At 72.4% G+C, this 56,915-nt stretch carries 53 protein-coding genes (2 of these 53 running past the window's edge); 35 read left to right on the top strand and 18 right to left on the bottom strand.

Translation table 11 applies throughout. The features are described 5' to 3' along the window. The 5 genes from AQI95_RS22970 to AQI95_RS22950 form a co-directional block, all read right to left on the bottom strand. A protein-coding gene (locus AQI95_RS22970) for an ABC transporter ATP-binding protein/permease (RefSeq protein ID WP_079071408.1) crosses the window boundary here: on the bottom strand, nt 1-891 show its 5' portion. 843 nt of this gene lie to the left of the window's left edge; the window shows 891 of its 1,734 coding nt (coding positions 1-891); its start codon is at nt 889-891; the stop codon falls past the left edge of the window. Beyond that, complete coding sequence (locus tag AQI95_RS22965) at nt 888-2,150, bottom strand: cytochrome d ubiquinol oxidase subunit II (RefSeq protein ID WP_067127472.1); 1,263 nt, start codon at nt 2,148-2,150, stop codon at nt 888-890. The genes AQI95_RS22970 and AQI95_RS22965 overlap by 4 nt, the downstream gene beginning before the upstream one ends. Further along, nucleotides 2,143-3,507, bottom strand: a complete 1,365-nt coding sequence (locus AQI95_RS22960; protein ID WP_067126770.1) for a cytochrome ubiquinol oxidase subunit I — start codon at nt 3,505-3,507, stop codon at nt 2,143-2,145. The genes AQI95_RS22965 and AQI95_RS22960 overlap by 8 nt, the downstream gene beginning before the upstream one ends. A gap of 42 nt (nt 3,508-3,549) precedes the next feature. Then, complete coding sequence (locus AQI95_RS22955) at nt 3,550-4,125, bottom strand: Dps family protein (protein WP_067126767.1); 576 nt, start codon at nt 4,123-4,125, stop codon at nt 3,550-3,552. Between the two features lie 186 nt (nt 4,126-4,311). After that, complete coding sequence (locus AQI95_RS22950; protein WP_079071407.1) at nt 4,312-4,749, bottom strand: SsgA family sporulation/cell division regulator; 438 nt, start codon at nt 4,747-4,749, stop codon at nt 4,312-4,314. 230 nt (nt 4,750-4,979) lie between these two features. On the opposite strand from AQI95_RS22950, the gene AQI95_RS22945 reads away from it, so the two are divergent. From AQI95_RS22945 to AQI95_RS22910, 8 genes are all read left to right on the top strand, one after another. Then, the gene (locus tag AQI95_RS22945; RefSeq protein WP_067126764.1) at nt 4,980-5,318 is read left to right on the top strand and encodes a GNAT family N-acetyltransferase; all 339 of its coding nucleotides are present in this window, start codon (nt 4,980-4,982) and stop codon (nt 5,316-5,318) included. 265 nt (nt 5,319-5,583) lie between these two features. Continuing rightward, entirely contained in the window at nt 5,584-7,761 is a 2,178-nt protein-coding gene (locus AQI95_RS22940) for a xanthine dehydrogenase family protein molybdopterin-binding subunit (RefSeq protein ID WP_067126761.1), read from the top strand. Beyond that, nucleotides 7,758-8,690, top strand: coding sequence for an FAD binding domain-containing protein (locus tag AQI95_RS22935; protein WP_067126759.1), 933 nt, complete (start codon nt 7,758-7,760; stop codon nt 8,688-8,690). Before AQI95_RS22940 ends, AQI95_RS22935 begins: the two co-directional genes overlap by 4 nt. Next, nucleotides 8,687-9,163, top strand: a complete 477-nt coding sequence (locus AQI95_RS22930; protein WP_067126756.1) for a (2Fe-2S)-binding protein — start codon at nt 8,687-8,689, stop codon at nt 9,161-9,163. The genes AQI95_RS22935 and AQI95_RS22930 overlap by 4 nt, the downstream gene beginning before the upstream one ends. After that, nucleotides 9,160-10,152: an amidohydrolase family protein gene (locus AQI95_RS22925; protein ID WP_067126753.1), complete on the top strand. Its 993-nt coding sequence runs from the start codon at nt 9,160-9,162 to the stop codon at nt 10,150-10,152. The genes AQI95_RS22930 and AQI95_RS22925 overlap by 4 nt, the downstream gene beginning before the upstream one ends. A 61-nt stretch (nt 10,153-10,213) precedes the next feature. Then, the gene (locus tag AQI95_RS50380; RefSeq protein ID WP_067126750.1) at nt 10,214-10,603 is read left to right on the top strand and encodes an XdhC family protein; all 390 of its coding nucleotides are present in this window, start codon (nt 10,214-10,216) and stop codon (nt 10,601-10,603) included. After that, on the top strand, nt 10,600-10,980 hold the full coding sequence (locus AQI95_RS50375) for an XdhC family protein (protein WP_067126748.1): 381 nt from the start codon (nt 10,600-10,602) through the stop codon (nt 10,978-10,980). The genes AQI95_RS50380 and AQI95_RS50375 overlap by 4 nt, the downstream gene beginning before the upstream one ends. A 78-nt stretch (nt 10,981-11,058) precedes the next feature. After that, the gene (locus tag AQI95_RS22910; protein ID WP_067126745.1) at nt 11,059-12,801 is read left to right on the top strand and encodes a pyruvate dehydrogenase; all 1,743 of its coding nucleotides are present in this window, start codon (nt 11,059-11,061) and stop codon (nt 12,799-12,801) included. A 21-nt stretch (nt 12,802-12,822) separates the two neighbouring features. On the opposite strand, the gene AQI95_RS22905 is transcribed toward AQI95_RS22910, so the two are convergent. From AQI95_RS22905 to AQI95_RS22885, 5 genes are all read right to left on the bottom strand, one after another. Continuing rightward, entirely contained in the window at nt 12,823-14,481 is a 1,659-nt protein-coding gene (locus AQI95_RS22905) for an MFS transporter (RefSeq protein ID WP_244188816.1), read from the bottom strand. A gap of 111 nt (nt 14,482-14,592) precedes the next feature. After that, nucleotides 14,593-15,330, bottom strand: a complete 738-nt coding sequence (locus AQI95_RS22900; RefSeq protein WP_067126739.1) for a YoaK family protein — start codon at nt 15,328-15,330, stop codon at nt 14,593-14,595. Then, on the bottom strand, nt 15,311-15,835 hold the full coding sequence (locus AQI95_RS22895) for a DoxX family protein (RefSeq protein ID WP_067127466.1): 525 nt from the start codon (nt 15,833-15,835) through the stop codon (nt 15,311-15,313). The genes AQI95_RS22900 and AQI95_RS22895 overlap by 20 nt, the downstream gene beginning before the upstream one ends. Before the next feature lie 49 nt (nt 15,836-15,884). Further along, nucleotides 15,885-16,547, bottom strand: a complete 663-nt coding sequence (locus AQI95_RS22890; RefSeq protein ID WP_067126736.1) for a hydrolase — start codon at nt 16,545-16,547, stop codon at nt 15,885-15,887. 128 nt (nt 16,548-16,675) lie between these two features. Further along, complete coding sequence (locus tag AQI95_RS22885) at nt 16,676-18,550, bottom strand: amidohydrolase (RefSeq protein WP_244188830.1); 1,875 nt, start codon at nt 18,548-18,550, stop codon at nt 16,676-16,678. Between the two features lie 426 nt (nt 18,551-18,976). Between AQI95_RS22885 and AQI95_RS22880 the strand changes: the two genes are divergently transcribed. From AQI95_RS22880 to AQI95_RS22870, 3 genes are all read left to right on the top strand, one after another. Further along, a complete protein-coding gene (locus AQI95_RS22880; RefSeq protein WP_067126729.1) occupies nt 18,977-19,948 on the top strand; it encodes an alpha/beta hydrolase in 972 nt (323 codons plus the stop codon). A gap of 195 nt (nt 19,949-20,143) precedes the next feature. Beyond that, on the top strand, nt 20,144-21,355 hold the full coding sequence (locus tag AQI95_RS22875; RefSeq protein ID WP_425264895.1) for a 4-hydroxybenzoate 3-monooxygenase: 1,212 nt from the start codon (nt 20,144-20,146) through the stop codon (nt 21,353-21,355). Between the two features lie 70 nt (nt 21,356-21,425). After that, a complete protein-coding gene (locus AQI95_RS22870; RefSeq protein ID WP_067126723.1) occupies nt 21,426-23,129 on the top strand; it encodes a methyltransferase in 1,704 nt (567 codons plus the stop codon). 46 nt (nt 23,130-23,175) lie between these two features. Here AQI95_RS22870 and AQI95_RS22865 read toward each other — a convergent pair whose 3' ends face one another. From AQI95_RS22865 to AQI95_RS22855, 3 genes are all read right to left on the bottom strand, one after another. Beyond that, nucleotides 23,176-23,841, bottom strand: a complete 666-nt coding sequence (locus tag AQI95_RS22865; RefSeq protein ID WP_079071405.1) for a molybdopterin-dependent oxidoreductase — start codon at nt 23,839-23,841, stop codon at nt 23,176-23,178. A gap of 145 nt (nt 23,842-23,986) precedes the next feature. Continuing rightward, complete coding sequence (locus AQI95_RS22860; RefSeq protein WP_067126720.1) at nt 23,987-24,406, bottom strand: TOBE domain-containing protein; 420 nt, start codon at nt 24,404-24,406, stop codon at nt 23,987-23,989. 225 nt (nt 24,407-24,631) lie between these two features. Further along, the gene (locus tag AQI95_RS22855) at nt 24,632-25,972 is read right to left on the bottom strand and encodes an MFS transporter (RefSeq protein ID WP_067126717.1); all 1,341 of its coding nucleotides are present in this window, start codon (nt 25,970-25,972) and stop codon (nt 24,632-24,634) included. Nucleotides 25,973-26,112: 140 nt separating this feature from the next. Here AQI95_RS22855 and AQI95_RS22850 point away from each other — a divergent pair, with 140 nt between their 5' ends. Continuing rightward, complete coding sequence (locus AQI95_RS22850) at nt 26,113-26,472, top strand: ArsR/SmtB family transcription factor (protein WP_067127460.1); 360 nt, start codon at nt 26,113-26,115, stop codon at nt 26,470-26,472. A 38-nt stretch (nt 26,473-26,510) separates the two neighbouring features. Here AQI95_RS22850 and AQI95_RS22845 read toward each other — a convergent pair whose 3' ends face one another. Next, on the bottom strand, nt 26,511-28,547 hold the full coding sequence (locus tag AQI95_RS22845; RefSeq protein ID WP_244188814.1) for an AfsR/SARP family transcriptional regulator: 2,037 nt from the start codon (nt 28,545-28,547) through the stop codon (nt 26,511-26,513). A 66-nt stretch (nt 28,548-28,613) separates the two neighbouring features. Between AQI95_RS22845 and AQI95_RS22840 the strand changes: the two genes are divergently transcribed. Next, nucleotides 28,614-29,591, top strand: a complete 978-nt coding sequence (locus AQI95_RS22840) for an alpha/beta fold hydrolase (protein ID WP_079071404.1) — start codon at nt 28,614-28,616, stop codon at nt 29,589-29,591. Here the strand turns inward: AQI95_RS22840 and AQI95_RS22835 are convergent. Then, nucleotides 29,507-30,466, bottom strand: coding sequence for an alpha/beta hydrolase family protein (locus AQI95_RS22835; protein WP_067126714.1), 960 nt, complete (start codon nt 30,464-30,466; stop codon nt 29,507-29,509). The genes AQI95_RS22840 and AQI95_RS22835 overlap by 85 nt on opposite strands. Before the next feature lie 204 nt (nt 30,467-30,670). On the opposite strand from AQI95_RS22835, the gene AQI95_RS22830 reads away from it, so the two are divergent. From AQI95_RS22830 to AQI95_RS22810, 5 genes are all read left to right on the top strand, one after another. Next, nucleotides 30,671-31,021 (top strand): ArsR/SmtB family transcription factor, encoded by a 351-nt coding sequence (locus AQI95_RS22830; protein WP_067126711.1) that lies wholly within the window; start codon nt 30,671-30,673, stop codon nt 31,019-31,021. A gap of 138 nt (nt 31,022-31,159) precedes the next feature. Continuing rightward, nucleotides 31,160-32,167, top strand: coding sequence for a zinc-dependent alcohol dehydrogenase family protein (locus AQI95_RS22825; protein ID WP_067126708.1), 1,008 nt, complete (start codon nt 31,160-31,162; stop codon nt 32,165-32,167). Nucleotides 32,168-32,308: 141 nt separating this feature from the next. After that, nucleotides 32,309-33,427 carry an acyl-CoA dehydrogenase family protein gene (locus tag AQI95_RS22820; RefSeq protein ID WP_067126705.1) on the top strand — a complete coding sequence of 373 codons (1,119 nt, stop codon included), beginning with the start codon at nt 32,309-32,311 and terminating at the stop codon, nt 33,425-33,427. Further along, a complete protein-coding gene (locus AQI95_RS22815; protein WP_067126702.1) occupies nt 33,428-34,639 on the top strand; it encodes a pyridoxal-phosphate dependent enzyme in 1,212 nt (403 codons plus the stop codon). Further along, entirely contained in the window at nt 34,620-36,260 is a 1,641-nt protein-coding gene (locus tag AQI95_RS22810; protein WP_067126699.1) for an AMP-binding protein, read from the top strand. The genes AQI95_RS22815 and AQI95_RS22810 overlap by 20 nt, the downstream gene beginning before the upstream one ends. A gap of 97 nt (nt 36,261-36,357) precedes the next feature. Here AQI95_RS22810 and AQI95_RS22805 read toward each other — a convergent pair whose 3' ends face one another. Then, on the bottom strand, nt 36,358-37,674 hold the full coding sequence (locus AQI95_RS22805; RefSeq protein ID WP_159056557.1) for a hypothetical protein: 1,317 nt from the start codon (nt 37,672-37,674) through the stop codon (nt 36,358-36,360). A gap of 343 nt (nt 37,675-38,017) precedes the next feature. Between AQI95_RS22805 and AQI95_RS22800 the strand changes: the two genes are divergently transcribed. The 3 genes from AQI95_RS22800 (at nt 38,018) to AQI95_RS22790 (ending at nt 41,396) form a co-directional block, all read left to right on the top strand. Beyond that, the gene (locus AQI95_RS22800) at nt 38,018-38,653 is read left to right on the top strand and encodes a hypothetical protein (protein WP_067126693.1); all 636 of its coding nucleotides are present in this window, start codon (nt 38,018-38,020) and stop codon (nt 38,651-38,653) included. A 123-nt stretch (nt 38,654-38,776) separates the two neighbouring features. Then, a complete protein-coding gene (gene fusA / locus AQI95_RS22795; RefSeq protein ID WP_067126690.1) occupies nt 38,777-40,834 on the top strand; it encodes an elongation factor G in 2,058 nt (685 codons plus the stop codon). Nucleotides 40,835-40,841: 7 nt separating this feature from the next. Next, complete coding sequence (locus AQI95_RS22790; RefSeq protein ID WP_079071403.1) at nt 40,842-41,396, top strand: MFS transporter; 555 nt, start codon at nt 40,842-40,844, stop codon at nt 41,394-41,396. 46 nt (nt 41,397-41,442) lie between these two features. Here the strand turns inward: AQI95_RS22790 and AQI95_RS22785 are convergent, their stop codons facing one another. After that, a complete protein-coding gene (locus AQI95_RS22785; protein WP_067126687.1) occupies nt 41,443-42,732 on the bottom strand; it encodes an ROK family transcriptional regulator in 1,290 nt (429 codons plus the stop codon). 193 nt (nt 42,733-42,925) lie between these two features. Between AQI95_RS22785 and AQI95_RS22780 the strand changes: the two genes are divergently transcribed. From AQI95_RS22780 to AQI95_RS22735, 10 genes are all read left to right on the top strand, one after another. Then, nucleotides 42,926-44,242 (top strand): ABC transporter substrate-binding protein, encoded by a 1,317-nt coding sequence (locus AQI95_RS22780; RefSeq protein WP_067126684.1) that lies wholly within the window; start codon nt 42,926-42,928, stop codon nt 44,240-44,242. A gap of 8 nt (nt 44,243-44,250) precedes the next feature. Next, on the top strand, nt 44,251-45,237 hold the full coding sequence (locus tag AQI95_RS22775) for a carbohydrate ABC transporter permease (RefSeq protein WP_067126681.1): 987 nt from the start codon (nt 44,251-44,253) through the stop codon (nt 45,235-45,237). Between the two features lie 13 nt (nt 45,238-45,250). Beyond that, a complete protein-coding gene (locus AQI95_RS22770) occupies nt 45,251-46,090 on the top strand; it encodes a carbohydrate ABC transporter permease (RefSeq protein ID WP_067126678.1) in 840 nt (279 codons plus the stop codon). Between the two features lie 38 nt (nt 46,091-46,128). Beyond that, nucleotides 46,129-47,493, top strand: a complete 1,365-nt coding sequence (locus tag AQI95_RS22765; RefSeq protein ID WP_067126674.1) for a GH1 family beta-glucosidase — start codon at nt 46,129-46,131, stop codon at nt 47,491-47,493. Between the two features lie 157 nt (nt 47,494-47,650). Beyond that, on the top strand, nt 47,651-47,830 hold the full coding sequence (locus AQI95_RS22760) for a hypothetical protein (RefSeq protein WP_067126671.1): 180 nt from the start codon (nt 47,651-47,653) through the stop codon (nt 47,828-47,830). Nucleotides 47,831-47,858: 28 nt separating this feature from the next. Then, nucleotides 47,859-48,410 (top strand): GNAT family N-acetyltransferase, encoded by a 552-nt coding sequence (locus tag AQI95_RS22755; protein ID WP_425264894.1) that lies wholly within the window; start codon nt 47,859-47,861, stop codon nt 48,408-48,410. Nucleotides 48,411-48,471: 61 nt separating this feature from the next. Then, on the top strand, nt 48,472-49,971 hold the full coding sequence (locus AQI95_RS22750; RefSeq protein WP_067126665.1) for an ABC transporter substrate-binding protein: 1,500 nt from the start codon (nt 48,472-48,474) through the stop codon (nt 49,969-49,971). A gap of 3 nt (nt 49,972-49,974) precedes the next feature. After that, entirely contained in the window at nt 49,975-51,720 is a 1,746-nt protein-coding gene (locus tag AQI95_RS22745; protein ID WP_067126662.1) for an ABC transporter permease subunit, read from the top strand. A gap of 92 nt (nt 51,721-51,812) precedes the next feature. Then, nucleotides 51,813-52,430, top strand: coding sequence for a hypothetical protein (locus tag AQI95_RS22740; RefSeq protein WP_067126659.1), 618 nt, complete (start codon nt 51,813-51,815; stop codon nt 52,428-52,430). Nucleotides 52,431-52,474: 44 nt separating this feature from the next. Continuing rightward, nucleotides 52,475-53,185, top strand: coding sequence for a YcnI family protein (locus AQI95_RS22735; RefSeq protein ID WP_067126655.1), 711 nt, complete (start codon nt 52,475-52,477; stop codon nt 53,183-53,185). Between the two features lie 73 nt (nt 53,186-53,258). Here the strand turns inward: AQI95_RS22735 and AQI95_RS22730 are convergent, their stop codons facing one another. Then, nucleotides 53,259-54,020 (bottom strand): CDP-alcohol phosphatidyltransferase family protein, encoded by a 762-nt coding sequence (locus AQI95_RS22730; protein ID WP_067126652.1) that lies wholly within the window; start codon nt 54,018-54,020, stop codon nt 53,259-53,261. A 106-nt stretch (nt 54,021-54,126) separates the two neighbouring features. On the opposite strand from AQI95_RS22730, the gene AQI95_RS22725 reads away from it, so the two are divergent. The 4 genes from AQI95_RS22725 to AQI95_RS22710 all read left to right on the top strand — a co-directional run. Further along, nucleotides 54,127-55,116 carry a zinc-dependent alcohol dehydrogenase gene (locus AQI95_RS22725; RefSeq protein WP_067126649.1) on the top strand — a complete coding sequence of 330 codons (990 nt, stop codon included), beginning with the start codon at nt 54,127-54,129 and terminating at the stop codon, nt 55,114-55,116. Nucleotides 55,117-55,227: 111 nt separating this feature from the next. Further along, nucleotides 55,228-55,626, top strand: a complete 399-nt coding sequence (locus AQI95_RS22720) for a 6-pyruvoyl trahydropterin synthase family protein (RefSeq protein ID WP_067126646.1) — start codon at nt 55,228-55,230, stop codon at nt 55,624-55,626. Beyond that, complete coding sequence (locus tag AQI95_RS22715; RefSeq protein WP_067126643.1) at nt 55,623-56,822, top strand: glycosyltransferase family 4 protein; 1,200 nt, start codon at nt 55,623-55,625, stop codon at nt 56,820-56,822. Before AQI95_RS22720 ends, AQI95_RS22715 begins: the two co-directional genes overlap by 4 nt. Nucleotides 56,823-56,848: 26 nt before the next feature. Beyond that, nucleotides 56,849-56,915 carry the 5' end (the start) of a class I SAM-dependent methyltransferase gene (locus tag AQI95_RS22710; protein ID WP_067127453.1) on the top strand. The gene runs 887 nt beyond the window's last position, so only the first 67 of its 954 coding nucleotides appear in the window; it begins with the start codon at nt 56,849-56,851; the stop codon falls past the right edge of the window.

The following is a 56,915-nucleotide window of genomic DNA, read 5'->3' as shown; positions in this document are numbered from 1 at the left end:
GCGGTCCGGGACGAGGGGCAGGTGCAGGTAGTCGAGCAGGACCAGGCCGCAGTAGGTCGCCACCACGGCGAGGGTGCCGGTGATGAGCAGTTCGACCCACGCGGTCGACAGGAACGCGATCCGCAGCACCTTCTCGGTCCGCCGGGCGACCTCCCGGTCGTCCCGCTCCAGGGCCAGGGCCGCCTCGTCGTGTGCGCCGAGCCCGACCAGGGTGGGCAGCCCGCGCAGATGGTCCAGCAGCCGCGCCTGATGAGTGCGGATCCCGGTCAGCTGGGCCCGGACGGCACCCTGTGTGCCGAGGCCGATGACCTTCAGGTTGGCCGGCAGCAGCGGGGTGGCGGCCAGCACGAGGAGCGCGACGAACCAGCTGCGGCAGGCGATCGCGGCCAGGACGAGTCCGCTGCCGAGCAGCATGGTGGTCCGCGCGGGCAGGTATCCGGTGAGCCAGTCGGTCAGCTGGTCCACCTCGCCGTCGACGGCCCGGCCGGGTGCCGCCTCGTCCAGGTCGGTGCGGGCCGGGCCGTGGGCGGGCAGCGCCGTCTCGATGATCCGGCGGCGCAGCGTCTCGCGTACGACGCGGGCGCCACGGGCGGCCGTCGTATCGCCCGCGGCCAGCAGGCCGGCGCGCAGGGCGACTCCGGCCGCGGTCAGCAGGGCGGGCAGCACCAGTGCCGTCGCGGGCAGCTCGCCGTGCAGCGCCGACAGGGCGCGTTGCGCGGCGAAGGAGAGGCCGCCCGCCCACAGGACCGTGCCCGACTGGGCCGCGCCGCGCAGGATCCCCGCGCGGCGCAGCTCGGGCCGGCCGACGGCCGCCCAGTCCTTCAGCCTGGCGGGCACCGGATCGTTCCGGTCCGCGGCCAGTTCGTCCAGCAGTACGGCGGTACCGCTCACGAGGTGGTCTCCGCCCCGGTGTCCGCGTCGAAGTATCCGGCGCGGCCGTCCCGGCGGTCGCCCGCGATCCAGGCGGCCAGCGCGGCGCAGCCCAGCACGGTGACGCCGATCGGCCCGATCAGGTCGGAGGCGCCGCCGAACACGTCCTGGGAGAGGCCGGTGGCCAGGACGCCGAGCACGGTCAGCAGGACGCGTCGCACGATCGTCCGTGCCGCGCCGGTGGCCGCCGGTGCATCCGGAAGTGCCCGGCCCCGGGCGGGCAACGGCGGCACCGGGCTCTCCACCGGGTCGCTGTACTTGCCGCGGAAACTCCGCCACGCGTAGATGTTGTAGGCGAGGACGAACGGCATGCACAGGCCGACGCCGAGGACCAGGAACAGCTGGGAGGAGTGCGGGCTGGCAACCTGATGGACGCTCAGGCCGGGCGGCACGACCACCGGCAGGGAGAGCGCGGCGAGTCCCAGCAGCCCGCTTGCCGTCATCGTGGCCACGGCCGCGAACGGCCGCCAGTCGGGTCCGCGGCCGAAGCCGTGCCAGGCGACGGCACCGGCCACGGCGGCGACCCCCACGGCGAGCCAGAACAGCACGGCCCGTACCGGCTGGCCCAGTTGGAACTGCTGCGGGTCGGCGCCCGGCAGCATCAGGCCGAGCACGAGCGCCATGGCCGCGGTGGCCAGCAGCAGGGTCCGTCCGGTGCGCCGGACCTCCGACCGCGACCACCCTTCGGTCTTGTCCTGCAGCCAGGCGGCCCCGGCCAGCAGATAGACGACGACCAGGCCGGCGGCGCACAGCACTCCGTAGAGGCTGAACCAGTCGAAGGCCCCGCCGTGGAAGGCTCCGCCCCGCTGCCGCGGTCCGGTGAGCACGGCCCCGAGGACGAGGCCCTGGCACACGGTGGCCGCGAGCGAGGCCCCGCCGAACAGCAGCGCCCAGCCCCGCCGGTAGCGGCCGGCCGCACTGTGCATCTCCAGGGCCAGTCCGCGCAGGATGACGGCGGCCAGCATGACGATGAGCGGCAGGTAGACGGCGGGCAGCACCACGGCGTAGGCGCCCGGCAGGCCGGCCCAGAGGACCACGCCGACCAGGATCAGCCAGCTCTCGTTGGCGTCCCAGGCGGTCGCGACGATCTCGCCGTACTCCCGCCGGCGCTCGGGCCTGGCCGCCAGGCTGAGCATGCCCACGCCGAGGTCGTAGCCGTCGAGGACGACGTACATGGCGAGCGAGAAGAGGACCAGGGCGTAAGCGGCGTACTCAAGCAACGAGGGCCTCCGGGACATCGGTCGAGGCGGGCCCGGTGAGTGCCTCGGGGCCGGCCTTGACCGTACGGACGATGTAGCGGGCCCAGATGGCCAACAGGGTGACGTAGAGCAGGACGAAGCCGGCGAGTGTGGCGGCGACTTCTGGTGTGCTGAGGTGGGATACCGCGTCCGCGGTGCGCAACTGGCCGTAGACCACCCAGGGCTGGCGGCCCGTCTCGGCGACGATCCAGCCGCCGGTGATGGCGATGATCCCGGCCGGGGTCATCCACACCATCCACCGCAGGAAGCGCGGTGAGTCGTACAGGCGTCGGCGCAGGCGCAGGACCACGCCCGCGAAGGCCGTGCCGAACATGAGCAGCGCGGTGAAGTACATGGCGCGGAAGCCGTAGAACGTGGTCCACATGTTGGGGCGTTCGTCGGGCGGGGTCTGCAGCAGTCCGGGCGTCGTCGTCCTGCCGCTGAGGTCCTGGGCGATGACCGAGCCGAGATGGGGGATCTCGACGTGCAGCCGGTTCTCGCCCTTGTCCGCGTCGGGGACGACGAGCAGGTTGTAGCCGTTGTTGTCGCTTCTCCAGTTGCCCTCGAACGCCTCCAGCTTGGGCAGTTGGTGCTGTCCCATGAAGACGGCGGTGCCGTCCCCCACATACAGCTGCAGCGGCATCAGGACTCCGAGGACACCGAGGGCGATGGACAGGCAGCGGCGCGCCATGGGCTGGGCGGAGGACCGTTTCTTCACCAGGTACCAGGCGGAGATCCCGCCGACGAACCAGGCGGAGCTGATCAGCACGGCCAGCAGCATGTGCGGGAAGCGGTGCGCGAAGGCGGGGTTGAACAGGATGCTCATCCAGTCCTTCGCGTGGAACTGGCCGGCGACCTTCTGATAGCCGACCGGGTCCTGCATCCAGCTGTTGGCCGACAGGATCCAGGTGGTGGACAGCAGCGTTCCGAAGGCGACCATCCAGCTGGCCAGGGCCATGGTGCGCGGGCGGATCCGTCCGTCCCCGTAGAGCATCAGGCCGATGAAGCCCGCCTCCAGGAAGAAGGCCGTGATCACCTCCATGCCGATGGTGACCCCGATGACCGGTCCGACGGCGTGGGCGTACACCCCCCAGTTCAGGCCGAACTCGAAGGTCATCACCGTGCCCGCGACGACACCGAGGCCGAAGCCGACGGCGAAGATCTTCTTCCAGAACCGGAAGATCTGCAGGTACAGGGGGTTTCCCGTGCGGACGTACACCGTGTACACGACGGCGAGCAGCACGGAGAGCCCGACGGTGAGCGCGGGGAAGGTCATGTGGAAGATCGCGGTGATCGCGAACTGCCATCGGGACAGTTCGACGACGCCGGGTGAAGCCATGAGCACTCCAGGGGAGCAGCGGTGGGACGGGCGTCGGACGGGTCAGACGCGGACCAGCGGGGTGTCGACCAGGTGCTCGGCCAGGAACCAGGCCTGCAGTTCGCCGGTGCGGATGATCTGCGAGACCAGCAGGTCGTTCGTGCCGTCGTCGCCCAGTTCGACGGTGCGGGCGGCCGCGTCATGGGCATCCGCGAGGATGGTCTCGTGGGCTTCGAGCAGCCGCGAGAGCATGGCCGGGACCTCCTCCACGCCGTCCGGCGGGCGCGGGATCGACGTGATCTCGGCGACGTGCCGGGGATCGCCCACGGCGACACCGCCCAGCGTCTGGACGCGCTCGGCCAGGGTGTCGACGAGCTCCAGCTGCTCGCCCGCGTGCTTGTCGAGGAGCAGATGCAGCTGGTAGAAGGTCGCGCCCCGCATGATCCAGTGGTGCTTCTTGTAGAGGCCGTAGAGGATCTGGGTGTCCGCCAGCACCTTGTTCAGGCGCTGGGAGGAGTACATGCGCGCCTCGTAGGACAGGGCGATGGGGAACTGCTTGACGGTCCCGAACTCCTGGATGACCGAACCCTTCTGATGCAGCCACGGCTGGCTGCTCGCGGGCTGGGAGCCGGTGGTCATGATGTGCCTCCTGCGATGTCGTGCCGAATCGTGCGCGGTCGACGCTAGGGGCCGGAGCGGGGGCCGCGTTGCCCGCGAGCGCACGTGTAGGTGTCCCTCAGCGCACCGGATCCGGCGAGGCGGTCGCGGCCGGGTCCGGCGAGCGAGCGAGCGCGGCCCGGTCGGGCGGCGGTGCCAGGCGGGCGGTCACTCGATGCCGGCCGTGAGCCGCTCGACGACGTGGTCGAGATCGATGTGCCGCTGCTCGGTGCCCGGCGGGACCAGCGCGTCGGCGCGGTGCAGAAAGGCCGAGACGTCACGGGTCGCGACGTCGAGGACCGCCGCCCCGTTCCGGGTCCGCAGCAGGACGCGGACCGTGTCCGGATGGCAGCGGGGCCCTGGGATCACCACCACGTCCCCGGACCCGGTGGGCCGGCGCACTCCGTCGGCCAGCAGCGATCGGGCGAAGACCCAGTCGACGGGGACGGCGGAGTGGGCGCCCAGCGACAGGCACACGGCATAGGGATCCGCCGCGGTGTAACGGAGTTCGGCGGGCAGTGGTACCGGTGGATCGTCGGCCACGGTGGCAAGGATCGTCGTCGGCACGACGATCGGGTCCTCGCCCTCGGCAGGACGCTGTCTCATGCCATCTCCCTGTCTGCGGCTGTTCGGTTGCCTTCACCGGCCGGGTTCGACGACCGTACGGCGGGCCCGGGGAGTGGTTTGCCGGCGAGCGCACGAGGTGTTGCCGGTCGAAGAACTCGCGGGAGAAGACCGCGTGGCGCGGGGAATTTCATGGGCCGGAGCCACAAGGGCATTGTCAAATCCCGGGAGAACTGGCAAAAATCTTCCGACCCCAACCGAAAGGACATCCCATGAGTCAGTCCTCCGTCGTTCCGGTCGTCGAGCGCGTGGACACCGAGAACCGCTACGAAATCCTGGTCGCCGGCGAACACGCCGGCCTGGTCGCCTACCGTGACCGCGGAGAACAGCGCGTCTTCTACCACACCGAGATCGACGATGCCTTCGCCGGACAGGGCCTGGCCTCCCGGCTGGTCCAGGAGGCGCTCGCCGACACACGGGCCTCGGGCAAGCGGATCGTGCCCGTGTGCCCCTACGTGGCCAAGTTCCTGAAGCGGCATGACGAGTTCACCGACATCACCGACCCCGTGCGGCCCGACGTGCTGCGCTGGCTCCGTGCCGAACTGGGCTGACAGCGCACCGCCTCTGTCCCCACAGTGCACAGAGCCCGCCCGTCGCTGGCTCCGCCGCTTCCCCGGCAGTTAGTGTCCGAGCAGCTGAATTCCACCGGCGTGGTGTTCCATTGAAATGGCGCCGGAATGGCGTCAGTTCCCGCACGGACACGAACGAGGTGTTGTCGTGGAGAAATGGGCCAGGCGTGAGGACGAGCGGCTGCTTTCCGGGAAAGGCCGCTATGTTGCCGATATTCACGTTCCCGGATGTCTGGACGCGGCATTCGTGAGAAGCAAGGTGGCCCACGGCGTACTGCGCGCCGTGGACTGCACGGCGGCCCGGGACGTGCCCGGGGTCGTGGGCGCCTGGTCGGCCGCGGACCTGCCGGACCTCCCCCCGGTGCCGTACACCCTGCTGGCCGGGCTCTCCACCGAGGAGGCCGTCGCGGGCCGGGAGTGGTCGGCCCTCGTGAAGGACCGGGTGCGGTATCCGGGCGAGGCGCTGGCGGTCGTCCTCGGGGAGGACCGGTACCGGGCCGAGGACGGCGTGGCCGAGGTCACCGCCACGATCGATCCGCTGCCCGCCGTGGTGACACCGTCCGCCGCGCTGAAGGACTCCGTCCGGCTGTTCGACGGGATGAGCAACGTCGTCCTGCGGGGCGAGGCGGGAGAGCCCGTGGACCCCGCGGTCTGGGAAGGCGCGGCGGCCGTCGTCGAGGCCACGTACCGGCAGCAGCTGCTGATGCCGAGCCCCATGGAGTGCCGCACCGTCCTCGCCGTACCGGACGGCGACCGGCTGACGGTGTGGTCGGGGCACCAGATGCCGCACCGGCTGCGCCGTGAACTCGCCGCGCTGCTCGGCTGGTCCGCCGACCGGATCCGGGTCGTCGTGCCGGACACGGGAGGCGCCTTCGGGTCGAAGAGCGCCGCGTTCCCCGAGTTCGTGGCCGTCGCCCACCTGGCCGTGAAACTCGGGCGGCCGGTCCGCTGGATCGAGGACCGCCTGGAGTCGATGCTCGTCGCCACCCGGGGGCGCGGGCAGGACCAGAGGGTCCGGCTCGCCGCCGACGCCGACGGACGGCTCCTCGCCTACGAGCTGTCGATCGACGCCGATGTCGGCGCCTACCCGCACCTCGGCGCCGGACTGCCCATGCAGACGGCGTGGATGGCGGCCGGCGCCTACACCACCCCGCACGTCCACGCGACCCTGCGCTCGGTGCTCACCAACACCATGGTGACCTACCCCTACCGGGGCGCCGGACGCCCCGAGGCGGCGATCGCGATCGAGCGCACCATGGACCTGCTCGCCCGGCGACTCGGGATGGACCCCGTCGAGCTGCGGCGGCGCAACTTCATCCCGCCGGACGCCTTCCCGTACGAGACGCCGGTCGGACGCGTCTACGACAGCGGGAACTACGCCGCCGCCCTGGACCTGGCCCTCGAGACGCTCGACCACGACAGGTGGCGTGCCGAGCAGGCCCGCCGCCGCACGGACCCCGACGCCCTTCCGCTGGGCATCGGAATCTCCTGCTACGTGGAGCGCTCCGGCGGCGAAGCCGGCGGACTGCACGAGTTCGGCAGCCTCCAGGTCACCGAGGACGGCAGGATCACCGCCCGCTGCGGCGCTGCCCCCAGCGGCCAGGGGCACGAGACGGTCTTCCCCGCGCTGGTCGCCAAGTTCCTCGGCGTCCCGGAGGCCCAGGTGCGCCTGATCGAGGGCGACACCGACGAACAGCCCGAAGGACTCGGCTCGTTCGCGAGCCGCTCGGCGCAGGTCGACGGAGCCCTGTTCCAGCACCTGGCGAACCTCCTGATCGAGGAGGCCCGCACGCGGGCGGCGGGGCTGTGGGAACTGCCGGTCGACCAGGTCGCGTGGACGGACGGCTCCGTGCACACCGCCCACAACGGCTCGGCCCTCATGGACCTGGGCGAACTGGTGAAGCACACCGGGCCGCTGCGCATCGAGGACCGGTTCGAGACCGGGCAGGCGTTCCCCTTCGGCGCACACGCGGCGGTGACCGAGGTGGATCCGGACCTGGGCCTCGTGAACATCCTGCAACTCGTCACCGTCGACGACTGCGGAGTGATCCTCAACCCCGCGGTGGTGCGCGGGCAGGCGTACGGATCGGCCCTGCAAGGCATCGGCCAAGCCCTCTACGAAGGCATGCAGTTCGACGACGACGGCGTACCGCACGTGGCGAGCGGGTTCCTGGACTATCTGCTCCCGACGTTCACGGAAGTCCCGCCCATCGAGGCCAAGGACACCCACACCCCCAGCCCCAACTCACCGCTGGGTGCCAAGGGCGCGGGCGAGTCGGGCTGCATCGGCACTCCGGCCGCCATCGCCAACGCCGTGGCCGACGCCCTGCCGGCCGTCGACCCCGAGCTGCTGCAGATGCCGCTCACCCCCGACCGCATCCTGCGCGCGCTGCGCGCCTCGACGCACGAGGAAGACGTCCGGTGAAACCCGCACCCTTCGACTACGCGGTACCCCGCACGGTCGCCGAGGCCGTCGCGGCACTCGGCGACACCCGACGCAAGGCCCAGGTCGTCGCCGGCGGACAGAGCCTGATCCTGGAGATGCACCTGGAACGCGTCCGCCCGGAACTCGTCGTCGACATCAACCGGATCCCCGAACTCGACGGCATGCGTGTCGAGGGCGACGAACTGCGCGTCGGCGCCCTGGTCCGGCACGCGGCCTTCGAGCCGCCCGACGCCGTGCCGGGCCCGCTGGGCACCCTGCTCGCCCAGGCCGTGGTCAACATCGCCCACCCGCCCATCCGGTCCCGCGGGACCATGGCCGGCAGCTACGGCTGGGCCCATCCCGCCTCGGAATGGTGTGCCATCGGCGTCGCCCTGGACGCCACCGTGGAGCTGGCCGGACCCGACGGCGCCCGGTCCGTCGCGGCCCGCGACTACTTCCTCGGGCCGTTTCGCACCGCCCGCCTGCCGCAGGAGCTGATCACCGCCGTACGCCTGCCGCTGCTCGGCGAGAACACCGGCGTCGGCTTCATCGAGCACCGCCGTACGCACTTCTGCTTCGCCCAGGTCGCCGTCGGGACGACCCTCACGGTCGACGACGGCGTGATCAGCGACGTACGGATCGCACTGGTCAACTCCGCCGACCGCCCGCTCCGGGCCCGGGCCGCGGAGGACGCGCTGCGCGGAAGCGAACTCGGCGCGCTCCCGGCGGGGCCCCGGGTCCGCGACGAGCATCCGTTCGCCCGCGCCGGACGCATCGCCGCCGAGCACGACGCGGCGCCCCTGCCCGAACCGTTCGCCGACGTCGACCACAAGCGGCGGATCATCGCCGTCCTCGTGGCCAGAACCCTCCTCCAGGCGGCGAACGACCGGCGCGCCCGCCTCGCCGCACGACAGGGAGACCACCGATGAAGACCACCCTCAAGGTGAACGGCACCGACCACGTGCTCGACGTGGAACCCCGCCGGGTGCTCGCCGACGTCCTGCGCGACGACCTCGGACTCACGGGGACGCACCTGGGGTGCGAGCACGGCGTCTGCGGAGCCTGCTCCATCCTCATGGACGGCGAGCCGATCCGCTCCTGCCTGGTGCTGGCCGTCCAGGCCGACGGCCGCTCCCTGCGCACGGTGGAGGGCCTCACCGGCCCCGACGGCGAACCCCACCCGCTGCAGCGGGCCTTCTCGGCCGAGCACGCACTGCAGTGCGGCTTCTGCACACCCGGCTTCCTCATGGTCGCCGCCGGTGCGATGGACGCCGACCCCGACCTCGCCGACCACCCCGAGGCCATGGACCACGTGGTCGGTTCCAACATCTGCCGCTGCACCGGCTACGGGCCCATCCGGCGTGCCGTCGAGCGCGCGGCCCAGGAACGGAGAACAGCATGAACGGTGCCCTGCGCGCCGGAGTCATCGACGTCCACGCCCACTGGCTGCCGCGCGACCTGCTCGCCCTCCCGCCCGGGAACCCGCTCGGCGGCATGCACGACCGCGACGGCGAACTCTTCCTGGGCCGAGCCCCGTTGGGGTTCCCGACCGCGGCGATGACCGACGTCGACACCGTCGTCGCCGACACCCGGAAGGCCGGGCTCGGCGCGCGCGTCGTCTCCGCGCCGCCGTTCGCCTTCCCCGTCCACGCCCCCGCCGAGGCGGACGAGTACATCGCCTCCTACAACGCCCAGCTCGCCGCCGCCGTGGCCGACACGGACGGAGTGCTCGTCGGGCTCGGACTCGTCCGGCTGGACGATGTGGACGCCGCCCGACGGGAGTTGACCGAGATCGCGGCGGCGCAGGGCGTCGCGGGCGTCGCCGTACCCCCGGTGGTCGACGGCCGGTCCCTCGACCGGGACGCCCCACGGGAGATCCTCGGCATCGCCGCCGAACTGGGCCTGTCCGTCCTCGTCCACCCGATGCAACTGCCCCGCACCGAATGGGACCACCACTACCTTGTGAACCTCATCGGCAACCCGGTGGAGAGCACGACCGCCGTCGCCGCGGTCGTCCTCGGCGGCGTCCTGGAAGAACTCCCCTCCCTCAGGATCTGCTTCGTCCACGGCGGGGGCTGCGCACCCTCCCTGCTGGGCCGGTGGGGACACGGCTGGCGCTCCCGCGGCGACGTGCGCCGGGGCAGTACGCGTCCGCCCGCGGAGTCCTTCAGTCTGCTCTACTTCGACACGATCACCCATGACCCGGACGTCCTGGAGCTGCTGCGCGCCCATGCCTCGCCGGAGCGGATCGTCTGCGGCAGCGACTACCCCTTCGACATGGCCCAGCCCGACCCGGTCGGGTTCCCGCTCGGCCGAGGGATCGACGCCGGCGCACTCGAGGCCAACGGCCGCAGGTTCCTCGGGCTGACGCCCATGGACGCCTCGCGATGACATCCCGTGCCGAGAGCGGATCGGGGACCCGCATGCGCGACCTGGCACCGCGGCTGCTGGAGTGGCTGGCCGCCGGAGCCCCCTGTGCGTCCGCGGCGACGGCACGGCCCTCGGCGGCGTGTCGCGCGGCTGCGTGGAAGGCGCCGTCTACGACCTGGCCCGGGAGGTGCTCGACTCGGGACGGCCGCAGTTCGTCTCCTTCGCGGACTCCGACGACGCGTTCGCGACCGGGCTGACCTGCGGAGGCGAGATCGGCCACCTTGGCAGCACGCGCGGCGTCGATCTGGACCTGCTCGTCCTGGGCGACGCCCGCCTCCTGCTCGGGCGGGACGACACCGTCGTACGGACCTACGACCTCGGCGTACACGGCGCGACACGCGTGCTGTTCGAGGCCTGGTCCCCGGAGCCCCGGCTGCTGGTCTTCGAGGCGACGCCCATGCCGCCGCCGTGAGCCGGATCGGCGCCTTCCCCGGCTACCAGGTCACGGTGTGCGACGCCCGCTCGGCCTTCACCACACCCGAACGCTTCCCGCACGCCCACGAGGTGGTGGTCGACTGGCCGCACCGGTATCTGGCGGCCACGGAAACCGATCACAGGACCGTGGTGTGCGTGATGACGCACGACCCGAAGTTCGACGTCCCCGTGCTCGCCGAGGCGCACCGCCGGCCCTTCGCCCACGTCGGCCCCAGCGGTCGTTCGCTCTCCGTGCTGGACGGTCCCATCCACGCGGCGCGGGGCGTGGGTCTCCCGGCCGCGGCCGACGAACGGTGCGCTGTCGGGGCGGAGCCCGTGCGCCGACGATCAAGTCGGGTTCCCCCGGCTCACTAGCGTGGTCGAGGCGCGAGGCGGGACCGCCGTGCCGGCACACGCCGTGGTCCGCCGCAATGCCGGAACCCGAGGAGTGTCATGGCCAAGCAGACCATCGCCGAACAGTACGTCGACCTCATGGCGCGCGCGGGTGTGCGCCGCATGTACGGCGTGGTCGGGGACAGTCTGAACCCCGTCGTCGACGCGGTCAGACGGCACCGTGGCGTCGAGTGGATCCAGGTCCGCCACGAGGAGGTCGCGGCGTTCGCCGCCGGCGCCGAGGCCCAGCTCACCGGCCGGCTGGCCGCCTGCGCGGGCTCCTGCGGCCCCGGCAACCTGCACCTGATCAACGGCCTGTACGACGCCCACCGTTCGATGGCTCCCGTCCTCGCGCTGGCCGCCCACATACCCAGCGCGGAGATCGGCACGGGCTACTTCCAGGAGACCCACCCCGACCGGCTGTTCGCCGAGTGCAGCCACTACTCCGAGCTGATCTCCTCGCCGCGCCAGATGCCGCGCGTGGTGCAGACGGCGATCCAGCACGCCGTCGGGCGGCGCGGTGTCTCGGTGGTGGCCCTTTCCGGGGACACCGCCGCCGAGGACTCCCCGGACGCGGCACCCGAACTCGCCATGCCCCTCGACCTGCCCGCCATCCGCCCCGGCGACCAGGAGATCGCCCGGCTCACCGAACTCGTGGACGCGGCCGAGCGCGTCATGGTGTTCTGCGGCCGGGGCGTCGAGGGCGCCCACGCCGAGGTCATGGCCTTCGCCGAGAAGGTCAAGGCGCCGGTCGGCCACGCCCTGCGCGGCAAGGAGCACATCCAGTACGACAACCCGTACGACGTCGGCATGTCCGGGCTGCTCGGCTACGGATCCGCCTACGAGGCCATGCACGAGTGCGACCTGCTGCTCCTGCTCGGCACCGACTTCCCGTACACCGACTTCCTGCCCCGCCATGTGCGGACCGTGCAGGTCGACGTGCAGCCCGAGCGGCTCGGCCGGCGCACCGGACTCGAACTCGCCGTCTGGGGCGACGTACGCGAGACGCTGCGGTGTCTCACACCCGCGGTGCGCGAGAAGCCGTCCCGCCGCTTCCTCGACCGCATGCTGGAGCGGCACACGCACGCCCTGGAGGGCGCCGTCAACGCCTACACCCGCGACGTCGGCCGGCACACCCCGATCCACCCCGAGTACGTGGCCTCGGTGCTCGACGAAGAGGCCGCCGACGACGCCGTGTTCACCGTCGACACCGGCATGTGCTGTGTGTGGGCGGCGCGTTACCTCACCCCCAACGGCCGCCGCCGCATCCTCGGCTCGTTCGTGCACGGCTCGATGGCCAACGCGCTGCCCCAGGCGATCGGCGCGCAGTTCCTCGACCGCGGCCGGCAGGTCGTCTCCCTCTCCGGCGACGGCGGCTTCTCCATGCTGATGGGCGACTTCCTCACCCTCGTCCAGTACGGCCTGCCGGTGAAGGTGGTCGTCTTCGACAACTCCTCCCTGGGCATGGTCGACCTGGAGATGATGGTCGACGGCCTGCCCCCGCACGGCACGACCTACCCGCACACCGACTACGCCGCCATCGCGACGGCGGCCGGAGCGCTCGGTGTCCGGGTGGAGAAGCCCGCCGAGGTGCGCGGCGCGCTGCGCGAGGCGTTCGCCCATGACGGGCCCGCGCTGGTCGACGTCGTCACCGATCCCGCCGCACTGGCGGTCCCGCCGAAGATCACCACCGAGCAGCTCAGCGGCTTCGCCCTGTCCGCGAGCCGTACGGTCCTGAGCGGAGGCGTCGGCAGCATGGTCCACCTGGCCCGAGCCAACCTGCGCAACATTCCCCGCCCCTGAACCGGCTGTGCCGTGCCCACATCAGGGGCGGCCCGGCACCGCGGGCCCCGACGCGGTGTCGAAGGCATGGGTCACCTCGGGGACGGTCCCGGGCGTGAGCAGCTCGCGAGCCCGCTCCTCGTGGTGACGGTCGGTGGCCGTCAGCCGGACGTGGTGCTGGGCGAGGTGCTCCGCCCAGGAGGAGATCAGATAGGTCTCGACGAAGCGTTCCGGCTCGCCGCCGTCCTGGTAGAGGCCCCAGGTCAAGGCCCCTGTACGGCGCCTGGACCGAGCCACGTGGTGCATGCGGTCCGTGAACTCGACGCGGTGGTCCGCCGGGACCCGGTAGACGACGGAGACCAGGACCGGGCCGTCGGCCTCTCCCGGCTCGAACACCAGGGGTGGAGCGGGCCAGTGGTCGGAGGGCGAGGGGTTGATCCCGTCGGTGTCGCGCAGCGGCCAACGCCGCACGGTGGCGGCGCTGAGCAGCATCACGGCGGCGGCGATCAGCAGACAGTCGCCGAGCCCCAGCCAGCCGGCCACCGCTCCCCACAGGGGCGCCGCCAGCGCCTGGCCACCCTGGAAGACCAGGAGGTAGACGGCGAGCCCCCGGGCCCTGACCCAGCCCGGCAGCCGCGTCTGCACGGCCGCGTTGAGCGTGGACAGCACGGCGATCCAGGCGAGGCCACCGGGCAGCAGGGCAGCCGCGACGAGCCACGGCGTACGCACGGTCGCCAGCACCGCGAGCAACCCGGCGAACACCACGGCGCCCGCCGCGAGCGTGCCGTTGGCCCCCAGCACGCGGCGCACCCGGGGCAGCGCGAAGGCCCCGGCCACCGCTCCCACCCCCACCGCCGCCAGCAGCAGCCCGTATCCGCCCGAGCCGAGGCCGAGGGAACGGCTCGCGGTCAGGGGCAGCAGTGCCCACAGAGCCGCGCCGCCGGGGATGAACAGGAGCGTGCGCAACAGGACCCGGCGTATCCCGGGGGCGTTCCACACATAGCGGCGCCCGGCGTGCAGGGCGTCCAGCAGCCCTTCGCTCCCCGCCGGGGCATCCGTCCGTGGGCGCCGCCAGACCAGGAGGACGGCCGCGATGCCCAGGTACGAGGCCGCGTTGAAGGCGAAGACCCAGCCCGCGCCCGCCGCCGCGACCACGGCCCCGCCGAGTGCCGGACCCACGGCGCGGGCCAGGTTCATGTTCACCGCGCCCAGCGCCGCCGCCTGGCCGAGCCGCCGGCGTTCCACCAGCTCCGGCTGGATCGCCTGCCAGGCCGGGCCCATCAGCGCCGTACCGCACCCCAGCAGGAAGGTGAGGACGAGCAGCAGCGTCGGCGACAGGGCGTGCGTGAACGCCAGCACGGCCAGCGCACCGGACACCGCGATCATCGCGAACTGCGCGGTGAGCAGCACCGATCGGCGGTCGAAGCGGTCGGCGAGCACCCCGGAGGGCAGGGCCAGCAGTACGACGGGAAGGCTGGCGGCGGTCTGCACGAGCGTCACCAGTGCGGCGCCGTGGCCCACCAGCAGCCACTGGGCGCCCACCGTCTGCATCCAGCTGCCGATGTTGGAGACCAGTTGGGCGATCCACAGCGCCCGGAAGACACGTGCCGCGAGCGGTGCCCACGGGGAGTCGGTCTCGGCGGATGCCGGTGACGACGGGGTGCTCTTCATACTTGTCCAGACCGGGTGCGGGGCGGGCATGGGCAGGAGTGACCGTAGAGCCCGCCGGCGGCGGGCTCTTGACCGGGAGCGCACGGGATGCGGCCCCGGAGCGCAGTGTCTTCGCTCCGGGGCCTTCAGGGCGCCGGTCGCTCAGGACGGCGGCCGGATCCACACGGCGTCGGTGCCGGACAGCCGGTGCGTCACCACGGAGACGCACGCCAGGAGCAGCAGGGCGAGGCCCAGGGTGAGCACGAGATGGCCGTGCAGGACGAGTTGGGCCCCGACGAGGGCGCCGAGCAGCATGGCCAGCACGGACAGCATCCGACGTCCCGGCCTCGGCGCCGCGCCGCCCGCCGGGGCGGAGTCCGCGGCCAGCCCCGTGAGGGTCAGTGTCAGTACGGTCGTGGTGAGGTCGGGGACGCCGAGCCGCCGGGCGACCGCGTTCTGCAGACCCATGCCGAGCCCGAGACACACGATCAGCGTGTACTGGACGCCGGTGGTGACCCGGCCGTCGGCGACCGCCGTGACGGCGACGGTGACGGCGACCAGGACCGTCTGCGCGGCGGTGGCCGTCCGCAACAGGTGCCCGCGGTGGCCGGCGAACCGGGTCCCCAGCCTGCCGCCGGCCAGCGCGCCCAGGAGGAACACCGCCAGCGCGACGACGGAGGCGAGCGCGGACAGGTTCGGGGCGCCCGCCAGCGCGAATCCGAGGAACACGACGTTGCCGGTCATGTTGGCGACGAAGACGTGCCCGAGGGCCAGATAGCTCACCGCGTCGACCAGGCCGGTGACCACGGTCAGCGTCAGCATCAGGGGAGGCAGCGGGCCGTGGCGGTCGTCCCTGGGCGGAGCCAGGGTGTGCGCCGCGTCAGTCAGCAGCCCGCGCATGAGGTGTCCTTTCCGACGTGGTGGGCACACGGTGCAGCACCAGGCGGGTCAGCAGCCCGCTGGTGGGGCCGAGCACGATCGCGGCGAGGACGATCCACAGCGGCCACGGGGTGATGCCCAGCACGTGGTCGAGGGACCACCGGCCGGGCCCGGTGAGGGACAGCGCCGTGGAGACGACGACGAGGACCATCGGGTACTCGTAGCCGTCGTTCTGCACCCAGAGGCCCTTGGGCCATTTGACGGTGCCCGCGACCGTCATCACCCCCATGGCCGCCATCGCGGCCAGGGGCGTCAGCAGTCCGGCGGCCAGGAACAGGCCGGCACCGATCTGGCTGGCGCCCGCCACGACCGCCGTCAGTCGGCCGCCGCGGAACCCGTCGTGACGGAACTCCTCGGTTCCGCCTGCCAAGCCGTGGCCCCCCAGCCGGTAGCTCACCTTCTGCACTCCGTGGCCGGCGATGAGGAGTCCCGCCATCAACCGGAGGATCAGCAGTCCAGCATCCATCTCTTCCTACCTGTTCCTGACCTTCACATCTCTCGCTGACGCGGTGGGATCAGCCGGCGGCGTGGGCGCCGATCACGGCCTGCGCGTAGACCAGACCGAGGCCGTAGGCGCCGCCGTGCTCCTTGACGACCTCCGTGACCGGCACGTACGTCTCGGTGCGGGCCCAGTCACGCTGCAGCTCCAGCAGGACCTGCACCCAGGTGACCGGGACGGCGCCGGCCTGGATCATGCGCTGCACGGCGTGTTCGTGCGCCTGCGGGCTGACCCCGCCGGACGCGTCGGTGACCACGTAGACCTCGTACCCCTGGGCGAGGGCCGACAGCGCGGGAAGGACGACGCAGACCTCGGTCCACAGACCGGCTATGACGATCCTCTTGCGACCGGTCGCCTTGACGGCCTCGACGAACGCGGCATCCTCCCAGGCGTTCATCGTGGTGCGGTCGATGATCCCGTGGTCGGGGAAGACGGCCGCCAGCTGCGGCAGGATCGGGCCGGAGAAGGACTCGGCGGCCACGGTGCTCAGCACCACCGGCACGTCGAACACCTTGGCGGCCTTGGCCAGGCCCAGGGTGGAGTTGATGATCGCGGTGCGGTCACCGCTGCCCGTGCCGAAGAACATCTGCGGCTGGTGGTCGACGAACAGGACCGCACAGTTGTCGGGGGTCAGCAGGTCGGGGCTGGGGGACGCGGTGACCTCGGCGATGTCGGTCATGTGAGGGTGCCTTTCCATCAGTAGCGGCGCGGACGGGCGTCCGCGGCGGACAAGAAACCGCCCGTTGGACGGTGGGTCGGGTGGTGCCCCGGAAGGGGCGGCCCACGGCCGGGCCCCTTCCGGGAGCGTCAGAGGACGAAGCAGGGATCGAAGGGTGTGCCGGTGGCGTCCGGGAACAGGCCGCGCCGCGCGCGCCACTCGCGGTGCTGCTCCGACTCGGCGACGGCCTCGCCGAGGGACTCCGCCTGGCGCACACCCGCGAGGTGCGGCCCGGACGCCTGGTAGCCGCCGAAGTGCGCGACCGGGCTCCAGTCGGGGCTCACGGCCGGCAGTTCCTCGTCCAGGCCCTCGTACTCGCCGGCGGCGTAGACGATCCGGCCGCCGGTGACCGTGAGCAGCGACTCGATGTGCGCGATCTCCGGCTCGGGGACGGTGAAGTAGTCCTCGGAGAGCACCGCGAGGTCCGCGTAACTCCCCGGCCGCAGAACGCCCTTGACGTCCTGCTCGCCGGTCAGCTCGGCGCCGGCCCGGGTGAACATGGTGAGCGCGGTCTGCCGGTCGACCCGGTTGCTCCGGGGGCGCAGCACGAGGTCACCGACGCTGCGGCCGCTCACCAGCCAGTGCAGGGCCACCCAGGGGTTGTAGGTGGACACCCGGGTGGCGTCCGTGCCGGCGGCAACGGTCAGCCCGCGCTCCAGCATCTCCCGGATCGGCGGGGCTTCGGCGGCCCTGCCCGGGCCGTAGCGGCGCAGGAACGCCTCGCCCTGGAACGAGAGCCGGTTCTGGACGGACATGGCACCGCCGAGCGCGGCGACCCGGTCGAGGCTCTCCGGGGTCACGGTCTCGGCGTGGTCGAACAACCACCGGTTCCCGGCCGGGAAGAGCCCCTCGGCGGCGAGCTTCTCGAAGACCGCGAGGTCCCGGCGGATGGTCTCGTCGTAGGTGGCGTGCAGCCTGAATCCCCAGCCGTTCTCCATGAGGAGACGGACGGCCTTCTCGAATTCGCCCTCGTAGTCCCCGAGTTCGGGACGCGGCTGGTTGAAGTTCTCGAAGTCCGCCGCCGCCCAGGTGAGGTTCTCACCCGCGCCGTTGAGCCGCAGCCACGCGTCCCCGTCCTCGGGGCGGACCATCTCGATCCAGCGGGCGAGGTCGGCTGTCTCCTGGCCCGCGGTCTGCGGGAAGAGGTGATAGGCGATGCGCAGGGACAACTGGCCGGCCCTCGCCAGCTCGATGACGGTGCTGTAGTTGTCGGGGAAGTTCTGGAACCCGCCGGCGGCGTCGATCGCCGAGGTCAGACCGAACCGGTTCAGCTCGCGCAGGAAATGACGGGTCGAGACCCTTTGGTCCTCGCCCTGGAGCACCGGTGCCTTGGCCAGGGTCGAGTAGAGGATGAGGGCGCCGGGCGCCGCGAGCAGCATGCCCGTCGGTTCCCCGTCCCGGCCGCGGACGATCTGTCCGCCCCGGGGATCGGGCGTGTCCTTGTCGAATCCGGCGGCCTTCACCGCTGCCCGGTTGAGGACCGCGGACTGGTACAGGTGCAGGACGAACACCGGGGTGTCGGGGGCGGCGGCGTTCAGTTCCGCGACGGTCGGCAGCCGTCGCTCCGCGAACTGCTCGGCCGACCAGCCTCCCACCACCCGCACCCACTGGCCCTTGGGGGTACGGGCGGCCTGTTCCCGCAGCATGGCCAGGCCCTGGCGCAGCGTGCGGACACCGTCCCAGCGCAGTTCCAGGACGTAGTTGAGACCGCCGCGAATGACGTGCAGATGGGCGTCGTTGAGCCCGGGGATCATCCGCCGCCCGAGTGCGTCCACGACCTTCGTGGCGGCTCCGACGTGCGCGGCCACGTCCTTGTCGGCACCGACGACCGTGATGACACCGTCCTTGACGGCGAGCGCCTCGGCGTGCGGGTGGTCCGGGTCTCCCGTATGGATTCTCGCGTTGCGGACGACGAGTTCTGCGGCATCGTCGGTGGGCTGGGGAACCAGTCCGCCGACCGGCATTGGAGACACGTGTGCAGGACCCTTTCCGGGATGGCGACTTCGATCGCCGCCGCGTGCGAACGCGACGGACGGGACATGCGGTGACGGTGTGGGGGTTCGCTGTCGAACGCGTGGGCGAACCGTGACCGTCGCGCCGCCACGCTAGGCGCGGCGGACGCCGTCGTGTGTCCTGCCAGCGCACTGGAACGTTGCCCACAGCGCACCGGACGCGCGGTGGCAGGCGCGGCACGGGATCGCCGGTCCGGCGGCCGTCCCCGCGGCGCGCACCGCCGTGCGCTGTGGGGACATCGGCCGTGCGCCTGCGGACAACCACCGCGCGCACGGGGCATCTACGGTGCGGTGCGGCGGCGCCGGAGTCCCCGGCACGACGATCCGGAGAGATTCCTGGAAACGACCGCCGCACCCTACGAATTGCAGGAGATCAGCATGTCTGACGCCCTCGCGCCGGTCGACCCGGTGCTGGAACCCGCGGCAGCCGAGTTCGCCCAGGCGACCGCCAACCCGCCCTACCTCTTCGACCTGCCCCCGGCGGAGGGTCGTAAGGCGGTCGACGACGTGCAGTCCGGCGAGATCGACAAGCCGGCGGTCGACGAGGAGTGGATCACCGTCTCCGGCGGTCCGACGGGCACCGTCCGCGCCCGGATCGTCCGCCCCGCGGGCGCCGAGGGCACCCTGCCGGTGATCGTCTACATCCACGGCGCGGGCTGGGTCTTCGGCAACGCCCACACCCACGACCGCCTGGTGCGCGAACTGGCCGTCGGCGCGAACGCCGCGGTCGTGTTCCCCGAGTACGACCTGGCGCCCGAGGCCCGCTACCCGGTCGCCATCGAGCAGAACTTCGCCGTCGCGAAGTGGGTCGTGGAGCAGGGCGCGACCAAGGAGCTGGACGGCACGCGGCTGGCGGTGGCCGGCGACTCGGTCGGTGGCAACATGACGGCCGCGCTGACGCTCATGGCCAAGGAGCGCGGCGGCATCCCGCTGGTCCAGCAGGTGCTGTTCTACCCGGTCACGGACGCGAACTTCGACACCCCGTCGTACCACCAGTTCGCCACCGGCTACTTCCTGCGCCGCGACGGCATGCAGTGGTTCTGGGACCAGTACACGACCGACGAGGCCGAGCGGGCGCAGATCACGGCGTCCCCGCTGCGCGCCACCACGGAGCAGCTCCGGGACCTGCCGCCGGCCCTCGTGATCACCGGCGAGGCCGACGTGCTGCGCGACGAGGGTGAGGCCTACGCCAACAAGCTCCGCGAGGCGGGCGTGCCGGTCACCGCCGTCCGGTTCCAGGGCATCATCCACGACTTCGTGATGCTCAACGCCCTGCGCGGGACCCATGCGGCCGAGGCCGCCATCACCATGGCCGTCCGTACGCTGCACGCGGCCCTGCACACGGCCTGAGTCCGGGCGGACGGCACGCATCCGTGATCGACCCGACGGTCCCCCGTCTCCCGGCCTCGCCGGAGCCGGGGGACCGGCCACATGGAGCGGCAGGCCTCTGCCGAAGCACGGGCCAATTAGTAGATCTGTACACCCTGTACGCTTTAGAGTGATATCTACGCATCCGTTATTTTTGCGGAATTAAGATCCATTTCCGTGACGGAAGGTCAGAATATTGGAGCGGTCGGCGGCGCGACCGACGTGGTCATCCTCGGCGCCGGGCCGGCCGGGCTGGTACTCGGCAATCTCCTCCACAGGAGCGGGATCGACTGCGTCGTCCTGGAGCGCGCCGGCCGCGCGCACGTCCAGACCCGCGCACGTGCCGGCTTCCTCGCCGCGAACACCGTACGGATCCTGGACCGACACGGTCTGGCGGAGGGCCTGCACCGGCGCGGACGGGCGCACGGCACCTGCGAGTTCCGCACCGAGGGCGGCCGTTTCCGGCTGGACTACGGCGGCCTCGGCCTGCGCGAGCAGCACGTGGTCTATCCGCAGCAGTACCTGGTCACGGATCTGCTGACGCAGTTCCTGGACGCAGGGGGCCGGATCCACTTCGGCACCGAGGCGGTGTCCGTCCGCGCGATGCACAGCACCCGGCCCTCGGTCACGGTACGCACGCCGGACGGACGCCGCGGTCGGTGGCAGGCCCGGTACGTCGCCGGCTGCGACGGCCGGCACGGCGCCGCGCGACGCGCGCTCGCGCCCGGCGCGGTCCGCCACCACCACCGCGACCACGGCGTGTCCTGGCTCGGCCTGCTCGTCGAGGCACCGCCGAGCCTCGACGCGGTGGGCTACGCGGTGCACGAGCGCGGCTTCGCCGGGCACATGGCACGCACCCCCGACGTCACGCGCTACTACCTGCAGTACGAGCGCGACAGCCCGGCCGGAGCCTGGTCCGAGGACCGGATCTGGGGCGAACTGGAGCTGCGGATGCACGCCGCGGACTACGGCCCGCTGCACCGGGGCCGCATCGTCCAACGGTCCGTCGTCAGCCTCGAGTCCGACGTCCTCGAACCGCTGCGCCACGGATCGCTCCTCCTCGCCGGCGACGCCGCCAGTGTGATCAGCCCGTCCGCGGCCAAGGGCGCGAACCTCGCGGTGCTGGAGGCGGAGATCCTCGCCCGTGCCCTCGTCGACGACCTCACGCACGGCGACGGACAGGGGCTCGCCCGCTACTCGGCTCGGTGCCTCACGCACATCTGGCGCGCGCAGGAGTTCTCGCAATGGATGATCCAGCTGTTGCACGGCCCGCCGGGCCCGGACGGTGAGTCGTCGTTCCACAACTGCCTGCGGACTTCCCGCATCGAGTCGCTGCGCACGTCCCGCAGTCAACAGGACTGGTTCGCCGAGAACTACGTCGGCGTATGAGAACCGCTTCGCCGAGCACCGTTCCGCCGAGCACCGTTCCGCACGAACCCGAAACAAGGATGCCTTCACGATGATGACCACGCTGCCCAGCGGCGACGTGGCGCGCCTGCGCGCGACAGTCGATTTCGTCAGGGAACAGGACACCCCCACACTGCTCTCGCTCCTGCTGCCCGGCCTGGACGGCCCCGAACTGCGCACGGTGGTGGACCGTTGCCGCTTCGCGCACGCCGCCCTGCTCGTCTTCCCACCGCATCCGCAGGCTCTTCGCGCCATGCTGACCGCATGCGGGCTGGCCTCGGACACCCCCGCACAGCCGAGCGTCGTCGTCCGCGAGCGACTGGCCCTGCGGCACGGGCGCGCCGTCACGGAACTCGACGTGGAGATCCTGCGTCCCACGGTGGCGGGTCTGGACGGGGCACAGCGCATGGTCGAGGTCTTCGCACTGACCGTCCCCGAGGGCTCGCAGCTGACCGAGATCGCCGAGCACGAGCGCGCCTGGCAGCACGAGACGCACCTCGCCTTCGAGATCGAGGACCCGGACCCGCTGCTGCTGCGCGGCCTGTGCGCGGTGTTCAGGCGCCACGGCGCGGTCCCCGACGGCGGGGGATACACCCCGCACGAGGACGGCACGGTGTTCTACTTCGCCGCGCCCGTCGACGCGAAGGCCGGCTGCCGGCGGGTGGAGCTGTACGTACCCGGTGACCACCGCGATGTGCTCGCCGCCCACCTGGACGGGCACCGCGCGCAACAGCCCGCTGAATCGCTCCTGCGCCTGCTGACCGGGGCATGGACGACGCAGGCCCTGGCGGTGTTCGCCCAACTGCGCCTGCCCGAGGCCATGGACGTGGCGACAGGGAACCGGATCGAGCTCCTGGCGCGGACGGTCGGCGCCGACCCGGAGAACCTGGCGACGCTCCTGCGCTACCTCGTGATGCTGGACGTCGTGGCAGCCGACCGGACCGGCTTCCGGCTGACCGAACTCGGCGCGCTGCTGCGCGCGGACTCGAAGGGCTCGATGCGACCTCTGGCCCTGATGTACGGCGGCCCGTTCTACCAGTCCTTCGCCGGCCTGGGGCACACGGTACGCACCGGACAGGTCGCCTTCGACCACCTCTTCGGCGAGAACCACTTCGACCACTTCGCACGCGACCCCGAACTCGCCGAACTCTTCGACCAGTCCATGGCCGCGAGTTCGCACATGTTCGAGCCGCTGCCCGCGCATCCGGTCGTCATGGCCGCAGGCCGGGCGCCCGTGCCCAAGACCGTCGTCGACGTCGCGGGCGGAACGGGGGAACTGCTCGGTCGCCTCCTCGCCGCACACCCGCGCCTGCGCGGCGTTCTGCTGGAACGACCGCACGTCATCGAGGCCGCCCGCCGGTCCCTCGACGCCACCGGATGCGGCGAGCGGTGCGCCTACCGCGCAGGCGACTTCTCGGACGTACCGGCAGACGGGGACATCTACGTCCTGTCCCGTGTGCTGCACGACTGGGACGACGACCGGTGCCGCGAGATTCTGCGCCACTGCGCCCGTGCCATGCCCGCCCACGCCGACCTGCTCATCGTCGAGCGGGTGCTTCCCACCGACGGATCGATCTCGCTGGCCACCTCGTGGGACCTGCACATGATGTGCAACGTCGGCGGCCGGGAGCGGAGCGCCGACCACTACGCCCGACTGCTCGACGCCGCCGGCCTCACCTATGTGGACCGTTCGCCACTGCCCCTCGACGGCAGCGTGATGCATGCCCGGAAGACCGCTGGATCCTCGATGACATAGAGATCGGGCCCAGCTCGGCGGCCTACGGGAAGCGGGACGCGCGCCGTCAGCGCCCCTGGCGGGCCGACGGAGTCGGTCCGTCGGCCGGCTGTTCCTGGTAGGAGTGGCGCTGCTCTTTCCAGGGGTCGGCGATGTTGTGGTAGCCGCGTTCCTCCCAGAAGCCGCGTCTGTCGGCCGTCATGTACTCGATGCCGCGCAGCCATTTGGGTCCCTTGTAGCCGAAGAGGTGGGGGACCACCAGACGGAGGGGGAAGCCGTGTTCGGCGGTGAGGGGTTCGCCGTTGTGGTGGGTGGCCATGAGGGTCCGGGGCGAGGTGAGGTCGCCGAGGCGCAGATTGGCGGAGTAGCCGTACTCCGCCCAGGCCATGATGTGCGTGACCCCCGGTGCCGGTGGGGCCAGGTCCAGGACGGTGGCGGCGGGGATGCCGTACCACTCGTGTCCGGTGGAGGTGGGGCCGCTCGCACAGTGGAGGTCGGCGACGACCGTGGTGCGGGGCAGGCCGGCCAGGTCGTCGAAGGCCCACTCATGTGTCTCGCCGGAGGCGGTGGCGCCGAAGACGCGCAGGTTCCAACGCTCGGGGCGGAAGCGGGGGACGGGGCCGTAGTGGGAGACGGGCCAGCCGTGCACATGCCGCTGCCCGGGAGGGATACGACCGGCGCTCCCGACCCCGGGGACAGGCTCCTCGGCCACGATCGCACCCTGTCCCGTCATCTCGTCCCATCAGCGCACTGTCCCGCGCAGCGTAGCTGCTGACTCCTCGTGCTGCCGTGGCCGGGGCACACCCGGGTGAGTCGCGGCGGACGGGTCGGCCGCCCTGCGGCCGGCTGTCCGCGCAGCTCACCGCGTACCCAGGCGGTCACGTGGTCGCGAGGGACACCTCCGTCGACTTGATCAGCGCCACGACCGGCGAACCGGCCGCCAGAGCGAGGTCGGTGACCGCGTCCTTGGTGACCGCGGCGGTGAGTTCGCCGCCGTCGACCGTCACCTTGACCGTCGCCATGGCCCCGCCTGTTGCGACGTCGCTGACGGTGCCGGGCAGCTGGTTGCGGATCGACAGCCCCTCCACACGGGCGGTGGCGAGAGCCACCTCGGTGGACTTCATCATGGCGTGTACGGCCGAACCCTCGGCGAGCCCCAGGTCCTTGACGGCCTCCAGGGTGATCGCCGCAGTGAGGTCCTGGCCGCCGTCGAGACGCACCTTCACGGTCGCCATCACCTCGCCGGAGGTGACGGCGGTGACGGTGCCGGGGATCTGGTTGCGGATGCTCAGACTCATGACGAGGCGCCTCGCAGACGTGGTGAAAAGGGTGAATTGTTGGGCTTTGTGCCGACTCTGAGTCCACAAGTTAGCCGGTTTGGCGACGCCCGTGGAAAGCCCCGTCGCATCCGCCACCCGTGATCTCGCCAACCCCTGGCAAATCGGAGAAGCGCCTTTCGGCGACGACTCCGTGGCGCCGCCGCGGCGATGGACACCGATGCGGCCACCGGCTCCGACCGCGCCTCAAGGGTGCGTGTGGAGCGCGTCCGTGAGGCGGGTGTGGCTGTGTCGCCAGCCATCCGGAACACGGACGGCGTCCGAGAGGTGCGGGTGGCCGTCGTGGAGGTCGGTGTGCTCGTGCTCGGCGGCCACCGGCTGCCGCGCCGGCCACAGCCGTACCGCCAGCAGGCCGGACGCCAGGGCGATCGCGCCCAGGGCGATCACCGCCGCTTGAAGGCCCGCCGCCGCGCCGAGCCAGCCGGCCAGCGGGTACGTCAACAGCCAGCAGCCGTGCGAGAACGAGAACTGGGCGGCGAAGGCGGAGGCGCGTTCCTCTGGTGGGGCGGAGCGGCGGATCAGCCGTCCGGTCGGGGTGAGCACCATGGAGCACGCGGCGCCGAACGCGGCCCAGGTGAGCAGGAGCGCGGGCCAGCGCCAGGCGCCGCCGCCCGCCGCCGTCACGGCACCGAGCGCGGCGAAGACGAGCGTGAGCAGGAGGGCGCCGGGCAGCATCACCGCGCGGTCGCTGACCCGTTCGAGGACGCGCGGCAGGAGCAGCGCCACGATCATGGAGCCGGCCCCGTACGCGCCGAGTGCGAGGGACACGTCGGCGGCGCCGCGGGCCAGGTGGTCGCGGACGTAGACCACGCTGTTGACGGTGACCATGGCGCTCGCCGCCGCGACCGCGAGGTTGAGGGCGAGCAGGGCGCGCAACTGCGGTGTGGCGAAGAAGAGGCGGCTGCCCGCCGTGGCCTTGGTGTACGCGCTCCCGGTGCGAGGTGCCGAGGGCGTGACCGGCTTCGGCAGCAGCACTCCGACCACCAGTGCCGCCGAGGCGAGGAAGCCGGCGACCGTGCCCAGGAACAGCCAGTTGTAGGTGATCACCGACAGCAGGGCCGCGGCGAGCGCCGGGCTGAACAGGCTCTCCAGGTCGTAGGCGAGGCGGGACATCGACAGCGCCTGGGTGTAGTCGCGCTCGCCCGGCAGCACGTCGGGGACGACCGCCTGGAAGGTGGGCGTGAAGGCGGCCGACGCCGACTGGAGCAGGAAGATCAGGACGTAGACCTGCCAGACCTGGTCGACGAACGGCAGCATCAGCGCGACGCAGGCCCGGGTCAGATCGGCTCCGACCATGAGGGCGCGGCGGGGGAGCCGGTCGGCGACCGCGCCGATGGCCGGGGCGATCGCGACGTACGCCACCATCTTGATCGCCAGCGCGGTACCCAGGACCGAGCCCGCGTTCGCGCCGGCGATGTCGTAGGCGAGCAGACCGAGCGCGACCGTGGCCAGGCCGGTACCGACGAGGGCGATGACCTGGGCGGCGAAGAGGCGGCGGTAGGTGCGGTTGCGCAGGACGGAGAGCATGGTGCGTTCCCCCGGACGGGCGGGTGGGATGCGGGCTGCACCTCCCACTGTACCCACAGGTGCGCATCTACGCACATGTTGATTCCAAGCCCCGGTGACCGACGCGCTCGGATCCCGGTGCGGCCCTCTACTCTGTGTACATGCCTGCTCGCGAGCCTCTGCCACCTGCGTCCGATACGCATCTGCGCCCCCCGGACGGCGCCCGCCTCGCGGAGGCGACCGAGGTGTTCGCGCTGCTGTCCGACGCGACCCGGCTGCACGTGCTGTGGCTGCTGGCGCAGGCGGAGTCGGACGTCGGGTCGCTGGCCGAGCAGTGCACGGCCTCGCGGACCGCGGTCAGCCAGCACCTGGCGAAGCTGCGGCTCGCGGGACTGGTGGAGACGCGACGCGAGGGACGGCACATCTACTACCGCCTCAGCGACGGACATCTGCGCCGCCTGGTCATGGAGGCGCTCAGCCACGCGGACCACCGGGTGAGCGGGAAGGCGCCGCACGACTGAGCGGGTGCGGGCCGGCGCGCCGGGGCCGTGTACGTGTGTCAGTGACGGTCGAAGTGCTGGGCGAGGGCTGCCAGGATGTCGTCGACGCGGCCGAAGGTGATCATGGCCGTGGTGCCGCCGGCGAGCTGGCCGCGCAGCGGGGACAGGGCGTCGTGGGCCCGTGCGGCGAGTGAGGCGTCCTGGAGCAGGATCGCGGTGTGCGCGGTGACGGCCCAGAGCGCGTCGTACAGATGGTCGGCGGCGGGTGCGGGCAGGTCGGCGGCGGCGCGCCGGGCTGATGCGAGGTCGCCGTGGGCGAGGTCGAGGAGAGGCTGGACCCAGGGGCGGCACGGGCCCCAGTCGAGGTCGCCGTCCGTCGGTGCGGGACCTCGGTGTCGCAGGCGCAGCGACAGCAGCGCGAGCGGGAGGGTGCCCGCTTCCATCCCGGGCAGGCCGGCGCCGGCCAGGTCGGTGGCCAGGGTGCGATAGGCGCGGGCGACTTCGCCGGGGTCGCCCGATCGTGCTGCCAGCCGCATGACCTGGAAGGCGGCGGTGAGAACGTGGACGACCGGCGTCTCGTGCACGGTGGCGAGCCGCTCGGCTGCCTCGACGTGGCGTTGTGCCGCCTCCGTGTCGTCCCGGGCGGCGTGGACCTGGATCTTGATCAGATGGCCGAGGATCTCGAACAACGGCAGATCGTGGCGCGTGGAGAGAGCGATCAGCTCATCGGCGATGGCGTCACGTTCGCCCGTGCGCCCGGGGCGCTGGAAGGACTGCACGAACCGGGCGTTGAGCGCGAGTACCAGCACGTTGGGGTCGTGCAGATCCCGGGCGATGCGTTCGGCTTCCGCCGCCGCCTCGGCGGCCCAGCGGTCCCGGGTTCCGCGATGCTCGAGCCCGATGGTGGCGAGGAGCCGTGCTCGAAGCGCCGGTGGGGCCTGTGGACCCAGCCGCTGCAGGGTGCGCCGCGTGGTCGCGACCAGGGCCTCGGACCGGTCAGGATCGTCCGGGCGCGTCCAGATGGTGGGGACGTCGTACGCCGCGATCACCCGCGCGGTGCGGCCGGCGTCGCCCGCCGCCTCCGCCTCCGCCGCAGCACTGGCGCGCTGCTCCTGGGCGAGCACCAGGTTGGTGCCGCCCGTCACCGCGGCGGCCCCGGCCACGGTGCTCATCGAGCGCAGCCGGGTGTAGGTGCCCGCCGCCTCGGTGCGGGTGAGCAGACGCAGCCGGTCCTCGCCCCGGGGTGCGGCCGTGAGGTGCGGAGCGTGCCGGAGGATGTCACGTTCGAGATGGTCGAGACCGTCCACCGATTCCAGCCCGAACTGGTCCAGCAGCCTGGCGCGAGCCCCGCGCAGCGCCGCCAACGCATCGACCTGGCGGCCGGCTTGGTACAGGGCGCGGGACAGCAGCGTCCAGGCATGCTCCCGCCACGGGTGCGTACCGGCGAACGCCTCCAGCTCCGGCACGAGGGGCGCGCCACGTCCGAGGTCGAGCACCGCCCCGGCGTGCGACTCGACGGCCTGACGGTGGAGTTCCTCCAGACGGGCGCGCTCCTGCGCCAGCCAGGGCGAGGTGTCGAGGTCCGCGTACGGCTCGCCCCGCCACCACGAGAGCGCTTCGCTCAGCTCGGCGGCGACCTGGGCACTGGGTTCGTCGCGTACGGCCCGCAGCGTGTCCTCGAAGCGGAGGGCGTCGACATGCGGCCGGGGGATCCGCAGGGCGTACCCGGTGCCGACGGTCTCGATGGTGTGCGACCGGGTCCGCGGGCGACGGTCCGGTTCGAGGGCACGACGCAACTCGGCGACGAAGGTCCGGACCGTTCCGGCTGCCGTGGAGGGCGGGTCCTCCCACAGATCACCGAGCAGCACCGCGAGCGGAACGGCCCGGCCACCGGCCGCGACCAGCCGTCCCAGAAGCTCCCGGCGGCGCCGGCTGCCGACCGGCACGGGGCGGCCCTCGACATCCCTGACCTCGATCGGCCCGAGCACGTCGACGAGGATCTCCATGCCGTCATTGTCGTCGGCCTCCGTGCTGCCGTTGCCGATCCGCCGCTGATCCACTGCTGACCCGGCTCTCCGATCCTCATCCCGTTCCATGCATCCACCGTCCAGCCACGGGTGAGCGGCAGTGGCTCACGCGTGCGCGCGAAGGAGACGACAACGATGGGCATCACCGTTTCGGGGTTCGAGTACCGGTCGATCGAGGTGGCTGACGGCGTTCGGCTGAGCGCGGCGGTCGGCGGTGAAGGACCGGCCCTCGTGCTGCTGCACGGCTTTCCCCAGACCCACCTGATGTGGCGGCATGTCGCTCCCGTCCTGGCCGAGCACCACACCGTGGTCTGCCCCGACCTGCGGGGCTACGGCGCCAGCGGCAAGCCGGAAGCGGTCGATGAGGGCACCTACGCGAAGCGGACGATGGCCGCCGACATCGTCGCCCTGGCCGACGTACTCGGGTTCGACCGATTCGCACTGGTCGGGCACGACCGCGGCGCGCACGTCGCCTTCCGGGCCGGCCTGGACCACCCGGATCGGGTCAGCCACCTGGGAATCCTGGACATCGTGCCCACCCTGGACACCTGGAACGTCCTCCACGGTGTCGGCGCGGCGGTGGCCTTCCACCTGTATCTGATGGCCCAGCCGCCCGGTCTGCCCGAGCAGATGATCGCCGCCAGCGCCGACGCGTTCTTCGGCCACTTCCTCGACGCCTGGTCCACGAGCCCCGACGCGATCCCGGCGGACGTACGGGCCGAATACCTTCGAGCGAGCCGGCACGCCGTCGCGTCGATCGTCGCCGACTGCCGCGCCACCGCGACCGTCGACATCGAGCACGACCAGGCCGACCTCGACGCCGGCAACCGGCTCACCATGCCCGTCATGGTCGTCCAGCAGGACTGGGGGCGGCAGTTGGGGTTCGATGCCACCGCGATCTGGCGGCCCTGGACCACCGACCTTCAGCACTTCACCACCCGGGCGGGCCACTTCATGGCCGAGGAGGCTCCGCAGGACATCGCCGCGCTGATCCTCGATCTGGTGAAGCGCGCCGAACTCCCCGGCGCCTACTTGGATTCGATCCGTCCGAACGGCTTGGGTCCTGACGTCAGCGTGTCGCAGGCCGCCTGCCAGGCGGGATCCCCGGGATAGAGCCGGCTGCGGAGGTAGGCCCAGGTGAGCCGCTGGACCGCGGCGACTCTGTCCGGGTTCTCGTCCGTGGTCTCGGCGACGTCGTACCCGGAGATCCCGCCGAGCCCGTGCTCTGCGTCGAACAGGGTGAGCAGCGACTTGGGGCCCGGGGAGAGGACGTACGGATCGGCGTGCCACTGCGGGCCCCGAACCGTCAGATGGGCGGAGCTGTCCTTGTCACCGGCGACCACCAGCGCGGGCGTCGTCATTCCGGAGAAGTCGATGGTCGAGAAGAAGCTGTAGTTCTCGGCCACGAAGTCGGTGAGGGAGTCGCCTCCCCTGCCGGGTGCGGCCAGCAGTACACCTGCCTGGATCCGGGGCTCGGTCATGTCCACCTCCGATCCGTCCTCGGGATCGGTGAGCCGGGCGCCCAGCAGCAGGCTCGCGGTGTGCCCGCCCATCGAGTGCCCCGCTACGGCGACCTTTCCGTGGTCCAGGCGCCCGGCGAGCTGCGGCACGGCGGCCTCGACCGCGTCGAGCCGGTCCAGGATGCGCTGCATGTCCTCGGCCCGTGATCGCCAGTACAGAGGCGCCCCGGGGGTGGCCGGATCCAGGCTCAGCGTCCTTGAACTCAGATGGGTGGGCTGGATCACGACGAAGCCGTGCGCCGCCCAGTGGTTGGCGAGCGGGGCGTAGCCGTTCAGCGAGGAGAGGTTGTTCGAGTGCCCTTGGCCGTGCGACAGGAGGATGACCGGCAGGTCGTGTCCGGTCATGGGTGCGGAGACGCGTACCTCCAGGTCGACGGCGCGGCCGGGGGCCGGCAGCACCACCGGACTGACCGAGAGGACGGGAGCGGGCGGACTGAAGGTGTCGGCTGTGTCGGTGGATGCATTCATGAGCGCATTCATGACGCGTAGGTCCCTTCAACGACCAAAGACGAAACGGAGCATCGTTCCGTTTAATATACGGAGCGTTGTTCCGTTTCGTCAAGGGTGTGGGGGGCCTGGGCGTTTCCCGTGCCGTTCGCCACTGGGGCGCGGGATGTTCGATGGCGGTCGTACGATGGTTTGGCCGTGTCGAGAACGCCTCAAGGAGTCGCCGTGGCCCGCCCTCGTGCCGCCGCCCGGACAGTGGACCATCCCGAGTTGTCGGAGGTCTCGCTGCAGCAGATCCTGGAGGCGCTGGTGGATCCGGTGCGCCGGGGGGTGGTGTCCCAATTGGCGGGGTCCGGCGAGGACAAGAGCTGCGGGACCTTTGACGCGCCGGTCTCGGCGTCGACCTTGACGCACCACTTCAACGTGCTGCGGGAGGCGGGCGTGATCCGCCAGTACTACGTCGGGACGACGAAGATGAACGCGCTGCGCGCGGACGAGATGGAGGGGCGTTTTCCCGGCCTCCTGTCGTCCGTGCTGGCCGCCTCTGCGGCGGAGGGGGAAGGCGCGGCGACCTGAGGCCTCGAGGTGTCGCATGCGCGCATATTTCGATAGCGCTCAAAGTTTGACGGCTGTCGAACTTTGGGGCGAGGTGGGGGCACGCACCGAGCTGATGCGGTGCGCTTCGGCAACCCTCCTCCCAGGACGGATCCACTCATGGCAAAGCTTGTGCAGTTCGACCGGCTCGGCGGTCCCGAGGTCCTGACCCTCCGTGATGTGGAGGTGCGCGCCCCGGGAGCAGGAGAGGTGCGGATCCGCGTCGACGCGATCGGCCTCAACCGAGCCGAGATCATGTACCGCGAAGGCTCCTACTTCGACCGGCCCGTCTTCCCCTCCATGCTCGGCTACGAGGCCGCGGGCGTGGTCGAGGCGGTCGGCGAGGGAGTGGACGGTCTCGCCGAGGGTGACCCGGTCGCGGTCGTGCCCGCGTTCCTGCAGAGCGCATACGGCACCTACGGGGACCACGTCGTCGTTCCCGCCGCTGCCGTCGTCCCGCGCCCGGCGGGCATCGGCCCCGTACCGGCCGCGGCCGTGTGGATGGCCTACATCACCGCCTACGGCCCCCTCGTCGAGGCCGGCCAGGTGCGGCCCGGCGACCACGTCCTGATCACCGCGGCCTCCAGCAGCGTCGGCCTGGCCGCCATCCAGACGGCCCGCCACATCGGTGCGATCCCGATCGCCACCACGCGAGGCGCCGCCAAGAGGCAGCGGCTGCTCGACGCCGGCGCGGCCCATGTCATCGTCACCGACGACGAGGACCTGCCCGCCCGCGTCAAGGAGATCACCGGCGGCGCCGGCGTACGCCTGGCCTTCGACCCGGTCGCCGGCCCCGGCGTCGAGGCCATCGCCCAGGGCATCGCCCCCGGCGGCACCCTGGTCGTCTACGGCGCACTCGACCCGCGCCCCACCCCGCTGCCCAACGCGCATTCCTACCCGGCGCTGACCAGCAGGACCTACACGCTCTTCGAGATCACCAAGGACCCGGAGCGGCTGCGCCGCGCGGTCGCGTTCGTCAACGCGGGCCTCGCCTCGGGCTCCTTCACCCCGGTCGTCGACCGCACCTTCGACCTCGGCGACATCGTCGAAGCGCACCGGTACATGCAGGCAGGCGACCAGGTCGGCAAGATCGTCGTCACCGTCACCCACGACGCCGCGTCCGACTGAACCACGTGCCCGGCCGTCAGCGGTGATCGCCATTCGATCCGGGGGTTTAGCTCCTGTCCGCGCCGGTTCCGCGGTGCTGCCACGCCACGATGTGCCTTCGAGCACGTGGGAGCACGGACGGCGGAAGGTGAGCGAGGTCGGATGCACAACGGCGACTGCGATGCGGACGCGGCACGGCGACTGGTCGACGAGGTGGGCTTCTTCGCCGAGCGGGAGGTCCCGCGGTACCTGGCCGGCCGGCCCGAGGAGGAATACCCGGACGAGCTGGTGAAACGGCTCCGGTTACTGGGCGTGTTCGGCGCCGACGTACCCGTCCGGTACGGCGGGCTCGGCTGTGGAGAGGCCACGACGGCTCGGTTGCTGTACCTGCTGGCGCGGAGCTGGCAGTCCCTCGCCTCGCTGGTGGGCACGCACCTGAAGCTGTGCGGCCAGATGCTGCGGCACGGCACCGACGAACAGCGATCGGCCTGGCTGCCGGTCATGTCCTGCGGGGAGGCCGTCTTCGCCCGCGCCTACCACGAGCAGGGCTGCTCCGATCCCGAACTGCTGACGACACATGTACGGGACTCGGCCGGCCGCCGCACCCTGCACGGCCGCAAGGACTGGGTGACCAACGCCCGGCACGCCGACCGCATTCTCGTCCTCGCCCGCGACGGGCGGGCCACACTGGGCATCCTCGTCGATCCCACCGCCGACGGGGTGCGGATCGGCCCGGAACTGCCCCGGCCCGGAGTGCTCGGCGTCTCTCTCGCCTCGGTCACCTTCGACGGCTGTGCCTTCGACCCGGAGCGGGACGTCCTGGGCGGCCCGGGGCACGACCTCACCGACAGCCTGCGCGCAGGCGACCTGCGGAGCTATACGACACGCGCCGTGGCCTGCGCCGAGGCCGTCTGCGACCAGGCCGCGCGGTTCGCGGCCCGCACCATCGGACGACGGCCCCCGGACGCCCAGGGAGCGATCCGCCTGCGCGTCGGTGAGGTGCGGGCGCGCACGGCCGCGATGCGCGCGATCTGGACCGACCTCCTCGGCCCCGCGCCGACGATCGGCCCGGACGAGGCGAAGGTCGTCTGCACCGCGCTCCTCCAGGAGATCGTCCAGGCCTGCGTGCTGTTGTGCGGGGGCGCGGGGTACGCCGACCCCCACGACTCGCTGGGCCGCCACTACCGCGACGCGCTGGCGCTGCCGATCGTCGGCGCCTCCAACGACACGCTGCTGTCCCGCATCGGCTCGGCCGCCCTCGCGAGCGAGGAGGCACGCTGAATGGAGGTCTTCCGGGAAGACGCGAGCGTGGTGCTGCGCTACGCCGAGCACGTCGAGGGGATCGGGGAGGCCGCGCTGCGGCGCGTGTCGCAGCGCGAAGGCGCCCGTATCGTGCGCCTGGCGCCCTTCGAGGGCGTGGAGTTGGACGTGCTGGACCTGTCCACCCTCTCCCACACCGGCACGTTCAAGGACTGGGTGGCCTGTGTGGCCACGGCCCGCGCCCTGCAGACGCGCACCCCGGTCGTCGCCGCCCAGAGCTCGGGGAACACCGCGAACGCGCTGGCCTGCTACACCGCCCACGCCGGGATCCGCAGCGTCATTCTGTACCCGCCGGACTCACGCCGGCGCATCCACCCGCGCCTCGCCGCGCATCCGCTGGTCGACCTGGTCGAGGTGGACGCGAGCGAACAGCGCATCAAGCAGATCCTGCGCGAAGCGGCACTGGCCGCGGGCGTCCCGGTCCTGCCCTCGCTGGCCGACCAGTACGAGGGGAACAAACCCCGCGCCCGCTTCCTCGACGACGCGGCACGGGAGTTGGGGCACGGCTGGAACTGGCATGTGCAGGCACTGTCGAGCGCGTACGGACCCCTCGGCCACTACCGCGGCGTCGAAGAGCTGGGCGCCGCTCCCGGCCCGCGTCTGCTGGGCGTGCAGCAGGAGGCGGTGGCCCCGTACGCGGAGGCACTCAACGGCAAGGGCGCCGACCCGAGTGCCCCGATGCTGGAACCCACGCTCTTCCGACGGGTGCTCACCGATGACCTCGTGGCCGAAGTGCGGCAGGTGTGCGCCGACACCGGGGGAGCGGTGCGCGTACTGTCCAACCGGCGCTTCCTCGACGGGCAATGGCGCGCGGTGCGGTTGCTGGAGGACGCGGGTGTCCGTGTCACGCTCACACCGGACGGCGAGCCCAGGGAGCGCGCGGGACTCTATGCGCTGTGCGGGGCGCTGGCGGCCGTCGAGGACGGTCTGGTGTCCCCGGGCGATCGGGTCATGGTCGTCCACACCGGCGGCTCCGGTCCGGCGGCGGAGCCGTTCGTCCCCGAACACACGGTGGCGGAACAGGACGCGGTCGCCCTCATGACCTCGCTCCTGACGCGGCCCGTGCCCGCACAGCGAGGCGGGACGCAGGCTCAAGCGCCGGGCCGTCCGCCCACCCCGCACCCCGCGCGTTCCGCTGACGGAGGAGCGAACGATGGACTCCGTGTCCCCTGACCCGCACCCGGCCGGAAGCGGATCGCGGGAGCAGGAACCCTGCCACCCCTCGGCCTTCCTGCGCGCCTTCGACCGGCATCGGGAGCGGGTGATGTTCCTGCGCGAGGGCCGGCCCGTGCTGACGTACGGCGAGGCGTACGACGAGGTGTTCCGGCTCGCCCGGGCCCTGGCCGAACTCGGCCTGCGCCGCGGCGACGGCGTCGCGGTCATGGCCACGGACACGCCGCACGCCGTCCTCGCCCAGCTGGCCGCCCAGTTGCTCGGCTGCTACTACGTCAGACTCAGTGTGCTGACCCCGGCGCCGGGACAGGTGGCCGCTCTCGCCGAAGCCGGTGTGAAGGCCCTGGTGTTCGAGCCCCGCACCCCGCCGGCACCCGCCGCAGAGGTCGTACGAGCGGTCCCCTTGGCGCTGTCCCTGGGGCCGAGCCCGCTGGGGCGGAACCTGCTGGAGACGGCGGCGCGCCAGTCGCCCGCTCCGATGCCGGCCCGCGGCAGGGGGGACGACTTCGGCGAACTCGTCTTCACCTCCGGGAGCACCACCGGCCGGCCCAGACTCGCCGGCTACACCTTCGATCGGCTCTCCGCCCTGTGCCGCCACTGGGAGCCGCCGGCCGGTCCCGCCGATCGCACCGATCCCGCGCTCGCCGTCTTCACCGGCTCACCGCCGTGCAGGCTGCTGGCGTTCCCTTCGCTGACGTCCGTCCCCGGCATCGGTCTCGTGCCCACCCTGCTGCACGGCGGGACGATCGTCCTGACCGACGGCTTCGACACGGCCGATGTGCTGCGGGCCGTCGAACGCGACCGGGTCACCGTGGCCACCATGGTGCCCACCCGCCTCTACCGACTCCTGGACCACCCCGATCTGGCGACGACGGACCTGTCGAGCCTGCGGCTCCTCGTCTACATGGGCGCATCCATCGCCCAGCCCCGACTGCGCGAGGCGCTCCTTCGCCTCGGGCCGATCCTCGCGCAGAGCTACGGGCAGAACGAGGCCCGGATGATCTCCGTGCTGCACCCCGACGACCACACGGGCGGGCGGCCCGAGCTGCTGCGGTCGGCGGGCCGGCCGCGCCCCGGCGTGGAGGTGAGCATCCGCGACGACGCCGACGCTTCCGTGCCGGCCGGCACCGTCGGCGAGGTGTGGGTGCGCTCGCCGTACACCATGAACGGCTACTGGCGGCAGCCCGAGCTGACCTCCCGGACGGTGACGGACGGCTGGATCCGGACCGGCGACCTGGGCCGGCTCGACCCGGACGGCTATCTGTACCTGGTGGACCGGCTGCGGGACATGGCCATCGTCGAGGGGCACAACTGCTACACCCGGGAGGTCGAGGATCTGCTCGCCGGTCATCCGGAGGTCCGTCAGGTGGCGGTGGTGGCGCTGCCCGACGACGAGACCGGGGAGGCGCTCCACGCGGCGGTGGTCGGGCGCCCCGGTGCCCCCGTGCCCGAGGAGGAACTCCGCGCCCTGGTGCGCGCGGAGAAGTCACCCTGGCATGTCCCGCGGACCATCGTCGCGGTGGACGGGATTCCCCTCACCGAGGTCGGCAAGCCCGACAAGCGGGCGCTGCGGAGGCATCTGGCCGAACGGCTCGCCGACGACGGGAGGCAGCAGGCGTAAGGGAGGCGACAGCGGTCGGGGCACGGCAGCCAGGGGGCAGCGGCGGCACGGCGGACCGGCGGTCGGGGCGGCGGCACCTTTCGCGGGACCGACTCCGTCAGACCGGAGGTCCGGCGGCGCACGGGCGCATCACGGTGTCCGTCTGGGAATGGACCTTGGTGTGGTCACGGGACTCCGCGAGGACCGCCAGCAGTCCGCGCGGGCCGTGGTACGCGGAGTACTTGGCATGGAAGACGCCCTCGCGTTCCTCGCCGGTGGCCGGGTCGGTCCAGGTCACCGGCTCACGCCGGGTGTGTTCGGGCTGTACGATCCACGGGCTGCCGGCCGCCGTCCGCCGCGCCGCCAGCTCCAGGGCCGTGAGCACGGACCGGCTGCTGCCGTGCAGACGGGTGACCGACTGGCTGCCCCAGTTCCAGGCGGGGTCGCAACCGGCGTTCTTCAGGTAGAAGTGGCGACGGCCCTTGGGCAGGCTCGCGAACCGGTGCAGTGTGATGTGTTCCCCGTCGGGCATCTCGAAGCCGTCGGGGGTCACCAACTGGGTGTGCGGGAACAGGGCGCGGACGGCATCGGGGAACGCGCCGCGCGTCACGGACCAGAACGGCAGTGCCATCGGCGCCTTTTGGGCGAAGGTGACATGCGGGGGTACGTCGAACAGGGGGCTGCCCTTCTCCTCGGCCGCGCGAAGCCGTCGGCTGGCGAAGTTCTCGGCCATGGTGCTGAAGAAGCAGTGGGACCTGATCAGGCCGCAGTCCAGGGACTTGATGTCCGCGTCCCAGCTGAAGTAACGCAGCTGCGGCCTGGTCCGGTTGATGAAGTAGCGGACGCCCGCGGGCGCGGACGCGTTGTCGGTGAGGTGCAGGATCGGCTCGTCCGCGAGGCCCAGCGCGGTCACCTCCTCCACGAAGCCGCGGGCGAGGCTCGGCACCGATGTCTCGCCGTCCAACAGGCCGTGCTGGGCGTACAGATCGCGCACCAGCTCGTATTCGCCCCAGCCGGAGCCCGGGCACTGGATCTCGTAGAGAGTGCCGTCCGGTGCCTCGTCGGTGCGGAAGAACAACGGGGGCGTGAACAGGTGGGCGGCGAGGCCGCGATGATGGTCCGTACCCAGGGCCGGGGGACAGTCGTTGATCAGCAACTTTGCGATACGCGGGTCCGCCTCGCCGTGGAGGGACGCGGTGAACAGGTCCAGGGTCACACGGAAGAACGTCTCGATCACCGAGAACCTGCGCCGCCGCATATCCCAGTCGGCCGGGGACAGGACCAGCGGCCCCGGTGCCAGTAACTGCCCCAGGCCGGGAGTGCCGCCGGCACCCGCCCGGAACAACCGGTCCACGTCACGGTAGAACGCCACGGGACGCACCGCCCGGGCGCCCTCTCCGCAGCCGTTGGCGCCGACCTGCGCAGATTCCGACACGGTCTCTTCGTACATGAGGGTCTCCCGGGTTCCGCAGCGGGCCAGCCCAGGCTCCCCCGGAGGGTGAGCGGGAAATCGCCACGGCCCGCAAACGCCCTGGAAGTGTGCATCCGAGGCACCGGCGCCGGCCGCTGCTGCACCGATGCGCTGCCGACGCTACTCGCGCACGTTCCGCGCCGCGCCGTCGGCGTGCGGAGGTGCCTGCGCACCCAGGGCGGCGATCACGGTCTGCAGCGCGGGCTCGGCGGATTCGCGGGTCAGGTGTCCGCGCGCCCCTCGGTGAAGAACTCGCCCTGCGGGACCTGTTCGAGGCCCCGAGCGGGACGAGCAGGAGACGCTGGCGGTGTTCCTCCAGATGTTCCAGGCGAACGGCGGCGTCCCGGACGGCACACCGCTGACCCGGGAAGAGGTGGTGCAGGTGCTGGTGGAGAGCACCTTCGACTCCTTCTCGGCCCAGGACCTCGTCGCCATGGGGGAGGCGTGGGAGCGCCATGTGGCGATGATGCGGGCCTTCGAGCCGGTCCGCTTCACCGGTGACGTGCTGTTCTTCACCGCCCTGCGGCAGCGCCCGGAGGGCACGCCCTCCGCCTCGGCGTGGGCCGCGCACGTGGACGGCCGGATCACCGACCTCCACCTGGACGTCACTCACCACGGACTGATGGACCCCCGGCCCGTCGCCCAGATCGCGCGGGCCGTCCTCGACCACCTCGCGAGCCGCGACCGACGCGACTCGGCAACCCCCGCCCCGCGGCCGGAAAATCAGATGCCCCGGCCGGGCCCCCTCCCGTACCTTCGTGCCGTACCGAGCGCCGCCACGACCGTGCGGCGGCGCCTGTCGTCCGAACCAGAGGGGAGCCCGGCCGTGCGCACACGCACCGCTGTCCTCGCTCCCCGTTCCCGGTACGAGGTGATCCTCGTGTCCCGGTGGTGCCGGTGCCCGCTGCGCGGCCGGCACCGGACACCCGTGACGCCCAGCTGACGGACCCCGCCGCACCGGCCCGCGCGCCGACGGCCCGGGTCCCGGCACTCCGCAGGACGCACGGGCAATCGCGCCGCCCCTTTCCCTGATCGTCAGATCTGATCGCCAGAAAGGCACTGGGCCGTGCGTACGCACATCACCACCCTCGCCGCCGTCCGCAACCTCGGCATCCTCGCCCACGTCGACGCGGGCAAGACCACCGTCACCGAGCGGATCCTGTTCGCGACCGGCACCACCCACAAGCGGGGCGAGGTGCACGACGGCACCACCGTCACCGACTTCGACCCGCAGGAACGCGACCGCGGCATCACCATCTTCGCCGCCGCCGTCAGCTGCGCCTGGGACGAGCACCGCATCAACCTCATCGACACCCCAGGCCACGTCGACTTCGCCGACGAGGTCGAGCGCTCGCTGCGCGTCCTCGACGGCGCGGTCGCCGTGTTCGACGCCGTCGCCGGGGTCGAGCCGCAGAGCGAGTCGGTGTGGCGGCAGGCCGACCGGCACGGCGTGCCGAGGATCGCGTTCGTCAACAAGATGGACCGGGCGGGCGCCGACCTCGACCGGGCCGTCGACTCGATCCGCCGGCGGCTGCACCCGGCACCGCTCGTCGTCCAGTTGCCGATCGGCGCCGAGGACACGTTCACCGGCGTGGTCGACCTGGTGCGGATGCGCGCGCTGGTGTGGGCCGACGACGTGGGTACGGCGACGCGGGTGCCGGTTCCCGAGGAACTGAGGCAGGAGGCCGCGCGGCGGCGGCGCGAGCTGGAGGAGAAGGTCGCGGAACTGCATCCGGCCGCGCTGGAGGAGTTCTGCGACCGCGAGACCCTCTCCGGCGACACGCTCGCCGCCACCCTGCGCGATCTCACCCGCAGCGGGGACGGCGTGGTCGTGCTGTGCGGCTCCGCCTACCGCAACCGTGGCATCGAACCCCTGCTGGACGCGGTCGTGGCCTATCTGCCCTCGCCGCTGGACGTCCCCGCCGTACGAGGCGTCCACGACGGCGCCGAGCAGGAGCGGGCCGCCGATCCCGAAGCACCTTTCGCGGGGCTGGTGTTCAAGGTGAACGCGGGTGCCACCGGGCGGCTGGCCTGTGTGCGCGTCTACGCGGGCACCATCGAGAAGGGAGACACCGTGTGGGACCCGGGCACCGGGCGCACCGAGCGGGTGGCGCGCATCCTGCGGGTCATGGCGGACCGGCACCTCCAGCTCGACCGGGCGGTCGCCGGGGACATCGTCGCGCTCGTCGGCGTGAAGTCGGCCCGGGTCGGCGCCACGCTCTGCGACCCCGGGGCCCCGCTGCTCCTGGAGCCCCCGCGGGCCGCCGAGCCGGTGGTGTCCGTGGCCGTCGAGGCCCGGCGCGCCACCGACACCGGTCGGCTGGCGACGGCACTGGCGCGGCTGGCCGAGGAGGACCCCGCGCTGGTGGTGCGCACCGACCCCGAGACCGGGCAGACCGTGCTGTCCGGGATGGGCGAACTCCATCTGGAGGTCGCGGTGGAGAAGATCCGCCGCGACGACGGGCCGGAGGTCGTCGTGGGCCGGCCGCGGGTCGCCTGTCGGGAGACGGTCGTCGAGGGGGTGAGCGGGTTTGTGTTCCGGCACGTCAAACAGGACGGCGGGGCTGGGCAGTTCGCCCATGTCGTGCTCGATGTAGATCCCCTCGGCCCCGAAGTCGGCGTCACCGGCTTCGTGTTCCGCTCCGCCGTGACCGGCGGGCGGGTGCCGCAGGAGTACGTGCGCGCGGTGGAGGCCGGATGCCGGGACGCGCTCGCCGAGGGCCCGCTGGACGGGCACCCGGTGACCGGGCTGCGGGTCACCCTCACCGACGGCTCCACCCATGTGAAGGACTCCTCCGACACGGCCTTTCGCACCGCCGGCCGGCTCGGGCTCCGCGAGGCCCTGCGGGCCTGCGCGACGGCCCTGCTGGAACCGGTCGCCGAGGTCACGGTGACCGTGCCGGAGGACGCCGTCGGCTCGGTCCTCGGTGACCTGGCCGCCCGGCGCGGACGGGTCGGCGGCTCCGAGGCTCGGGGCGGTACGGCCGTGCTGACCGCGACCGTGCCGATGGCCGAACTGTTCGGCTACGCCACCCGGTTGCGCAGCCGTACCCAGGGCCGGGGCACCTTCACGACCCGGCCCGCCGGCTACGCCCCGGCACCCCGACCGGCACCGGTGCGCTGACGGTCCGGTGACGGGGGCGGGGCCCGCACCCGCGCCCGCCCGGCGCGAGGTGCGGGCCCCGCACGGGCGACCGGGGCCTCGCACCGTCGTCGGCGACACGGTCGTCGGCCGCCTCGCCGACCGGCACACCGTGCCGGTGCTCGCCGTGGGCCTGCTGCTCGATCTGCTCTTCCTGACGGGCTTCGCGCTGCTCGCCCGGGTGCCCGTCGCGGCGGTGGCCTGCCTGCTCGGCATCGGCCTCGCCGGCGTCACCATGAACCCGGCGACGGCGACCCGGGTCCAGCGCGCCGCCGACGACGGCCCGCTCGTCAACACCGTGCACTCCTCCTTCATCACGCTCGGCGTCGTCGTCGGCTCGTCGCTGGGCGGGGTCGGCATCGACGCCTGGGGCCTGCGCGGCCCGCTCCGGCTCGGCGCCGCCCTCGCCGCGCTCGGCCTCCTCACCCTCCTGCCCGAGGTCCGCCGCACCAGCCGTGCGACGGGGGAGGAGAGCGGGACGGCGGCTCGCCGAGGTGCCGCGCGAGAGAGGCGGGAGGCGCGGGGGCCGGTGGGCAGGAGCTGAGCGGGAGCGCCGGAGCACGCCGAACAGCCGGTGGTGGAGGGGCGGTTCACACCAGCCGCCCCTCCACCGCCGCCCGCCAGGCCGGTGCCGGCTGCGTGGCCGGCCCCGGCCGGGGCCGGTGGCCGCCGGCCGAGAAGAACGCGGCGAGGGGGAGGACCGCCGCGCCCACGGTCACCGCGTCCGGTCCGAGCCGGCCCAGCTCGATGCGGACCCGGCCCGCGGGGTGGCGCAGTGCCCTGGCCAGGGCGTGAGCGCGGACCCGGTCGAGGAAGGCGTCGCCGAGCAGCAGGCCGGCCCAGCCGCCGACCAGGACCCGCTCGGGCTGGAAGAGGTTGATGAGGTCGGACAGGCCGGCGCCGAGGTACTCGGCGGTCTCGGCGAGCACGGCCGAGGCCACCGGGTCCGCCTCCCGGCCGCCCTCGGGGCGGGCCGCGGCCAGCAGCTCGGTCAGGGCCCGCTCCTCGCCGGCCCCGCCCGACGGCCGCCCGCCCGCCTCCCGCCAGCGCGCCACCAGCGCCGACGCCCCGGCGTACGCCTCCAGGCAGCCGAGCGCGCCGCACCGGCAGCGGCGCCCCGCGACCCGTACCGTCAGATGCCCCCACTCCACCGACCGCCCCCGCGCCGCCTCCTCGCTGACGACGCACGCGCCGACACCCGAGCCGAACAGCACCACGACGGCGTTGCGGGCGCCGCGGCCCCCGCCGAACCACATCTCCGCCTGCCCCAGCGCCTTGGCGCCGTTGTCGATGAAGTACGGCACATGCGACGGGAGCCGCCCCGAGGCGCGCAGCAGCCGCTCCAGCGGTACGGCGTCCCAGCCGACCGTCTGGCCGTGCACGACCGCGCCCCGCGGCCCGCCGTCCTCGACGATGCCGGGCACGCCCACGCCGACGCCGAGCAGCTCGCCCGGCGCGAGCCCGGCCGTGCCGAGGACGTCCGCGATCCCGTCCGCGACATGGCCGACGACACTCTCGACGTCGTAGCCCCGTGGCCCCAACGGGCGTTCCATGCGGGCGAGTTCGGCAAGCCCCAGATCGAGCAGCTCCACCCGTACGCCGGTCTCGCCGACGTCCACCCCGATCAGCCGCCCGCTGTCCGGCCGTACCCGCAGCAGCCGGCTCGGCCGGCCGGCCTCCGCGCCGACCACACCCGCCTCCTCCACCAGGCCGTCGGCGAGCAGTCCGGTCACGACGTTGCTGACGGAGCCCGAACTCAGCCCGGTCGCCGGACCCAGTGCGTGCCGGCTCATCGGACCGTCGACATACAACCGTTGCAGAACGGCGCCGCGACTCTCCCGCCGCAGGTCACGCACCGTACGGCCGCCCAGCGCTGCCACCTGGCCTCCCAGTTCTCCGCGGTTTTCCGGCCCGCCCGTCCGTTTGCCGCTGCCGCATCCCTTGACGAGCGTTTCTCTTGAGGTTTAACTCACGTCCTAAATTAAGCCATGAGGGGCTTCGGGGGGCGAACGGGTGTCGACCCCCGTGAGCAGCCTCGGGGTTCTCGACTCCCGGAAAGGGACACCAGGAGCCATGCGCAGCATCCGAGCCGCGGCCACAGGCGCCGTCACCCTGTCTCTCGTCCTCGCGGCCACGGCCTGCGGAGGCGGCTCGTCCAGCGGCGGCGGGTCCGACGACTCGCCGAAGACGCTGACGTACTGGGCCTCCAACCAGGGCGCCAGCGTGGCCGTCGACAAGCAGGTCCTCCAGCCCGAACTCGACAAGTTCCAGAAGACCACCGGGATCAAGGTGAAGCTGGAGGTCGTGCCCTGGCCCGACCTGCTCAACCGGATCCTCACCGCCACCACCTCCGGCCAGGGCCCGGACGTGCTGAACATCGGCAACACCTGGAGCGCCTCCCTGCAGGCGACCGGCGCGCTGCTGCCGTGGGACACGAAGAACTTCGCCAAGATCGGCGGCAAGGACCGGTTCGCCGGGACCGCGCTCGGCTCGACCGGCGCGGCGGGCAAGGACCCGGCCGCGGTCCCGCTGTACTCGATGGCGTACGCCCTCTACTACAACAAGAAGATCTTCGCCGACGCCGGTGTCTCCAAGCCCCCGGCCACCTGGGACGAACTGGCGGCCGACAGCAGGAAGATCCAGGCCAAGGGCAAGTCGCCGCTCGGCGCCGAGGGTTCGAACCTGTCGGAGAACATCCACCACGTCTTCGTCTTCGCCAAGCAGCACGGCGCCGACTTCTTCACCGCGGACGGCAAGCCGGACTTCACCGACCCCAAGGTGGTGGACGCGGTCAAGAGCTACGTCGACCTGATGGCCAAGGACAAGGTCATACCGGCCGGTGACGCCGAGTACGCGCAGAACCAGTCCGTCAGCGACTTCGCCAAGGGCAAGCAGGCGATGCTGCTGTGGCAGTCCGCCGCCGCCAACCTCACGTCCCAGGGCATGAGCGAGGACGCCTACGGCATCGCACCGGTACCGGTGATCTCCGGCACCCCCGGCACCGGCACTCAGGTCAACTCGGCGGTCATGGGCATCAACCTGGCCGTCTTCAAGAACACCCACAACCTCGACGGCGCCACGCGGTTCGTGAAGTTCATGACCTCCGACGACGAGCAGAAGATCCTCAACAAGGCCTACAGCTCCATCCCGCCGGTCACATCCGCCCAGGCGGACCCCGCGTTCGCCGGACCCGCCACCGCGGTGCTGAAGAACACCCTCGCCACCAGCGCGGCCGCCCTGCCGCAGGTCGCCTCCGAATCACAGTTCGAGACGACGGTCGGTACGGCCGTCAAGAACCTGTTCGCCGACGCCGCCGCCGGACGTGCGGTGACCAGCGACTCGGTCAAGGCCGAGCTGCAGAAGGCCCAGCAGCAGATGCCGGCGGCGTGAGCGAGAACATGACGACCACCGCATTCAAGGAGCCGGTGCGGCAGGCACCGTCCGGTGCGGCGGGGCGCGAATCCCGCCGCACCGGACGGCTGCGCCGCGTCACCCTGCCGTATCTGCTGCTCCTGCCCGCCCTGCTGCTCGAACTCCTCGTCCACCTGGTGCCGATGGTCATCGGCATCGTGATGAGCTTCAAGGAACTCACCCAGTTCTACATCCGCGACTGGGGCACGGCCCCCTGGTCCGGCCTCGGCAACTACAAGGTGTCGGTTGACTTCGACGCGCCCGTCGGGAACGCGCTGCTGCACTCGTTCCTCGTCACCGTCGGCTTCACCCTGCTGTCGGTCGCCCTGTGCTGGCTGATCGGCACCGCCGCCGCGATCTTCATGCAGGACACCTTCCGCGGCCGCGGACTGCTCAGGGCGCTGTTCCTGGTGCCCTACGCGCTGCCCGTCTACGCGGCCGTCATCACCTGGGTGTTCATGTTCCAGCACGACAACGGCCTGGTGAACCACGTCCTGCACGACCAGCTGCACCTCACCGACAAGCCGGCCTTCTGGCTCCTCGGCGACAACAGCTTCTACGCGCTGCTCACCGTCTCGGTGTGGAAGGGCTGGCCGTTCGCCTTCCTCATCGTGATGGCCGGACTGCAGAACATCCCCAAGGAGCTGTACGAGGCCGCCGCGCTGGACGGTACCGGGATGTGGCAGCAGATCCGCCGGATCACCCTGCCCTCGCTGCGCCCGGTCAACCAGGTGCTGGTCCTCGTGCTGTTCCTGTGGACCTTCAACGACTTCAACACGCCGTACGTGCTGTTCGGCAAGTCCGCGCCCGAGGCCGCCGACCTCATCTCCGTGCACATCTACCAGGCGTCATTCGTCACCTGGAACTTCGGTACCGGTTCCGCGATGTCCGTCCTGCTGCTGCTCTTCCTGCTCGTCGTGACGGGCCTGTACCTGCTGTTCACCTCACGCGGACGGAGGGCCGCCGATGTCTAGCGTCCGCTCACCGATGGCGCCGCCGCGCTCGTTCCTGTGGTCCCGGCGGATCTTCCTGACCCTGCTCACCGGGTTCGTGCTGATCCCCGTGTACGTGATGGTCTCCAGCTCGCTGAAGCCGCTCGCGGACGTGACCGGCAAGTTCCGCTGGCTGCCGAGCGGCCTGACCGTCCGGCCGTACATCGACATCTGGTCGACGGTCCCGCTCGCGAAGTACTTCATGAACTCGGTGATCGTGGCGGGCGCGGCGACGATCCTCTCGGTCGTCATCGCGGTGTTCGCCGCCTACGCCGTCAGCCGCTACGAATTCCGCGGCAAGCGGGTGTTCACGGTGACCGTGCTGTCGACGCAGATGTTCCCGGGCATCCTCTTCCTGCTCCCGCTGTTCCTGCTCTACGTCAACATCGGCAACGCCACCGGCATCGCCCTGTTCGGCTCCCGCGGCGGCCTGATCCTCACCTACCTCACCTTCTCGCTGCCGTTCTCCATCTGGATGCTGATCGGCTACTTCGACTCGGTGCCGCGCGACCTGGACGAGGCGGCGCTGGTCGACGGCTGCGGCCCGCTCGGCGCGCTGCTGAGGATCGTCGTACCGGCCGCGATCCCCGGCATCGTCGCGGTCGCCGTCTACGCCTTCATGACCGCGTGGGGCGAGGTGCTCTTCGCATCCGTCATGACCGACGACACCACCCGCACCCTCGCCGTCGGCCTCCAGGGCTACTCCACCCTCTACAACGTCTACTGGAACCAGATCATGGCCGCCTCGCTGGTCGTCAGCGTGCCCGTGGTGGCCGGCTTCCTGCTGCTGCAGCGCTATCTCGTCACCGGCCTGACGGCAGGTGCCGTCAAGTGACCCGAGTGAGCGACACCCCGTACCCCGAAGGGACTTCCGTGTCCGAACGCATCGACCTCGCCGCCCTCCCGCACGACTTCCTGTGGGGCACGGCCACCGCGGCGTACCAGATCGAGGGAGCCGTCGCCGAGGACGGCCGTACGCCCTCGATCTGGGACACCTTCTCGCACACCCCGGGGAAGATCGCGAACGGCGACACCGGCGACGTCGCCTGCGACCACTACCACCGCTGGCGCGAGGACCTCGCCCTGATGCGGCGGCTCGGCGTCAACGCCTACCGGCTCTCCCTCTCCTGGCCCCGCGTGCTGCCCGGCGGCACCGGCCTGGTCAACGCCGAGGGCCTCGCCTTCTACGACCGGCTGGTGGACGCCCTGCTGGAGGCGGGCATCACCCCGTCCGTCACGCTCTACCACTGGGACCTGCCGCAGGTGCTGCAGGACCGCGGCGGCTGGCCCGAGCGGGACACCGCCTTCGCGCTCGCCGAGTACGCCTCGGCCGTCGCCGCCCGCCTCGGCGACCGCGTGAGGCTGTGGGCCACCCTCAACGAGCCCAGCTGCTCGGCGTGGATCGGCCACCTGGAGGGCAAGATGGCCCCCGGCTGGACGGACCTGACCGCCGCCGTACGCGCCTCCTGCCATCTGCTGCTCGGCCACGGCCTCGCCACCCAGGCGATCCGCGCCGCCGCCCCGGGCGCGCAGGTCGGCATCGTCAACAACCTCTCCACCGTGCACGCGGCCTCGGACCGCCCCGAGGACGTCGCGGCCGCCCACCGCCACGACGGCCATGTCAACCGCTGGTGGCTCGACCCGGTGCACGGCCGCGGCTTCCCGGCCGACATGGTCGAGACGTACGGTGTCGAACTCCCGCTCCGCAAAGGCGACCTGGCGACGATCGCGACGCCCCTGGACTGGCTCGGCCTGAACTACTACTTCCCGGCGTACGTCACCGACGCCCCCGAAGGGCCGGCGCCGTACGTCCGCTCGGTGCGCCGCGAGGGCGTGCCGCGGACCGGCATGGACTGGGAGATCGACGCGAGCGGCATCGAGACCCTGCTGCTGCGGCTCACCGAGGAGTACGGCGCCCGGAAGATCTACGTCACCGAGAACGGCTCCGCCTTCCCCGACGTGGTCCGCCCCGACGGCAGCGTCGACGATCCCGAGCGCCAGGACTACCTGGAGACCCATCTGGCCGCCTGTGCCTCCGCCGCCCGCAAGGGAGCCCCGCTGGCCGGCTACTTCGCCTGGTCCCTGCTGGACAATTTCGAGTGGGCGTACGGCTATGACAAGCGGTTCGGCCTCGTCCATGTCGACTACCGCACCCAGGTGCGCACGATCAAGGGCAGCGGCCACCGGTACGCGGACATCGTCCGCGTCCACCGCGGCCGGTCGCGCCGGGCCGCCTGAGCCGGGCCCGGCGCGCCCCGGCCGCCCGGGGCCAACGGCAGGTCGGCGGGTGGGCCCAAGGTCGGCACCAAGAGTCGACCAACGCCCCTGACCTGCCCTTTCCCATCGGAGGACGCTGAAGAAGAAAGGTTCAGACCTCACACCACCTGGAACAGCCATGCCTGCCGTACACGAAGCGACGACGAAGGTCGCCGGGCAGCCGCAGCCGTACGACTACGACCTCGCCCAGTACCGGCCCGGCCGGGACATCACCGACTGGGAACCCGAGAACGAGCTCTTCTGGAAATCCGCGAGGAGCCGCCCGGCCCTGTGGTGCGCGCGGCGTCGGGTGCGGTGATCATTCCTGGCGACTTACTGCATATGATGTGCAAGTGCGCTCAATCTGCATCAGGCCAGCATTGCTCACCGACCTCGACGGTGCCAGGTCCGTCATGCTCGACACCGTCTACCGGGACTTCGGGACCGGGTACGTGCCCCGGTGGCACGGGGACGTCGTGGATCCGGAGCGGGCCTATCTCGGGTCCGCGCGGCACACGTTGCTCGTCGCGGTCGACGAGGGGGGAGAGGTGGTCGGGACCGGGGCACTGGATGCGCGGGGGCCGGGGTGTCCGCCGAATCCGGGCTGGCTGGCGGAGCGGTATCCGTCGGGGACGACCGCTCAGTTGCGCCGGGTGTACGTGCGGCCCGGGCACCGGCGGCGGGGGATCGCGCGTGAACTCGTGGGGCGGCTGTTGGAGTTCGCCGCCGCCGACGGAGGGTACCGGGCCGTCTACCTGCACACCGATCCGGCCGTGCCCGGTGCCGAGGCGTTCTGGAGTTCGCTGGGCAAGGTCGTGCTCGACGAGCGCGAGGAACCCGGCGGTGGGCAGGGGATCGTGCATTTCGAGCTGCCCCTGAGGGTGGGGAGCGCGGATTGATGAAAATGATTGTCATGTAATCTTTGGCTGACCTTCGCCTGTACGACCCGAACCGAGGACCATGTCTTTCCCGCGCCCCCTGCGACGCCCCCGGCTGCTCGCCGCCCTTCTGCTCACCCCCGTGCTGGCGGGCTGCTTCGCCTCCGGCGCGGCCGACGGTCGCGCCGGAGGCGCCGCTCGGCTGCGGGTAGCGCTCGCCTTTCCGCCCGCCGAGCAGCTCTCCCCGTACGGCGCCGACGGCACCATCCTCAGCCGGCTCGGCATCACCGAGTCGCTGACGGCCCTCGGCGGCAACGGTGCCGCCGCGCCCGCCCTCGCCTCCTCCTGGCGGCAGGAGGGCGCCCGCAGTTGGCTCTTCACGCTGCGCGAGGCCACCTTCCACGACGGGACCGACGTCACCGCGCAGACCGTCGCCGCCTCGCTCGCCCGAGCCGGCCGGGCCGAGCCCGCCCCGGCCGCCATGTCCGGGATCTCGCTCACCGCCCAGGCCGTCGACCGGCACCGGGTGCGCATCACCACCGGCCGGCCCGACCCCATCCTGCCGCTGCGCCTGTCCAGCCCCGGCCTCGCCGTGCTGTCCGCCCGGGCGTACGCGCACAAGGGCGCCGTCGACCCGGTCGGCAGCGGCACCGGACCCTTCGTGCTGAAGAAGGTGAACGGCACCACCTCCGCGACCCTCGACCGGTACGACGGCTACTGGGGCGGCCGTGCCCGGGCCACCGGCATCGACGTCCGCTTCATCGCCGACGGCACCGCCCGCACCAACGCCCTGCGCAGCGGTGACACCGACATCGCCGAGGCGGTGCCCGTCGCCCAGGCCGCCACCCTCGCGAAGGCGACGCGCCGGGAGACCGCCACCGCGCGCACGACCAGCCTGCTGCTCAACTCCCGTTCCGGGCCGTTCCGGGACGCCGGGCTGCGGGCCGCCGCCCGCGCCGCCGTCGACACCTCCGGCCTCGCCCGGGGCGTGTACGAGGGGCACGCGGATCGCGGAGCCGGGATCTACGGGCCCGCCGTCACCTGGGCCGAGGGCAAGCACCTCCGGCCGCAGGGCAGGGCCGCCGCGAAGCGGGCCGACGGGACGGCCGTCACCCTCGCCACCTACGACAACCGGCCCGAACTCCCCGAAGTCGCCCAGGTGTTGAAGCAGCAGCTGGAGAAGGCCGGATTCCGGGTGAAGCTCGTCGTGCGCGAGTACTCCCGGCTGGAGAGCGACGCGCTCGCCGGGAAGTTCGACGCCTTCGTGCTCGCCCGCAACAGCCTCGTCGACACCGGCGACCCCGTCGCCGTCCTCGCCGGCGACTACACCTGCGACGGCGGCTACAACCTGGCCCTGCTGTGCGACCGCGCCGTCGACCGGGCCGTCGCCGCCGCCGAGCGCGCAGCCGACCCCGCCGAGCGGCGGACCGCCGCGCTGCGCGCCGAGGCCGCGATCCTCGGCACCGACACCGTCGTACCGCTGGTCCACCAGCGTGTCGTCACCGGCGTCGGCAGCGCGGTCGAGGGAGTGCTCCTCGACCCGTACGAGCGCACCCTCATCGGCACCGGCACCCGGCGCTGAGCGATGCGCACCCTGCTGTGGCGAGGCACGCTCGCCGGTGCCCTGGTGTGTGGGATCGGGCTGCTGCCGTGGCTCGCGCGCACCGATCCCGCGCTCACCGTCCTCAAGGCCCGCGCCCAGGACCGCGACCCGGACCCCGAGGTCCTGGCCGCCATCCGCGGGCAACTGCACCTGGACGAGGGGCCATTGGGGCTGCTCGGACGATGGCTCGGCGGGCTGGCGCGCGGGGACGCCGGGCGGTCCTGGATCTCCGGCGCCGACGTCGGGCCGACCGTCCTCCAGGCGCTCGGCGCCTCCCTGCTGCTGATGGCCGTCGCCCTGTGCTTCGCCGTCTGCACCGCCGCCGCGGTGTGCGCCCGCACCCTGAGCCACGGCGGCCGGGACCGGTCCGGCGGCACCGGCTCCGCCGTGCTCGCCGCGCTTCCGGAGTTCCTCACCGCCTCCGTCCTCGCCACCGTCGTCGGCGTACAGCTCGGCTGGCTGCCCGCCCTCGGTTGGTACGGGCCGCAGTACACCGTGCTGCCCGCCCTCGCCCTCGGCCTGCCCGTCGGCGCCGTCCTCGGCCGGCTCCTGGACGACCAGTTGCCCGGTGCCTTCGCCGAACCCTGGGTGCGGGCCGCCGTGGCCCGCGGACTGCCCGCGCGGCGGATCGCCCGGCAGGCGGTGCGGCGCGTACTGCCCGGACTGCTGCCCAACACCGCGCTGTTCGTCGTCGGCATGACCGGCGGCGCCGTCGCCGTCGAGCAGATCTTCGACATCCCCGGACTCGGGCGCACCACCCTCCAGGCCGCCCTCGCCCAGGACCTGCCCGTCCTGCAGACCGGCACCCTCGCCCTGGTGCTCCTCGCGGCCCTCGCCGCCGGCCTCGCCCGGCTCGGCATGCGGCTGCTCATCGGCCCCGCGCTGCGCGACGGCGCCCTGCCCGCCCTGCACCGCCCCGCCGGATCCACCCGGCGCGGGACGCCCCTCGTCCTCGCCGCCGCCCTGCTGGCCGTCCTCGGTGCCGGACTGCCCCGCGACCCGCTCGCCGTGGACACCCGCGCCCGCCTCCGACACCCCTCGGCCGCCCACCCGTTCGGCACCGACGCACTCGGCCGCGACCTGCTCGCCCGCATCGCCCACGGCGCTCTCGACACCCTCCTGCTCGCCCTCGCCATCAGCGCCGCCACGCTGCTCGCCGGGCTGCTGCTCGGACTGCTGCCCCGGCTGTCCGGGCCGCTCGTGGACACCGTCAACGCCGTGCCGCCGGTGCTCGCCGCGCTTCTCGTCACCGCCGTCGCCGGCGGCGGCCCCGCCACCCCCGCACTCGCCGTCGCCGCCGTGGCCTGGGCCCCGCTGGCCGCGCACACCTCCGCCCTGCTGCGGCAGGAACGCGCGGCCCTGCACCTGACCGCCACCCGCGCACTCGGCGCCGGCCGCTGGTACCTGCTGCGCCACGAACTGCTGCCCGCCGTCCTCCCGCCCGTCACCCGGCACGCCCTGCTGCGGCTGCCCGGCACCGCCCTCGCCCTCGCCTCGCTCGGCTTCCTCGGCCTCGGCGCCCAGCCGCCGTCCCCCGAATGGGGCCACCTCCTCGCCGAGAACCAGCCCTACGCCGAACGCGCCCCCTGGACGGTCCTCGCCCCGGCCGCCGTGCTCGCCCTGCTCGGCGCACTCGCGGTGACGGCGGCGACGACGCCCGCGGGCCGGCGGCGACCGCAACTCTCCATGGGGCGCGAGACCGTACGGCGGGGCCCTGTGGACGGGTAGCGGGGCCCCCGTGGACGTGCGGCCGCGCATCCGGCGTTTGAACACGGCGTCCGTCCCCCACGTACGACACGGACGTGGGAGGATCCCTCACCATGAGCGCGTCCCCGGCGGTGAGAGGACTGCGCGCCGCCGTGTTCGCCGCGGTGTGCGTGCTGCTCGCTGCCGCCGGGCACGGACTCGCCATGGGCGACATGCCGCCGCTGTGGGCCGACGCGGCCGGGTTCCTCGCCGTACTCGCCCTCGGCTGGGTACTGGGCGAACGGGAGCGGTCGCTGTCCGGCATCGGCACCGCCATGCTGCTCACCCAGGCCGGCCTGCACCTCGGCTTCGACGCCGCCCACCGCGGCACCGGGCGGACGGCCGTCCCCCACATGGCAGCCATGCCGGGCCACGCCATGGCCGCCATGCACATCCACACGGCAGCCCCGGCCCACCCGCACAACACCGTGCACGCCACCGCCGCCCATCTCCTCGCCGCGCTGGTCGCCTCCTGGTGGCTGCGGCGCGGCGAGGCCGCCCTGTGGTCGCTGCTGCGCCGGGCCGCGACCCTCCTGCCCGGCCTCACCGCCTGGTGGCGCGACACCCCGCTGCCCGCCCCCGCCGGCCGCGGCCCGCGTGTCCCGGCCGCCCCCGAAGCACCCCGCCCGACCCTGCTGCGGCACACCGTCAGCCGGCGCGGACCCCCGGCCCCGATCCCGTACTCGCACTGACCGACCCTGTCCCACACGTCACTCGTACGGAGATCGACTCACCCATGTCCGCAACACGTCTCACCGTGCGCCGTGCCGGAACCGTCGCCGCCGTCGCCACCACCACCGTTCTGCTCGCCGCCGGTGCCGCCTTCGCGCATGTCACCGTCCACCCCGACAGCTACGCCGAGGGAGCCACCGACGGCGTGCTGACCTTCCGGGTCCCCAACGAGGAGGACACCGCCTCCACCACCAAGGTGCAGGTCTTCCTGCCCACCGACCACCCCGTCCTCGGCGTCCTCGTCCACCCGCAGGACGGCTGGACCGCCAAGGTGACCACCACCAAGCTCAAGACGCCGGTCAAGACCGACGACGGCACCATCACCGAGGCGGCCTCCGAGATCACCTTCAGCGGAGGGAGGATCGGCGCCGGGCAGTACGAGGACTTCGACGTCGCCTTCGGCCAACTGCCCGACAACACCGACCGGTTGGTCTTCAAGACACTGCAGACCTACTCCGACGGCAAGGTCGTGCGCTGGATCGAGGAGCCGACCGGCGGCGACGAGCCGGAGAACCCCGCCCCGGTGCTGAAGCTGACGTCGGGTGACGCCAGTGCCGCACCCGCGCCCGCCAAGACCGCCGCCGCCACCACCACGGCGGCCGACGCGAGCGACTCCACCGCCCGCGGACTCGGCATCGCCGGGCTCGTCGTCGGTGTCCTCGGCCTCGCGGCCGCCGCGTTCGCGCTCCTGCGCAGCCGAGGCGCACGGTCGTAACCCCCCGAAACCGATGGCACGGGGCCCGGACCGGCAACCCGGTCCGGGCCCCGCGCCGTGCCGGGGTCCGACGTCAGCGCGCCGCCAGCTCCAGCAACTCCGCCGTGACCGGCGCCTCCACGGGCGTGCGGGAGGTACGCCACAGCCAGCGCACGTCCCGGCCGAAGGACCACAGCAGCGAGCCCAGGGCCACCGTCACGACCGCGAGGTTGGCCAGGTGGGGGAGCAGCTCGGCGCCCGCCAGGAGCAGGGCGATGCCCTGGACCGCGGCGACGGTCTTGCGGGCGAAGGACGGCGGCAGCGGGGCGTTCAGCCAGGGGGCCAGACGGGCCGCGGCGAGGAAGGCGTAGCGCATCCCGCCGATCAGCAGCACCCACGGCCCGAGCTGCATGGCCACGTACACGCTCAGCACCAGGATCAGGAACGCGTCGACCTCCATGTCGAAGCGGGCGCCGAGCGCCGTCGACGTACCGGTGCGGCGGGCCACCTTGCCGTCGACGCCGTCCAGAAGCAGCGCGACCGCGGTCAGACCGACCAGCAGGGTCACCGGCGGCGCGCTCTCGAAGGAGTCCGCGACCAGCGCGGTCACCCCGCCCACCAGGGTCGCCCGGCCGAGCGTGACACGGTTCGCGGGGCCGAAGGTGCGCAGGCAGGAACGGTGCAGGGCGCGGGACAGCACCGCCCAGGTGGCGAACGCGAATGCCAGCCCCGTCAGCCAGCCGGCCGGCCCCATGCCTATCGCCATGCCGAGCAGGGCGAGCAGCAGCAGCTGCACGCCCGCTCCCACAGCGGTCTCCTGCTGGGGCCTCGCGTCATATGTGTTGTTCAGGGCCACCGCACACCCTCCGGCCGAGTGACAGAGTCGATCACGCCGCGTACTGTGCGCGGCCTGTGCACTTCTCGGTACGTGAACAACTTGCCTACTGTTCAGGAGGATGCCGATGAACCGCTCGGCCCGCGCGTTCTGGCTGCGCTCACCCGGCCACGGCGAGCTGCGCGACCTCACCCTCGCGGCTCCCGCCGAGGGCGAGGTCCTGGTACGCGCCCTGTACTCCGGGGTGAGCCGCGGCACGGAGACCCTCGTCTTCGGCGGCGGAGTGCCGCACAGCCAACACGCCGTGATGCGCGCGCCGTTCCAGGAGGGCGACTTCCCGGGCCCGGTGAAGTACGGCTACCTCAGCGTCGGCACGGTGGAGGAGGGCCCGGCTGAGCTGATCGGGCGTACGGTCTTCTGCCTGTATCCGCATCAGAGCCGCTACGTCGTTCCGGTGAACGCCGTGACCGTCGTGCCCGAGCGGGTGCCCGCCTCGCGGGCCGTGCTCGCCGGGACCGTGGAGACCGCCGTGAACGCCCTGTGGGACGCGACGCCGCTGATCGGCGACCGGATCGCGGTGGTCGGCGGCGGCATGGTCGGCTGCTCGGTGGCCGCCCTGCTCGCCCGCTTCCCCGGCGTCCGGCTGCAGCTCGTCGACGCCGACCCGGCCCGCGCCAAGACCGCCGAGGCGCTCGGCGTGGACTTCGCGACACCCGCCGACGCCCTCGGCGACTGCGACCTGGTCGTGCACGCCAGCGCCAGCGAAGCCGGCCTCACCCGCGCCCTGCAGCTCCTCGCCCCCGAGGGCACCGTCGTCGAGCTGAGCTGGTACGGCGACCGGCGCGTCGCCCTGCCGCTCGGCGAGGCCTTCCACTCCCGCCGGCTCACCCTGCGCAGCAGCCAGGTCGGCACCGTCTCGCCGGCCGCCCGGCCCGGCCGCGACTACGCCGACCGGATGGCGCTCGCCCTCGACCTGCTCGCCGACCCGGCACTGGACGCCCTCATCACCGGGGAGAGCGCTTTCGAGCAACTCCCGGAGGTCATGCCGAAGCTCGCGGCGGGCGAGATTCCCGCCCTGTGCCACCGGATCCGGTACGCCGAGACGGGTCTGACCTGAGAAAAGAGTGAGACAGGGCTGAACGCGGGGAAGCGAAGAGCCGTACTACACGGCATCCCCCGCCGGGTAAGGACAGGGGGACCAGACGCGTCGTACCTGGAGGGTCGTCCGTTGTTCAGCATCACCGTCCGCGATCACATCATGATCGCCCACAGCTTCCGCGGCGAGGTGTTCGGGCCCGCGCAGCGCCTGCACGGCGCCACGTTCCTCGTGGACGCCACCTTCCGCCGCGAGCAGCTGGACGAGGACAACATCGTGGTCGACATCGGCCTGGCCACGCAGGAACTGGGGGGCATCACCGCCGAGCTGAACTACCGCAACCTCGACGACGAACCCGAGTTCGCCGGCATCAACACCTCCACCGAGTTCCTCGCCAAGGTCATCGCCGACCGGCTCGCCGAACGCGTCCACAAGGGCGCACTCGGCGAGGGCGCCAGGGGGCTCGCCGGCATCGCGGTCACCCTGCACGAGTCGCACATCGCCTGGGCGAGTTACGAGCGTGGCCTGTGACCGGGGCGACCACACAGCGGGCGCGCCTGACGTACGTGCCGGCCCAGCCCACCGCCGACGCCCGGCCCACCGCCGTCGAGGAGGCGGGAATCGTCCCCATGTCGCTGCGCACCGTGCACTTCGTCCTGCCGGGCGGCGTCGACGACCCGGCCGCGCCCAGCGGCGGCAACGCCTACGACCGCCGGATCTGCCTGGACCTGCCCGGCTTCGGCTGGGAGGTCGCCCGGCACACCGTGCCCGGCACCTGGCCGCGCCCCGACCGGACCGCCGGGGACCACCTCGCCCGCACCCTGGACGCCCTGCCGGACGACGCGGTCGTCCTGCTGGACGGGCTCGTCGCCTGCGGCGTCCCCGAGCTGGTCGCCCCGCACACCGACCGGCTGCGCCTGGCCGTCCTCGTCCATCTGCCGCTCGGCGACGAGACCGGCCTCGCCCCGGCCGACGCCGCCGACCTCGACGCCCGCGAACGCGCCGTGCTGCGCGCCGTCCCCGCGGTCGTCGCGACCAGCGACTGGGCGGTGCGCCGGCTCGTCGCCCACCACGGACTCGCCCCGGAACGGGTGCATGCCGCCACGCCCGGCGCCGACATCGCGCCGCTCGCGCCCGGCACCGACGGCGTCTCCCGGCTGCTGTGCGTGGCCGCCGTCACCCCGCGCAAGGGGCAGCACCGGCTCGTGGAGGCACTCGCGGCGGTCCAGGACCTGCCCTGGACCTGCGAGTTGGTCGGCGGACTCGGCCACGACCCGGCCTACGTCGACCGGCTGCGGGCCCTCATCGACCGCCGCGGCCTCACCGACCGGGTGCGCCTGACCGGCCCGCGCTGCGGGGCGGACCTCGACGCCGTGTACGCCGCCGCCGACCTGATGGTCCTCACCTCCTACGCGGAGACCTACGGCATGGCCGTCACCGAAGCCCTGGCCCGCGGCATCCCGGTGCTCGCCACCGACGTGGGCGGAGTGCCGGAGGCGGTCGGCCGCGCCCCCGACGGCGGGGTGCCCGGCATCCTCGTCCCGCCGGAGGACCCGGCCGCGTTCGCCGCCGAACTGCGCGGCTGGTTCGGCGAGCCCGACGTGCGCCGCCGGCTCAAGGCCGCGGCCCGTGGCCGCCGCGCCGCGCTCGACGGCTGGGCCGCCACCGCCCGCAGCCTGGCCGGAGTCCTCGCCCGGCTCCCCGAAGCCCCGAGGAGGGCGGCATGAGCACGCCGGAGACCACGACGAACGGCATGGCGTCCCGCCCGGCTCACGGGGCGGGCGGGACGGACTCCTCGGTCGTCGCCGGGGCCGGGCCCG

The organism is Streptomyces yokosukanensis (assembly GCF_001514035.1).
Classification (GTDB): Bacteria; Actinomycetota; Actinomycetes; order Streptomycetales; family Streptomycetaceae; genus Streptomyces; species Streptomyces yokosukanensis.
The sequence above is the reverse complement of the archived record's forward strand: the minus strand, read 5'-3'. Positions and strand labels throughout refer to the sequence as shown.

What these genes read in the sequence shown, in the direction of transcription:
- AQI95_RS22960 (WP_067126770.1), bottom strand. Translation starts at nt 3,507, where the DNA reads ATGGCTTCACCCGGCGTCGTCGAACTGTCCCGATGGCAGTTCGCGATC.
- AQI95_RS22955 (WP_067126767.1), bottom strand. Translation starts at nt 4,125, where the DNA reads ATGACCACCGGCTCCCAGCCCGCGAGCAGCCAGCCGTGGCTGCATCAG.
- AQI95_RS22950 (WP_079071407.1), bottom strand. Translation starts at nt 4,749, where the DNA reads ATGAGACAGCGTCCTGCCGAGGGCGAGGACCCGATCGTCGTGCCGACG.
- AQI95_RS22945 (WP_067126764.1), top strand. Translation starts at nt 4,980, where the DNA reads ATGAGTCAGTCCTCCGTCGTTCCGGTCGTCGAGCGCGTGGACACCGAG.
- AQI95_RS22930 (WP_067126756.1), top strand. Translation starts at nt 8,687, where the DNA reads ATGAAGACCACCCTCAAGGTGAACGGCACCGACCACGTGCTCGACGTG.
- AQI95_RS22925 (WP_067126753.1), top strand. Translation starts at nt 9,160, where the DNA reads ATGAACGGTGCCCTGCGCGCCGGAGTCATCGACGTCCACGCCCACTGG.
- AQI95_RS22910 (WP_067126745.1), top strand. Translation starts at nt 11,059, where the DNA reads ATGGCCAAGCAGACCATCGCCGAACAGTACGTCGACCTCATGGCGCGC.
- AQI95_RS22905 (WP_244188816.1), bottom strand. Translation starts at nt 14,481, where the DNA reads ATGCCCGCCCCGCACCCGGTCTGGACAAGTATGAAGAGCACCCCGTCG.
- AQI95_RS22900 (WP_067126739.1), bottom strand. Translation starts at nt 15,330, where the DNA reads ATGCGCGGGCTGCTGACTGACGCGGCGCACACCCTGGCTCCGCCCAGG.
- AQI95_RS22895 (WP_067127466.1), bottom strand. Translation starts at nt 15,835, where the DNA reads ATGGATGCTGGACTGCTGATCCTCCGGTTGATGGCGGGACTCCTCATC.
- AQI95_RS22890 (WP_067126736.1), bottom strand. Translation starts at nt 16,547, where the DNA reads ATGACCGACATCGCCGAGGTCACCGCGTCCCCCAGCCCCGACCTGCTG.
- AQI95_RS22885 (WP_244188830.1), bottom strand. Translation starts at nt 18,550, where the DNA reads ATGCCGGTCGGCGGACTGGTTCCCCAGCCCACCGACGATGCCGCAGAA.
- AQI95_RS22880 (WP_067126729.1), top strand. Translation starts at nt 18,977, where the DNA reads ATGTCTGACGCCCTCGCGCCGGTCGACCCGGTGCTGGAACCCGCGGCA.
- AQI95_RS22870 (WP_067126723.1), top strand. Translation starts at nt 21,426, where the DNA reads ATGATGACCACGCTGCCCAGCGGCGACGTGGCGCGCCTGCGCGCGACA.
- AQI95_RS22865 (WP_079071405.1), bottom strand. Translation starts at nt 23,841, where the DNA reads ATGACGGGACAGGGTGCGATCGTGGCCGAGGAGCCTGTCCCCGGGGTC.
- AQI95_RS22860 (WP_067126720.1), bottom strand. Translation starts at nt 24,406, where the DNA reads ATGAGTCTGAGCATCCGCAACCAGATCCCCGGCACCGTCACCGCCGTC.
- AQI95_RS22855 (WP_067126717.1), bottom strand. Translation starts at nt 25,972, where the DNA reads ATGCTCTCCGTCCTGCGCAACCGCACCTACCGCCGCCTCTTCGCCGCC.
- AQI95_RS22850 (WP_067127460.1), top strand. Translation starts at nt 26,113, where the DNA reads ATGCCTGCTCGCGAGCCTCTGCCACCTGCGTCCGATACGCATCTGCGC.
- AQI95_RS22845 (WP_244188814.1), bottom strand. Translation starts at nt 28,547, where the DNA reads ATGGAACGGGATGAGGATCGGAGAGCCGGGTCAGCAGTGGATCAGCGG.
- AQI95_RS22840 (WP_079071404.1), top strand. Translation starts at nt 28,614, where the DNA reads ATGGGCATCACCGTTTCGGGGTTCGAGTACCGGTCGATCGAGGTGGCT.
- AQI95_RS22835 (WP_067126714.1), bottom strand. Translation starts at nt 30,466, where the DNA reads ATGAATGCATCCACCGACACAGCCGACACCTTCAGTCCGCCCGCTCCC.
- AQI95_RS22825 (WP_067126708.1), top strand. Translation starts at nt 31,160, where the DNA reads ATGGCAAAGCTTGTGCAGTTCGACCGGCTCGGCGGTCCCGAGGTCCTG.
- AQI95_RS22820 (WP_067126705.1), top strand. Translation starts at nt 32,309, where the DNA reads ATGCACAACGGCGACTGCGATGCGGACGCGGCACGGCGACTGGTCGAC.
- AQI95_RS22815 (WP_067126702.1), top strand. Translation starts at nt 33,428, where the DNA reads ATGGAGGTCTTCCGGGAAGACGCGAGCGTGGTGCTGCGCTACGCCGAG.
- AQI95_RS22810 (WP_067126699.1), top strand. Translation starts at nt 34,620, where the DNA reads ATGGACTCCGTGTCCCCTGACCCGCACCCGGCCGGAAGCGGATCGCGG.
- AQI95_RS22780 (WP_067126684.1), top strand. Translation starts at nt 42,926, where the DNA reads ATGCGCAGCATCCGAGCCGCGGCCACAGGCGCCGTCACCCTGTCTCTC.
- AQI95_RS22775 (WP_067126681.1), top strand. Translation starts at nt 44,251, where the DNA reads ATGACGACCACCGCATTCAAGGAGCCGGTGCGGCAGGCACCGTCCGGT.
- AQI95_RS22770 (WP_067126678.1), top strand. Translation starts at nt 45,251, where the DNA reads ATGGCGCCGCCGCGCTCGTTCCTGTGGTCCCGGCGGATCTTCCTGACC.
- AQI95_RS22760 (WP_067126671.1), top strand. Translation starts at nt 47,651, where the DNA reads ATGCCTGCCGTACACGAAGCGACGACGAAGGTCGCCGGGCAGCCGCAG.
- AQI95_RS22750 (WP_067126665.1), top strand. Translation starts at nt 48,472, where the DNA reads ATGTCTTTCCCGCGCCCCCTGCGACGCCCCCGGCTGCTCGCCGCCCTT.
- AQI95_RS22745 (WP_067126662.1), top strand. Translation starts at nt 49,975, where the DNA reads ATGCGCACCCTGCTGTGGCGAGGCACGCTCGCCGGTGCCCTGGTGTGT.
- AQI95_RS22740 (WP_067126659.1), top strand. Translation starts at nt 51,813, where the DNA reads ATGAGCGCGTCCCCGGCGGTGAGAGGACTGCGCGCCGCCGTGTTCGCC.
- AQI95_RS22735 (WP_067126655.1), top strand. Translation starts at nt 52,475, where the DNA reads ATGTCCGCAACACGTCTCACCGTGCGCCGTGCCGGAACCGTCGCCGCC.
- AQI95_RS22725 (WP_067126649.1), top strand. Translation starts at nt 54,127, where the DNA reads ATGAACCGCTCGGCCCGCGCGTTCTGGCTGCGCTCACCCGGCCACGGC.